Genomic DNA, 57,012 nt, shown 5'->3' on the forward strand with positions numbered 1-57,012 from the left:
TTGTGCGACATACAAGGGGCCGGGGGAGAGGGCGGGGCGGTTCAATTTGTCACTGTTGGCAAGCAGAACCTCAATGCCCTCTCCCCCAACCCCTCTCCCATGAATGGGAGAGGGGCGCACGCCATCGCTAGCTCAACAGCAATGCGTCATCGTCAAGCTGCTCGTGACGCGTCTGCTCGAACATCTTGAGCAGATCGGGCACGTCCAGCCCCTTGCGCTGGTTGCCGGACACATCGAGGACGACCTGCCCCTGGTGCAGCATCACCGTGCGCTGGCCGTAGTCCAGCGCCTGGCGCATCGAGTGCGTGACCATCATCGTCGTGAGCTTGCTTTCTTCCACGATCCGGGCGGTCAACTCGAGCACGAATGCGGCCGTCTTCGGGTCCAGCGCCGCAGTATGCTCGTCAAGCAGCAGGATGCGCGACGGTTGCAGCGACGCCATCAGCAGGCTCACGGCCTGGCGCTGGCCGCCGGAAAGCAGGCCAATGCGGTCGGTCAGCCGATTCTCGAGGCCGAGATTCAGCAGGCGCAGCTTGTCGCGGAACAACTCGCGCGATGCCTTGTTCAGCGCGGGGCGGAACCCGCGGCGCGAACCGCGCGCCATCGCCAGCGCCATGTTTTCCTCGATCGTCAGCGCCTCGCAGGTGCCGGCCATCGGGTCCTGGAACACACGCGCCACCAGATGGGCGCGATCCCAGGCCTGCTTGCGCGTGACGTCGGCGTCATCGATCATGATGCGACCGCTGTCGACCATCGTGTCGCCGCTGACGGCGTTCAGGAAAGTCGACTTGCCGGCGCCATTCGAGCCGATCACGGCCACGAACTGACCGGCCGGGATTTCCAGGCTCAGGCCGCGCAGCGCGCGGTTTTCGATCGGGGTGCCCGGGTTGAAGGTGAGCTTCAGATTTTCAGCGCGCAGCATCTCAGGCACCTCCGTTCTTGCGGGCAAACAGCTTCTTGCGCGTAGCCGGCAGTACCAGCGCCAGCGTCACCAGCGCGGCGGTCACCAGGTTCAGGTCCTGGGCCTTCAGGCCGATGAATTCGCTGTTCAGCGCCAGTGCGATGAAGAAGCGATAGAGAATTGCGCCAACCACCACGGCCAGCGTCACGAAGACCAGGCGTCGGGCGGGGATGATCGTCTCGCCGATGATCACCGCAGCCAGGCCGATCACGATCGTGCCGATACCCATCGAGATGTCGGAGCCGCCTTGCGTCTGCGCGAACAGCGCGCCTGCCAGCGCGACGAGTGCGTTCGACAGCGCCATGCCGGCCAGCGTTGCGCGGCCCGTCGGCACGCCCTGGGCACGGGCCATGCGCGGGTTGGCACCCGTGGCCCGCATCGCCAGGCCAAGCTGCGACGAGAAGAACCAGTCAAGGCCGATCTTGGCGATTACCACCACGACGAACAGCAACGCCGGGCGCAGCACGTAGTCGGGCATCCAATCCGGCTGCAAGATCGTGAAGATCGTCGGCTCGGTGATCAGCGGCACGTTCGGGCGGCCCATGATGCGCAGGTTGACCGAGTACAGCGCGATCATCATCAGGATACTGGCCAGCAGATCCATGATCTTGAGGCGTACGTTGAGCCAGCCTGTGATGAAGCCTGCCATTGCGCCGGCAACGATCGCGATCAGCGTCGCCAGGAACGGGTCTTGCCCGGCGGAGATCAGCGTGGCGGCCACGGCACCGCCCAGCGGGAAGCTGCCGTCGACGGTCAGGTCGGGGAAATTGAGGATGCGGAAGGAAATCAGCACCCCGAGCGCCACGAGACTGAAGATCAGGCCGATCTCAAGGGCGCCCAGAAGGGAAAAGAGGGACATGGGGAAATCCTGTTGCTAGCCCGACCGGTTGGCCCGGGTAGGGCCCTGGGGGCGCTCAAGGCCGCGCACCTGCGGGTAGGGGGCGCGGCCTCTGTGCTTGATGAGGGCTTACTTGATGACGGTCTTGGCTTCCTTGATCAGGTCCGGCGACAGCGTCACGCCTTGCTTCTCGGCGGCGCCCGTGTTGACGAACAGTTCAAGGTTGTCGGAGGTCTGCGAGGCAATTGCGCCCGGCTTTTCGCCCTTCAGGATGCGCACCACGACCTTGCCGGTCTGGTGGCCCAGGTCACCGTAGTTGATGCCCAGCGCGGCAATGGCGCCACGCTTCACGCTGTCGGTGTCGGCGGCAATCAGCGGGATCTTCGACTCGTTGGCCACCTTGACCAGCGATTCATAGGCCGACACCACGTTGTTGTCGGTGTTCGTGTAGATCACGTCGACCTTGCCAACCAGGCTCTTGGCGGCCGGGCCGATGTCCACCGTACGCGGGGCGGCGGCTTCCTTCAGGGTCAGGCCTTCCTTGGCCAGCAGTTCCTTCAGTTCCTTGACCACCACCACCGAGTTGGCTTCACCGGGGTTGTAGACCATGCCGACGGTCTTGGCCTTCGGCACCACGCGCTTGATCAGCGCAACCTGCTTGTCCAGCGGCAGCTTGTCCGACACGCCGGTCACGTTCGTGCCCGACGGGCCCCAGCCCTTGACCAGTTGCGCCGCAACCGGATCGGTCACGCCCGAGTACACCACGGGCACGGTCTTGGTGGCTGCCACCACGGCCTGGGCGGACGGCGTGGCGATGGCCACGATGGCGTTCGGCTGGTCACCCACGAACTTGCGGGCGATCTGGGCGGCCGTGCCGGTGTTGCCCTGGGCGCTCTGGTATTCCCACTTCAGGTTCTTGTCGGCGTCATAGCCGTTGGCCTTCAGTTCGTCACGCACGCCGTCACGGATGGCGTCGAGTGCCGGGTGATCCACGATCGACAGGACCTTCACGGTCTGGGCCTGCACGGCGCCGCCGTAGAGCAGAGCCAGCGCGACCGCGCTGCCGAGGATGGTTTTGGTGGATGCCTTGAGACGCAGCATGTACTTGTTCTCCCCCGAGGGTTTGGTGCTTTGGGTCAGCCGCAATATTTGACGCCGTCCTGGCCGGGGCCCCCGGCGAACCCCGTCGAGGAGGTGCGCAGGTCGGCCCGGCCGGTCCGGCTACGGACGCTGCGCGCCCGGCGGCAGGTGCGGGCGGGCGCGTGACCGCAACGGATGCGACGGCGCGAAGCCACGCAGCATACCATTTTCGCCGCCCCGGTGGCTCGCTTTTAATGCCGCACCGCGCCATATCCTGCTGAAAAACACCTCTACGGGGAAGACGTGCCGCAAATTATTGCGCCGGATTGTGGATTTCGGCGTGAATGCGCTCAACGGCTGACACCACCTCGTCGGGCAATGTGACGTCCAGTGCGTCGATGTTTTCCGTGAGCTGTTCGAGGCTGGTGGCGCCAACGATCGTGCTGGCCACGAACCAGCGCGAGTAGCACCAGGCCAGCGCCAGGGTGGCGCCAGACATGCCGTGGGCACGTGCCAGGGCCACGTAGCGCGCAGCCGCCGCCATCGTCTCGGCGCGCATATAGCGGGGGCTCCAGTCAGGGGAAAAGCGAGTCAGGCGGCCAACCACGTTCGGGTTGAAGACGGGGTGGCCTGCGTCGCCACTCAGGTACTTGCCGGTCAGCTGGCCGAAACCGAGGGGACTGTAGGCCAGCAGGCTGACGTCGGTGCGGAAGCAGGTTTCGTCGAGGCCGTCCTCGAAGCTGCGGTTGGCAAGGTTGTAAGGATTCTGGATCGTGGGGATGCGCGGTAGGCCAAGGCGCTCGGCCACGTTGACGAACTCGGACACGCCCCATGGGGTTTCATTGGAGACGCCGAAGTAGCGGATCTTGCCGGCGCGTACCAGTTCGCCCATCGCTTCGAGCTGGGCCTCGATCGTTGCGCAGTCCCGTTCCGCTGCCGGATTGAAGCGCTTCTGCCCGAAGATCGGCGCGTTACGGGCCGGCCAGTGAATCTGGTAGAGGTCGAGGTAGTCGGTTTGCAGGCGCCTGAGCGAGTCCTCGACGGAGGCGCGAATGCTGTCGGGCGTCAGGTCGCCGCCATTGCGGATCCACGGATTGCGCGCGGGGCCGGCTACCTTGCTGGCCAGAACTACGCGGTCGCGCGGCTGTTTCTTCAGCCAGGTGCCGATGATGCGTTCGGTGCTGCCGTACGTCTCGGCGCGCGGCTTGACCGGGTACATCTCGGCCGTATCGATGAAATTGATGCCACGCGAGAACGCGTAGTCGAGCTGGCTGTGGCCCTCGGCCTCGGTGTTCTGCTCGCCGAAGGTCATCGTCCCCAGGCAGATGCGCGAGACTTCGAGGTTGCTGCGGCCGAGTCGGATCTTTTCCATGTTGCTTTCCTTGATCGTTTCGGCCGACAGCATGCCCCAAAAACGCTACCGGCGCAGGGCGCTGGCGCAGTCGCGCACGAGGGTTGGTCCGCGGTAGATCAGGCCGCTGTACACCTGCACGAGGTCGGCACCGGCATCGATCTTGGCGCGCGCATCGGCACCGCTGAAGATGCCGCCCACGCCGATGATCGGCAGCGCGTCGCCAATCACCTCGCGCAGCGCCCGCACCACGCGCGTGGATGCTTCGAACACCGGACGGCCAGACAGGCCCCCGGCTTCCTCCGCATGCGGCAGGCCCTTGACCGCGTCGCGCGAGATCGTCGTGTTGGTGGCGATCACGCCGTCGATCTTGTGGCGCACCAGCGCGTCACCAATGTTGCGGACCTGGTCGTCGTCAAGATCGGGCGCAATCTTCAACGCTACCGGCACGTAGCGCTTGTGCTGGTCGGCCAGGCGCTGTTGCGCGGCCTTGAGCGTGGAAAGCAGGCTGTCCAGCTCGCTGGCGCCCTGGAGCTGGCGCAGGTTCTTCGTATTCGGCGAAGAGATGTTCACCGTCACGTAGCTTGCGTGCGGATAGACGCGCTCCAGGCAATACAGGTAATCGTCCGCGGCACGCTCGATGGGTGTATCGGCGTTCTTGCCGATGTTGAGCCCCAGCACGCCACCCTCGGCCTTCCAGCGCGATGCCTGGACGTTGCGGATGAATGCATCGACACCGCCATTGTTGAAGCCCATGCGGTTGATCAGCGCATCGGCCTGCGGCAGGCGGAACATGCGCGGGCGCGGATTGCCCGGCTGGGCGCGCGGCGTGACCGTGCCGACTTCAATAAAGCCGAAGCCGAATGCCGCCAGACCGTCAATATAAGCGCCGTCCTTGTCCAAGCCGGCCGCCAGGCCGACCGGATTCGGAAACCGGATGCCCATGACCGTGCGCGGGTCGTCAGCGATGCTATTGCCGATGCATCCGGCCAGGCCGATGCGCCGTGCGCGCATCAGGTTGTTGAGCGTGAAATGGTGGGCGTCCTCCGCATCCATGGAAAACAGGGCGGGGCGCAGCAGTGGATAAAGCGCGTTGAGCACGAGGGTGGGGCGCGGCCGGGGCCGGCGAGGAGTCGGAACCAAGGCGGCATTGTAGCGCCTCCGGCCCGTGCTTCTACTCCAGGGCCGGGCCAGGGGGCGGTTGTTCAGGGGCGTCCGGCGTGCCTTCGAACGCGTGCCACTGGTTGCCGGTGAGCACCTGCAATGGCTGGAAGCGTGCCTTGTAGGCCATCTTGCGGCTGTCTGCAATCCAGTACCCGAGATACAGGTGCGGCAGCCCAAGCTCCCGCGTCTGGTTGATCTGCCAGAGGATGTTGTAGGTGCCGTAGCTGGCGCCCGTGATAAGCGGATCGTAGAACGTGTAGACGGACGACAGGCCGTCGTCGAGCACGTCGATCATGCTGACCATGCGCAGCCGTCCCGCCTCGGGCGACCCGGGCGGTTCGCGGAATTCCACCAGGCGCGAATTCACGCGGCTCTGCAGCAGGAATTGCTCGTACTGGTCGCGGCTGTCCTGGTCCATGCCGCCGCCGGCGTGGCGCATCGACTGGTAAAGCAGGTACAGCGCGTAGTGTTCCTCGACGTACGTGAGCGGTGCCACCAGGGCCTGCAGGTCCCGGTGCTCGCGCCAGGCGCGGCGCTGGCTGCGGTCCGGCTGGAACTGGTCCACCAGCACCCGGCATGGCGTACATGCGCGGCATTCGTCGCAATAGGGGCGGTAGGTGAAGATGCCGCTGCGCCGAAAACCCGCCCGCACGAGCCGCGAGTAGACGTCGGCATTGATCAGGTGCGCCGGCGTGGCAACCTGTGAGCGCGCCATGCGGCCTTCCAGATAGCTGCAAGCGTAGGGTGCCGTCGCATAAAACTGCAGCGCGGAGAGCGGGAGTTCCTTCAGCTTGCTCATGACGTCGGAGTTGGGCGGGGCTTGTCTGGCAGTCTATCAGAGCGACCCGGCGCGCGTCTGCCAAAGCCACCGATGGCCGGCGGGAGCGCGCAACAGCATTTTGAGATTCTTCGCATGGTGTGGAGGAGGGCGCGCGCCTAGCATGTGAGTCATCTGACACAGAAGGAGGTACGAGATGACATCCATGGCTATTCGAACGGAGTCGGCAGAGCACGGATCCGCGGGCGCGTGGCGCACGGGTCTCTCCCTGCCGCGGGCATCCAGGATTGGGGACATAGCGGCCCTGATCGCAGCGATAGCGGCAGGCGGTGCGATGCTGATCGCGGTAATGGGCTATCAGAATGCAGCCATGCAGGAAAAAATCACGGCGTCGGTGAGCCCGCTTCAGGAAAAAATTACATCGTCGGTGAGCCCGCTTGCAGTCGCAATTGTCGAGATGGACAAACGGCTCACCGGGCGTCTCGATCAGGTCGACAAGCGCCTGGACCGGATCGAGCAACGACTGGACGGTATGGGTCAGCGGGTTGGCCGCCTTGACGGCAAAGTTGGCAATTGATGCTGACGGGCCCGTCGCGCGTAGCCAGAGCCGTCAGGCTTCCGCGCTCACGGGTGATGTCCAGCGCGCAAGCTCTGACTTGTCGAAGTGCCAGGGCACGATGTCCGGCTCTGCGGTCGCTGTCCGGACATGCGCGATGAACTCGGCGCGAGCAATTGGTTGGGCGCCAAGCGATGCCAGGTGGTCGGTTTCCTGCTGGCAGTCGATCATGGCCACGCCGTTGCGGTCCAGGAACGCGCAAAGCGCGGCAAGCGCGATCTTGGAGGCATCGGTGTGATGCGCGAACATCGACTCACCATAGAACATGCGACCCAGGGCCACGCCGTAGAGTCCGCCGACGCGCTTGCCTCGGTGCCAGGTCTCTACCGAATGGGCCAGCCCGCCGCTATGCAGGCTGCCGTAGGCGGCAATGATGTCATCGGTGATCCACGTGCCAAGCTGGCCGTCCCGCGGCGTCATTGCGCACGCACGCATGACGGCGATGAAGTCGTCGTCGACGCGGATTTCCCATTCGGGATCACGCAGGACGCGGCGCAGGGTCTTGCGCAGCGAGACCGATACCTTCAGCGCTTGCGGGGCAAGCACCATCCGTGGGTCTGTGCTCCACCAGAGCACCGGCTGCCCTTCCGAATACCAGGGGAAGATGCCCTGGCGATACGCCAGCATCAGGCGCTGCGGAGTGAGGTCGCGGCTGGCCGCAAGCAGTCCCGGCGCGTCACTGGCCGGGCCGAGCGCACGTTCGACCGGCGGAAACGGGTCTTGCGGGTCCAGCCAGATGATCATTCTGTGGCGCGGGCTTTGCGTGGATTGCGCGCCTTATGGCGTGACCGTTGCGCGGCTCGTCAGCGGGCGCATCGGCTTGTCGATATCGAGCGTGTGCAGCCGGAAGCTGCCGTCTGCGATCCGGCCGGCGGCGCGGTCGGCAAAGAAGCAGCGCAGCGTATGGATAACGGTTGGAAACGCCAGGTCGTCCCAGGGTACGTCGGCTTCGTCCACAAGTTTGACCTCAAGGCTCTCCTCGCCAGGGGCTACATCAAGGTCCTGCAGCTTTGCCAGATAGAACAGGTGCACCTGGTGCACGTGGGGCACGTTCAGCAGCGAGAACAGTTCGCCCACTTCCACGCGTGCGCCGGCTTCTTCCAGGGTCTCGCGCGAAGCGGCCTGGGCGGTGGTTTCGCCAATCTCCATGAACCCGGCCGGCAGCGTCCAGAAGCCATAGCGCGGCTCGATGGCGCGTTTGCAAAGCAGGATCTTGTCTTCCCAGACGGGGATTGTGCCAACGACGTTGCGCGGATTCACGTAGTGGATGGTGCCGCAGCCGTCGCATACGCTGCGCGGGCGGTTATCGCCTTCAGGCACGCGCAGCACTACCGCGTGGCCACAGTTCGAGCAGAATTTCATGAGGGGAGCGTCCGGGAGGAATGGCGCCAAGTGTATCACCGCGCCGGGGCGCCTCTGTTGCGTCCCAGTTTCGACTCTGTTTCGCATGTCGCCGCATGTCGCCGCATGTCGCGTATCGCACAGGGCTGCAGCAGCAAACAAAAAACCCGCCGATTGGCGGGTTTGCTGTGCGACGGATTTGATTGGTTGCGGGGGCAGGATTTGAACCTGCGACCTTCGGGTTATGAGCCCGACGAGCTGCCAGACTGCTCCACCCCGCGTCCGTCGAAGCTGTGATTATAGGAGAGTTGATTGCGCATTGCAACAGAAAACTCTCGGTATTTTTCGAGCCGTCTCAGATCGAGTCGTCACAGCTATTGGATCGTTGCGCGCTGCGCTCGTTCAGGGGGATTTCTGGTTTTCGCTTGTGCGCTGCCGTAGCGCTTCCCACCAGGCGCCTTCGAACTCGAAGCTTTCGCGCTGCTGCAGGTCGTCGCGTTGCCAGATCACGCGTTCGCGTCTCACCGTCAGCATCCATGTGGTGGTGACGAGAGGTTCGGGTGTGTCGAAGGCTCGTGGGGTCAGGATGGCGGCGCAGGCGCCGTGGATGGGGTCGCGCACCGAGGTGTAGCGGATCATGCCGATGCCGGCTTCGCGAGCCGTCAGGCCGAATGCCTGGCATGGGTTATGGTCGTTGGGGTCCGCCCAACGTGTGGCGTCGTCGGCGAAAGGCGACGCGTCCAACGCTACGCCGTTGGTCTTCACACTGACCTGGAACAGCGTCTGCGCACGCGCGTCAATGCGTGGCAGCGCCGGGCTGTCCAGCAGGAACTGCCAGCGCCAGTAGCCAAGTTCGGCGCAGGCGGTGCGTATTGATTCCGCGCCGTAGAACACGCCTGGGTCCTGCGGGCCACGGAAACGCGAGCCCCACTGGGAGGGCGGATAACGAAAGGGCGTAAAGATCAGGTAGTGCAAGTGGCGCGCGTCGACGGGAACGACAGGCTTGCCGGCATCGATCACCGCTTCCAGCACGGCTTGTTCCTCTAGCGTGTCGACCAGAGGCATGGTCGATACCACGTGCTGCGCCTCGACAGCCCGCCAGAGCTTCAGCGCAAATGGCTTGCGCTCAGACGCGACCGCGGGTGGCGTCCAGATAGTGAACGACACGTACGATTCCCTCGGTTGTGCGAATCAGATCCAGAGGCTTGCCGCCCAGCGCAAGATTGTCGTGGGTCAGCCAGAGCCGCGCCTGTTCCTCGTGACCGAGGATGGCGTCGAGCGAGCGGAACAGGCGCACGAACAGGACCGCGAACTCCCATTCCTTGCGGTGCGCATCAAGCACGTAGCCGCCTGAAGCCATGCGCGAGACAGACGCAGTACTGATCCCCAGCACGCTGGCCACGATTGCCTGGCTGATGCCGAGAAAACTGGCCGCGCGCATGACGGCCTTGGTGAGCGTCACGCCGGGGTCGGGGCTGCCCCCGGGCTCCGGCGGCGAAATCTGTCCAGGTTGCATCGCCTATGCTCCTGTTTCTTGAGAAACATTATAGGCGCCAGGTTTCAGATGGGAAGCCGCAATTCGCAGTGGCTCGTGTGGCTAGTACGTTTCAATATGCAGGCGTCCCTCGGCGCGCAGGCGGGTCTCGATCTCTTGCCAGGATTGGCCTGCAGCGGCGCAGATGTCGGCGAACGCGGCGAGTACGCCTTCCTCCATGCCCTTCAGGCCGCAAATGTAGACATGGCCGTGGGGGTCCGTCAGTAGCGCGGTGACCTGGGCAGGCGCCTCGCGGATCGCATCCTGCACATAGCGGCGCGGCACGTCGGCGTCGCGCGAGAATGCGAAATGGATATCGAGAAAATCCTTGGGCAGTTTAAGTAGCGGGCCGAAGTAGGGCAGCTCGCGGCGGTTGCGCGCGCCAAAGAACAACAGGCGGCGGCCGCTGAAGTGATCCATGTTGCGGCGCATGCGCTCGGTCATCGCACGCATCGGGGCTGAACCCGTGCCGGTGCAGATCATCATCACGCTTGCTTCGCGGTGGTTCGGCATCAGGAACGTGCTGCCGAACGGCCCCACCACCTGCACCGTATCGCCCTTGGCCAGGTCGCACAGGAAGTTCGAGGCCACACCGCGTACCGGATTGCCGTCGTGGTCGCTGTCCACGCGCTTCACGGTCAGCGCCAGGTTGTTGTAGCCGGGCCGTTCACCGTCGCGCGGGCTGGCCACCGAGTACATGCGGATGTAATGCGGCTTGCCGGATGCGTCGGTGCCGGGCGGCACGATACCGATTGCCTGGCCTTCGAGCACCGGAAAGAAGTGATTGCCGAAGTCGAGCACGATGTGATGGATGTCGCTTGACGCGTCCTCGGCGGTCAGCCGGTAGTTGCCCGCCACCGTGGCCGTCACGGGTTCGCGCACGCCGTGCAGGTTGATGTACGGATGCGCGGCCGACCATGGCGCCTTGGGCGACGTGTGACGGCTGGTTTCCACCTCCTGCACGGCGGCCGACTTGCTGCCCTGCGACGCTTCCTCGATCACCTGCTGCGCGGCGGCGGCTGCTGCGTCGATCGCGGCGTCCGGCAGCGGCACCTCGTCCGGCAGTTCGTCCCACGTGAGCTGTTGCTCGATGGTGTAGGCCTGGCCCTTGAGCATCGTGCGCCAGTTGTCGATCGCGCCGGTGGGGCAGGGCGACAGGCATGCATTGCAGCCATTGCAGACGTCGGCCTTGACCACATAGTTGCGATCGTCGTGCGTGATCGCATCGATCGGGCAGGTGTCTTCGCAGGTATTGCAGCGAATACAGATCTCCGGGTCGATCAGATGCTGCTTGATGATGTCGGCGGCGCCCATGATCGTCAGCCTTTGCGTGTGTTCGGTTGAAACTTCAGTTGAATCGTACGTACTCGAAATCAACCGGCTGGCGGTTGATGCCGATGGCCGGCGGCGCGATCCAGTTGGCGAACCTGCCCGGCTCCACCACGCGGCCCATCAGCGACGCCACGAACTTGCGGTCTTCGGCGGTGGCCAGCCATTTGTCCTTGTTGGCCTCCCACTCGGCTTCCGTCAGCACCTCGCCGGTCGGCGACACCTGCACGTTGGCGAAGGTGCCGATCTTGCGGTTGAATGCCTTGTGCGGCACGGTCAGGCGGAACGGGATGCCAGCCTTTTCGATGACCTTGTTCCAGCGCGCCACGCCGCCCATGGAGTCCTTGATGTAGTCGTCGCGCAGCACCTCATTCAGTGCATTGAGCATCGGCACTTCGCGCTCGGTCAGCCTGCCGTCCTTGACGTCGAGGATGCGATACACGCCGCCCTTGAGCACATGATCGTCATCGCGCTTGCCTTCCTCGAAGCGGCCCTTGAGACCGGCGCTGTAGAACGTGGCGGCGTTGGACGACTGGTCCGCGCCGAACAGGTCGATGGTAACGCTGTAGTGGAAGTTCAGGTAACGCTGGATCGTTTCCAGGTCGATCACGCCTGCCGCACGCACGTCGGCCGGGTCCTGGATGTCGCGCTCGCGCATGACCTCGCAGGTACGCTGGATCACGCGCGACACGCCGGATTCACCCACGAACATGTGATGGGCTTCTTCGGTCAGCATGAACCGCGTGGTGCGTGCCAGCGGGTCGAAGCCGGATTCGGCCAGCGCGCAGAGCTGGAACTTGCCGTCGCGGTCGGTGAAGTACGTAAACATGAAGAACGACAGCCAGTCCGGCGTGCGCTCGTTGAACGCGCCCAGGATGCGCGGGTTGTCCTCGTCACCCGAGCGGCGGCCCAGCAGCGCCTCGGCTTCCTCGCGGCCGTCGCGGCCGAAGTAGCGGTGCAGCAGATAGACCATGGCCCACAGGTGGCGGCCTTCTTCCACGTTCACCTGGAACAGGTTGCGCAGGTCGTAGAGCGACGGCGCGGTCAGGCCCAGATGGCGCTGCTGCTCCACCGACGCCGGTTCCGTGTCGCCCTGCGTGACGATGATGCGGCGCAGGTTGGCGCGGTGCTCGCCGGGCACGTCCTGCCAGGCCGCTTCGCCCTTGTGCTCGCCGAAGTGAATCCGGCGCTCCGGATCGGCCGGCTGCAGGAAGATGCCCCAGCGGTAGTCGGGCATCTTCACGTGCTCGAAGTGCGCCCATCCTGACGGGTCGACGGAGACCGCGGTACGCAGGTAGACATCGAAGTTGTGCGATCCGTCCGGGCCCATGTCGCGCCACCAGTCCAGGAACGCCGGCTGCCAGTGCTCGAGCGCACGCTGTAGCGCGCGGTCCTCGGAAAGGTTCACATTGTTCGGAATCTTCTGGCTGTAGTCGATGCTCATTGCGGGTCTCCTTTTATAGTTGCCGTCAGATCGGACGGTTGTCTGACAGTCGTCAGACCCGATCCCAGTCGAAGCGTGCCTTGTTGCCGGTGCCGAATACCTTGAGCGCACCGTGTTCGCCGACCGCGTTGGGCCGGTTGAAGATCCAGTTTTGCCACGCCGTCAGGCGCCCGAAGATGCGCGTTTCCATCGTTTCGTGACCGCCGAAACGCAGGTTGGCTTCCAGTCCGGTCAACGCATCGGGCGACAGGCTCGCGCGTTCTTCGATCGCGATGCGGATCTCGTCTTCCCAGTCGATATCGTCGGGCGCTGCGGTGATCAGGCCAAGTGCCTCGGCGGCCGGGCCGTCGAGCGGCTTGCCGGCCTGCTCGCGCACGGCGGCAATCGCGTCGGCGTCTTCGTAGAAGCGCGCGGCCAGCCGGGTCAGGCCATTGGGCATCGGGTAGCGGCCGAAGTTGGCGGCATTGGCATGGATGTGCGGTGCTTCGTCAGGCGTGTCGGGCAACTGCAGCATGTAGGTGCGGTCGGCGGCCAGTACCAGTTCAAGCAGGGTGCCTGCGAAGCAAGAGCCCGGCTCCACGAGCGCGAACAGGCTGCGCGACGATACGTCGAGCCGCGCCAGCGTGCGGCGCAGCATGCCGATGGTTTCGCGCACGAACCAGTGGCCGGCGTGGGCATCCATCAGTGCGTCGGCTGCCAGCACCTGCGCAGCGTCGCCCGTGGTCTTGAGGATCCACATGCCGATATCGAGATGGTTCGTGCGCAGCGTCAGGATTGCGTCGTCCAGTTCGCGTGCCATCTTGAGTGGCCACCACTGCGCGCCGGCCGCCAGGATGCCCGCGAGGTCCCGGGGCTGGTCGCCGTCCGGTGCCGATACGGTGATCGTTGCGTGACGTGCCTCATGGTCGATCTCCACGCGCACGGTCTCATAGCGATAGCCATCGGCGGCTACGGTGCGCGCCAGCGGTGTCAGCGTGACGCCCTGGGCATCGGCAGGGCGGTCGCTCTGCGCGGCAAGTGCGCGGGCGCGTTCTTGCACGTAATCGGCAAAGCGCGCCGGCTTGACGACCTCATCGACCAGCTTCCAGTCCTTGGCCCGCTGGCCGCGCACGCCCTCGGTTGTCAGGCAGAAGATGTCGGCATGGTCGCGGCGCACGTGACGCTTGTCGGTCACGCGGGTCAGGCCGCCGGTGCCGGGCAGCACGCCGAGCAGCGGCACTTCGGGCAGGCTCACGGCCGACGAGCGGTCGTCCACCAGCACGATCTCGTCGCAGGCCAGCGCGAGCTCGTAGCCGCCGCCGGCCGTGGTGCCGTTGCAGGCCGCGATGAACTTGATGCCCGAGTGGCGGCTGGCATCCTCGATGCCGTTGCGCGTTTCGTTGGTGAATTTGCAGAAGTTGACCTTCCACGCGTGGCTGGATTTGCCGAGCATGAAAATATTGGCGCCCGAGCAGAAGATGCGGTCTTTGGTGCTCGTCATCACCACGGTGCGGACTTCAGGATGCTCGAAGCGGATGCGCTGCAGCGCGTCATGCAGTTCGATATCGACGCCGAGGTCATACGAATTCAGCTTCAGCGCGTACCCGGGCCGCAGGCCGCCTTCCTCGTCGACGTTCATCGCCAGCGTGGCGACGGGGCCGTCGAATGTCAGTTGCCAGTGGCGGTATTGGTCCGGGTGGCGCTCGAACGTGACGGGGGTGTTGGATGCGATGGGGGCGGCGGTATCCGGCATGGGGGCTGTCTCCTTGATGCACTATAGTGCCGTATCGTTTGACATGAAATATAGTGCATCAAATCGAGCAATGCAAGGCCAATGCGCGGGGCGGCTCAAAGCCGTGCAAGCGGGTTTGCGACGAAAAAATGTGACGGAGAGTTGCCGGGGTCGTCAGGCCTGGGTGCGGCCAAGCTGCGTTTGCAGCATCCGCAGCGACGTGGCCGCGTCCTGGCCGCTGGTGTCGATCGACACGTCGGCGCGTGAATAGAGTGGCGTGCGGGCCTGCAGGATGCGGCGCAGGTCGGTCATGGCCTCGCGGTTGCCTTCCATCGGCCGCATGTCGCCCTGGGCAACGACGCGCGCCATGTGCTCCTCGGGCGAGGTGCGCACCCAGATGGTGAAGCAGCGCGATAGCAGCAGGTTGAAGGTGGCCGGTTCCGACACCAGGCTGCCGGGCGTGGCCAGCACCATGGTGTCGTTATCGCGCAGCACGCGCTCCAGCGCACGCATTTCATAGCGGCGATAGGCGGCCTGGCCGTACAGCGAATGGATCTCGGACAGGCTGGCGCCCGCTTCCTGCTCGATGGCGACGTTCAGTTCGACGAACGGCATGCCTTCGGAAGCGGCCAGTGCGCGGCCGAGCGTCGATTTGCCGGCGCCCCGCAGGCCGATCAGCGCGATACGGCGATGGCGCGCATCGCGCGATTCCGCTGGAGACAGCGCGTGGCGCGCGGCCTCGCGCACGCGGGCCAGGTCGCTGGCCGGCAGTTGGGCCAGCCACTGCACCAGTTGCGAAAATTCGGTGGCGCGAGGGCTGGTGTGGCCACCGGCGTCGACATGGCCGTCCACTTCCGCCAGTACCACCGGCAGCGGCACGTCCAGCGCGCCGGCCACCTGCCGCAGCAGCAATACCGATGCATTGCCCGTGCCGGTTTCGAGATTGGCGAGATAGCGTTCCGATACGTCAGCACCACGCGCAAGGTCCTTGCGCGACATGCCGCGCGCCGCGCGCAACGAACGGATGCGCTCGCCCAGATGGGTGAGATAGGGGTCCCGCTCGCCGGCAGTGCGGCTGTCCGGGCGTCCATCGGCGGTCATAAGCGAATCGGGGTCGCGGCGCATGGGTAAAGGCGGTTGGCATCCACAATCTGTGGCGACGTGTGGAGGCATGTGGCGGCGGCATTATACGTGCAGGAAACTGCGTGGCGAACCGGCGACCCTGCGGCTATATAGTGCATACCCTTGCTTGCATAATAGTCGATATGCAATAAAATGCATCACACATCGTCGCCGGCCACACATGGCTGTCGGTACAAGAAGACAAACCTGCAGGAAGCCATACCGCGCGCAGTGTTTTCGATAAGGGCGGGTGGCCAGAGGAGTGGAGACATGACGCCCCCGATATCGAGCGCCGTCCAGGCCGACAGCGCTGCAGGATTCGCGCGCCCGGCCAATGCCAATGCCAACGCATCTTCCGAATCCCACGCCGAATCGGAAATTGCCACGCTGCCGGCGCGCTACAACGCGGCCGAGGACCTGCTTTCGCGCAACCTGGCCGCAGGCCGCGGCGCCAAGATCGCTTATATCGACGATGGCGGCGCCGCCAGCTTTGCCGAACTGGACGCGCGCTGCCGCCGGTTTGCGGGCGCGCTGGAGCAGGCTGGCTTCCGGCGCGAGGAGCGCGTGCTGCTGTGCGCGCTCGACACGATCGACTTTCCCACCGTATTCCTTGGTTGCCTGCTGGCCGGCGTGGTGCCCGTGGCCGTCAATACGCTGCTGACGGCGGACGACTACGCGTACATGCTCGAGCACAGCGGCGCACGCGCGGTTGTGGTGTCGGCAGCGTTATTGCCCATGATGCGGGCCGCGATCGACAAGGCTGGCGTCACGCCGGACGTGATCACTGCCGCGCCGTATGTTGAGCCGTCGGTGGAGGGTTCGGCGGACAGTTCCGTCACCTCCGTTGCCGCCATGGCTGCTGGCGCTGCCCCGCAGGCGCAGGCTGCGGCAACGGGCCCTGACGACATGGCGTTCTGGCTGTACTCGTCAGGCTCCACGGGCCGCCCGAAAGGCACGGTGCACACGCACGGCAACCTGTTCCATACCGCCGACCTCTACGCGCGCCGCGTGCTTGGCATTCGCGAGGGCGATGTCGTGTTCTCGGCAGCGAAGCTGTTCTTTGCCTACGGACTTGGCAATGCGCTGACGTTCCCGCTGTCGGTGGGCGCCACCACGGTCCTGATGGCCGAGCGGCCCACGCCGCAGGCCGTGTTCAGGCGGCTCACCACCCACCGTCCCACCGTGTTCTGCGGGGTGCCGACGCTGTTTGCCGGCATGCTGGCCTCGCCGGACCTGCCACCGCGCGCCGACGTGGCAATGCGCGTCTGCACGTCGGCCGGCGAGGCGCTTCCGCAGGATATCGGCGACAGGTTCTTCGCGCATTTTGGTTGCGACATTCTCGATGGCATCGGCTCCACCGAGATGCTCCATATCTTCCTGTCCAACCGTCCCGGCGAAGTCCGTTATGGCACCACGGGCAGGCCGGTGCCGGGCTACGAACTGAAGCTGCTCGACGAGAACGGCGAGCCGTGCGCGCCCGGAGAGGTTGGCGATCTCTACATCAAGGGTCCGTCGGCCGCGCTGATGTACTGGTGCAATCGCGAAAAGAGCCGCGACACGTTTGTCGGCGCCTGGACGCGCAGCGGCGACAAGTACGTGTGCGATGCCGACGGCTACTTCACCTATGCGGGCCGCAGCGACGACATGCTCAAGGTGGGCGGCATCTATGTGTCGCCGTTCGAAGTGGAGGCCGCACTGGCGCAGCATCCTTCGGTGCTGGAGGCCGCGGTGATCGGCGTGGCCGATGCGGACGATCTGATCAAGCCGAAGGCGTTCGTGGTGCTGCGGCCGGGCCAGCAGTGGCACGATGGCATGGCGGCCGAGCTGCAGGCATTCGTGAAGACGAAGCTTGCGCCGTACAAGTACCCGCGGCAGATCGAATGTGTCGACGAACTGCCCAAGACCGCCACAGGCAAGATCCAACGCTTCCGACTGCGCCAGCGCGAGGAAGCCGCACGGAAGTCGTGACATGAGCAGCGCTATCGTTCAGATCCCGTTCGACGGGCGGCAGATCGACATCGAATACCAGTGGCTGCGCCCCGAACGGACGGAGCGGCCGCTCGTGGTCTTCCTGCACGAGGGGTTGGGCTCGATCAGCATGTGGCGGGACTTCCCGCGCCAGTTCTGCGAGGCCGGAGACTTCCGTGGGCTCGTGTTCTCGCGCTATGGCTATGGCCGGTCCACGCCGCGCCCCCATGATGAAAAATGGGGTGTCGATTTCATGCACCGTCAGGCGCGCGAAGCGCTGCCGGCGTTGTTCGATGCGCTCGATATCGGGCCGGGCCGGCGCCATGGCAGGCCCTGGCTGCTCGGGCACAGCGATGGCGGATCGATCGCGCTGATCTACGGGGCAAGCTTTCCGGACGCCGTCGACGGCCTGGCGGTGCTGGCGCCGCACATCATCGTCGAAGACCTGTCCGTGCGCAGCATTGCCACTACGCGCGAAACCTATCTGCAGACAGACCTCCGCTCGCGGCTCGCGCGCCATCACCAGGACGTCGATTCGGCGTTCTGGGGCTGGAACGATATCTGGCTCAACCCGGATTTCCGCCAGTTCGACCTGCGCCCGCTGCTGGCCGATATCCGCTGCCCGGTGCTGGCGGTGCAGGGCGAGGACGACGAGTACGGCACGATGGCCCAGATCGAGGGTATCCATCGATATGCCACGCAGACCGTGCTACTTAAACTCGCGCGCTGTGGACACTCGCCGCATCGGGATCAGGCGGACGCATTGACGGCGGAGACCGTCGCGTTTATAAACACACATACTTCAAATATAAAATAATTGGCACCGACGGCAGAAAAAGCAAAAAACCTGCCGTACGACGGGCCATCGGCTTCAGACCACCAGGGAGGAGACCCCCATGCATCGCAATGCATCGCGCAGGCTGCTGCCAGCCTGTCTTGCTGTCGCCACGCTGCTCGCCACAGGCTCTGTGGCACTGGCCCAGTCGGCGCCCGCTACATCCGGCAAGATCAAGGTTGGCTTCATGCTGCCGTACACGGGCACCTTCGCGGCGCTGGGCACGGCCATCGAGAACGGATTCCGGATGTACGTGCAGGAGCAGGGCGGCAAGCTCGGCGGGCGCGACGTCGAATACTTCAAGGTCGATGACGAGTCCGATCCGGCAAAGGCGCCCGAGAACGCAACCAAGCTGATCCGGCGCGACCAGGTCGACGTGGTGGTCGGCACGGTGCACTCGGGCGTGCAGATGGGCATCGTCAAGGTGGCCAAGGAAAACAACACGCTGCTGATCATCCCCAATGCCGGTGTGGACGAAGCCACGGGGCCGCTGTGCGGGCCGAACATCTTCCGTTCGTCGTTCTCGAACTGGCAGCCCGGCTATGCAATGGGCCATGTGCTGGCCGACCGCGGCCTGAAGAAGGTGGTCACGCTGACGTGGAAATACGCGGCGGGCGAGCAGTCGGTCAAGGGCTTCAAGGAGGCCTTCGAGGCCAAGGGCGGCAAAGTCGTCAAGGAGCTGAGCCTGCCGTTCCCGAACGTCGAGTTCCAGGCGCTGATTACCGAAGTGGCGTCGATCAAGCCTGACGCCGTGTTCGTGTTCTTCGCCGGTGGCGGCGCGGTCAAGTTTGTCAAGGACTGGCAGGCAGCGGGCCTCAAGGACAAGATTCCGCTGTACGCATCGGGCTTCCTGACCGACGGCACGCTCGAAGCGCAGGGCGTCTCGGCGCAGGGTCTGGAAACCACGCTGCACTATGCCGACGGCCTGGCCAGCCCGCGTGACAAGAGCTTCCGGCTTGACTACGCCAAGACCTACAAGCTGCAGCCTGACGTCTATGCCGTGCAGGGCTACGATGCCGCGCAACTGCTGGCCGCTGGCGCCAATGCGGTCAAGGGCGACATGTCGCGCAAGCCCGAGGTCATCAAGGCCATGGAGGCCGCGAAGGTCGACAGCCCGCGTGGCACGTTCACGCTGTCGAAGGCGCACAACCCGGTGCAGGATTTCTATCTGCGCAAGGTAGATGGCCACGAGAACAAGGTCAGCAGCGTCGCCGTGAAGGCGCTGGCCGATCCGGCGCGCGGCTGCCGTCTGTAATGGATCGGGGATAGGCACGCGCGATGGACGTCGTCTCCTTCCTGATCCAGTGCCTGAACAGCGTGCAGTACGGGCTGCTGCTGTTCCTGGTGGCCAGCGGCCTGACGCTGATCTTCGGCATCATGGGCGTGATCAATCTCGCCCATGGCAGCTTCTACATGCTGGGGGCCTATCTGGCGTTCACGCTGGCCAGCCTGACAGGCAACCTGTTCATCGCGCTGCCGCTGGGCATCGTGCTGGCCGTGCTGTTTGGCTACGTGCTCGAGTGGGCCTTCTTCAGCTACCTGTATCAGCGCGACCACCTGCAGCAGGTGCTGATGACATACGGGCTGATCCTGGTCTTTGAAGAACTGCGCAGCATCCTGGTTGGTGACGACGTGCACGGCGTGCCCGTGCCGCCGCTGCTCGACTGGGCGCTGCCGGTGGGCAACGACATGACCTATCCGGTCTATCGCCTGTTTATCTCGGCGGTTTGCCTGCTGGTAGCCGGTGCGATGTACTACGTGATCCGCCGCACGCGTGTGGGCATGATGATTCGCGCCGGTGCCACGAACCGCGAGATGGTGCAGTCGCTCGGCATCAACGTGACGGTGCTCTATCGCTTCGTGTTCGCGCTTGGCGTGGCGCTGGCGGTGCTGGCCGGTATGATTGCCGCGCCGGTCTCGTCGGTCTACCCGGGCATGGGCGGCCAGGTGCTGATCATCTGCTTCGTAGTAGTGGTGATCGGCGGCATTGGTTCGGTCAAGGGCGCACTGGTGGCGTCGCTGCTGATCGGCTTCGTCGACACGTTTGGCAAGGTGTTCTGGCAGGATGCGGCTGGCGTGCTGGTCTACCTGCTGATGGCCGTGATCCTGCTGTGGAAGCCGCAAGGGCTGTTCCGCGCGGGTTGAGCTGGATATCCCAACATGCAATCCGATTCCTCGATGCCGCAGGTGCCAACACCGCAGGACATCCGCCGCCCGGGCTGGGTGGCCGCCGCCGGCTGGCTGGTGGCGCTGGCCGTGCTGTGCGCCGTGCCGCTGGTGCTGACCGCCGACAGCCACAAGTACTACATCGAGCTGCTCAGCAAGGTGATGATCATGGCGATCTTCGCGCTGTCGCTGCAGTTGCTGATTGGCTATACCGGGCTGGTGAGCCTTGGCCACGCCGCGTATTTCGCGATGGCCGCCTACGCAACGGCGATGCTGGCGCCGGAGAGCGGCGCGGGCAACGGCTGGCTGCTGCTGCTTGGCGCGGTGGGCGCGGCTGCGGCGCTGGCGCTGTTGGTTGGCGCACTGGTGCTGCGCACGCGCGGCGTCTACTTCATCATGGTCACGCTGGCCTTCGCGCAGATGGTGTACTTCGTGTTCCATGACACGAAGCTCGCTGGCGGCAGCGACGGTACCTATATCTACTTCCGGCCCGAGTTCGGTCTGTTCTCCGAGCGGCCGGTAACCGTCAACGAACCCGTGCAGTTCTACTGGCTGGTGCTCGCGGCGCTGGTGTTGACGGTGGCGGGGCTGGCGCTGCTGCTGCGCTCGCGCTTCGGCCATGCGCTGGTCGGGATCCGCCATAACGAGCAACGCATGCGTGCGGCCGGCTATGCCACCTATCGGTACCAGATCGGCGCATTCGTCGCCGGTGGCGCGTTTGCGGGGCTGGCCGGCTATCTCTACGCGATCCAGTTCGGCTTCGTGAATCCCGAGATCGCTTCGTGGCACCAGTCGGGCAACGCCATGCTGATGGTGATCCTCGGCGGTGTCGGCAGCCTGGCCGGCGCCGTGCTGGGCGCGTTCTCGTTCGTGCTGCTGGCCGAGTGGTTTGGTGCATTGAGCAAGCACTGGCAGTTGCTGATGGGCGGCTTCATCATTGTTGCCGTGGCGTTGCTGCCGCGCGGCCTGGTCAGCGTGCCTGCGGTGCTGCGTCACCGGTCGCCGCGCCGCGCACGGCGGGCCGGTGTCACCACCAAATCGGCCACGCACAGCCGGGAGGCCGCATGACTGCAATCCGTTCGGAGCCGGTACTGCATGCACAGGGCCTGACGCGGCGCTTTGGCGGGCTGACGGCCGTCAACAGCGTGGATCTGGCACTGAATCTGCACGAGGTGCACGCGGTGATCGGCACCAATGGCGCCGGCAAATCGACGCTGATCAACCTGCTTTCCGGCGAACTACCGCCTACCGAGGGCACGCTGCACCTCCAGGGGCAGGACGTCACCGGCTGGGCGCAGCCGAAGCTGGCTCGCCACGGCATTGGCCGCAGCTACCAGCGCAACAACATCTTCCTGCCGCTGACCGTGCGCGAAAACTGCCGGCTTGCCGCGCAGTCGCGTGCGCAACGCGCCTGGCGGCTCTGGGAACCGGCACAAGGCTGCCGCACAAGCCGGGCGCTGGCCGACGAGGCGCTCGAGCGGGCAGGGCTGGCGCAGCTTGCCGGACGCCTTGCCAGCGAACTCGCGCATGGCCAGAAGCGCCAGCTCGAGGTGGCGATGTGCCTGGCCACCGGGCCCGTGGCGCTGTTGCTGGACGAGCCGCTGGCTGGCATGGGCGCCGAGGAGTCGCAGCGCATGCTCGACCTGCTGCGCGGCCTGAAGGAAGGGCACGCGATCCTGCTCGTCGAACACGATATGGAGGCGGTCTTTGCCGTGGCCGATCGCATCACCGTGATGGTCAACGGCACGGTGATCGCCTCGGGCGACCCGGCCAGCATTCGCGCCAACCGCGAAGTGCAACTCGCCTACCTGGGCGAAGAGGAAGCCGCATGAGCCGCGCCGCCATCATCGACGCTACGGGCATCAACGCCTGGTATGGATCTAGCCACGTACTGCGCGGCATCGACTTTTCAGTTGGCGCCGGCGAGGCGGTGGGCCTGCTTGGGCGCAACGGCATGGGCAAGAGCACGCTGCTGCGGACGCTGCTGGGCCACGTGCGCGAGCGCGAAGGCGAGATCCAAGTCGCGGGGCGTGATTTGTCGCGCGCACGGCCGCACGAGGTGGCCCGGCTTGGCATTGCCTATGTGCCCGAAGGGCGGGGGATATTCCCGAACCTGAACGTGCGCGAGAACCTGCTGATGGCCGCGCGCGCCGGGTGCAACGGCCGCACGGACTGGGATGAGGCGCGCGTGCTGGACCTGTTCCCGCGCCTGAAGGAGCGCCTGGGTCACGGCGGCCAGCAACTGTCTGGCGGCGAGCAGCAGATGCTGTCGATCGGCCGCGCGCTGATGACCAATCCCGACTGCCTGATTCTTGACGAAGCCACCGAAGGGCTGGCGCCGAAGATCGTCAACGAAATCTGGAATGTGATCGCCACGGTACGCGCTACCGGGATCGCCTCGGTCGTGGTCGACCGAAACTTCCGGGCCGTCCTGGCGCATGCCGACCGGGTCGTCGTGCTCGAAAAAGGGCTCGTGGCCATGGCGGGGCCGGCCGCCGAGCTGGCTGCCACGCCAGCCGCGCTGGATCGTTACCTCGGAGTTTGAATTCAGGCAATGGCTTGTGTCGCATTCGGTATGTCGTGTCGTTTGCCCGCAACGCCGATTTGGTGGGACAACCCACCTCCATGCCCGTGCGGGACTTGACCATGCCCCCGTTCGCTTCCATGCTTGCGGTCGTGTTGCAGACACAAGCATCTTCCACAGTGGTCGTCTTACGGCACTTCATCTAGAATGCGCGCGTTTGTGCAATGCAATAGAGGTAGAGAAGGCCATACCGCCCCAGCGGGGACCGGAGCCGCTTGCGTGAGAGAATCCGAGCTTGACGCGTCTTATGCGTCATATTTTGCACATCGGCAGGTTTGTATGTCCGGCGGTCAGCCGGGCTAGCCGAAGTCAGCCCGGAGGGCGCGAGCCGGTCCACCAGACCCAAATCCATGACTCAATCCACAACCAGTCACTACTACGTCGAAAGCCCGAGCTCCCGTGCGCTCGTGATCGGCGCGATCGGTGTTGTCTTTGGCGACATCGGCACCAGTCCCCTGTACTCGCTCAAGGAGTGCTTCAGCCCTGACCACGGCATCCCGTTCAGCCCCGATGCGGTGCTCGGCATCATCTCGATGCTGTTCTGGGCCTTTGTGATCGTCGTGTCGCTGAAGTACGTGCTGTTCGTGATGCGGGCCGACAACGACGGCGAAGGCGGCATTCTGGCGCTGATGGCGCTGGCATTACGCACCGCGACGCCACGTTCGCGCATGGCCAAGCTGATCATGATGTTCGGCATCTTCGGCGCGTGCATGTTCTACGGCGACGCGGTGATCACGCCGGCCATTTCGGTGCTGTCCGCCGTGGAGGGCCTGGAGATTGCCGCGCCAGGGCTTTCGCACTTCGTGATTCCGATCACGGTGCTGATCCTGGCGATGCTGTTCTTCATCCAGCGCAGCGGTACACATGTGGTTGGCAAGCTGTTTGGGCCGATCATGGTGGTGTGGTTCCTGGCGCTTGGCGCGCTGGGCTTGATGCATCTGCTGCACGCTCCCGAGGTTCTCAAGGCCGTCAGCCCGGTCTACGCGGTGTCGTTCCTGCACGACCACGCGCTGCAGGCATTCATCGTGCTGGGCAGCGTGTTCCTGGTGCTGACCGGCGCCGAGGCGCTCTACGCCGATATGGGCCACTTCGGCATCAAGCCGATCCGTTTCGCCTGGTTCGCGCTGGTCATGCCGTGCCTGATCCTGAACTATTTTGGCCAGGGGGCAATGCTGCTGGGCAACCCGGACGCGATCGAGAACCCGTTCTACCTGATGGTGCCGTCGGCGCTGCAGTTGCCGATGGTGCTGCTGGCAACGGCGGCCACGGTGATTGCCTCGCAGGCCGTGATCTCGGGCGCGTTCTCGCTGACCAGCCAGGCCATCCAGCTCGGTTTCATGCCGCGCATGCGTATCCGCTACACGTCGGCGGCCGAAATCGGCCAGATCTACCTGCCGGTGATCAACTGGATCCTGCTGGTACTGGTGATCTGCGTGGTGCTGGCATTCAAGAAGTCCGATAACCTGGCCGCCGCGTACGGCATTGCCGTGACCACGACGATGGTGATCACCACGTTCCTGGCCGCACTGGTGATGCGCAACGTCTGGAAGTGGAACCCCGCGCTGGTCACGATGATCAGCCTGCTGTTCCTGGTGGTCGACCTGTCGTTCTTCGCGGCCAACCTGCTCAAGGTCGCCGAGGGCGGCTGGTTCCCGCTGCTGATGGGCGCCACCGCGTTCTTCCTGCTGATGACCTGGTACAGCGGCCGCAAGCTGCTGCGCGCGCGCAGCCTGGAGGACGGCATTCCGCTGGAGCCGTTCATCGCCGGCCTGCTGGCCCATCCGCCGCACCGCGTAGAGGGTACGGCCGTGTTCCTGACCGGCAATACCGAATCGGTGCCCGTATCGCTGCTGCACAACCTCAAGCACAACCGCGTGCTGCATGAGCGCGTGGTGTTCCTGCAGTTCGTGACGCGGGACATCCCGTACGTGGATGACGATCATCGCCTGACCTGCAAGGACCTGGGTGGCGGCGTCTTCATCCTCAAGTCCGAGTACGGCTTCAAGGAAACGCCGGACGTGCAGAAGGTGCTGGACCTTGCCCAGCGCAAGCTCGGCATGGAGTTCGAGTTGATGGAAACGTCGTTCTTCATCGCCCGCGAATCGGTGATCCCGTCGAAGCTGCCGGGCATGTCGATGTGGCGCGAGAGCCTGTTTGCGTGGATGCATCAGAACGGGGCCAAGCCGTCTGATTTTTTCTCGATTCCGGCCAATCGCGTGGTGGAACTGGGAACGAAGGTCGAGATCTGATTCCGGAAGCCCAGATGTAAAAACGCCCCGCAATTGCGGGGCGTTTTTGTTTTGCGCCCCTCGCCCATGGGATTCCATGAGCGAGGGGCGAGCAAGGCTTACTTTTTCAGCTTTGCGAATGCCGCTGCCATCGCGCCTTGCGTTTCCGCTTCGCGACGGTTGCCGCCGCCGAAGCCCTTGCCACCGCCGTTGCGCTGGCCGCCACGATCGTTCGAACGGTCAGCCCCACCCGTACGGGCCGCGGTCTGGCCCGGCTCGTCGTCCAGGCGCATCGTCAGGCCGATACGGTTGCGCTTGACGTCGACTTCCATCACCTTGACCTTCACGATCTGGCCGGCCTTGACCACTTCGTGCGCGTCCTTGACGAACTTCGTCGACAGCGCCGAGATGTGGACCAGACCGTCCTGATGCACGCCGATGTCGACAAACGCGCCGAAGGCCGCCACGTTCGTCACCACGCCTTCGAGCACCATGCCCGGCTGCAGATCCTTGACGTCCTCCACACCCTCCTGGAACGTGGCGGTCTTGAACTCGGGACGCGGATCGCGGCCCGGCTTTTCCAGTTCGGTCAGGATGTCGCGCACGGTCGGCAGGCCAAACGTGTCGTCGGCGAATTGCTGGGCCGACACGCCGCGCAGCGCGTCGCGGTTACCCATCACATCGGGCAGGCCCTTCTTGATGTGGTCCAGGATGCGCTGCACGACGGGGTAGGCCTCCGGGTGCACCGACGAGCGGTCCAGCGGGTTGTCGCCGTTGTTGATGCGTAGGAAGCCGGCGGCCTGTTCGAACGTCTTGTCGCCCAGGCGCGGCACCTTCTTCAGTGCGTCGCGGTTGGCAAATGCGCCGTTGGCATCGCGGAATTCGACGATATTGCGCGCCAGCACCGAGTTCAGGCCAGACACGCGCGCCAGCAGCGGGGCGGAGGCCGTGTTGACGTCCACGCCCACCGCGTTCACGCAGTCTTCCACCACGGCGTCCAGCGTGCGCGCCAGTTCGCGCTGGTTCACGTCATGCTGGTACTGGCCCACGCCGATCGATTTCGGGTCAATCTTGACCAGTTCGGCCAGCGGGTCCTGCAGGCGGCGGGCAATCGATACCGCGCCGCGCAGCGAGACGTCGAGTTCCGGGAATTCCTTGGCCGCCAGTTCGGACGCCGAATAGACCGAGGCGCCAGCCTCGCTGACCACGATCTTGGTCAGCTTCAACTCGGGCGCGCCCTTCATCAGGTCCTGCACGAGCTTGTCTGTCTCGCGGCTGGCCGTGCCATTGCCGATCGAGCAAAGGGCGACATTGTGCTGCTTCGCCAGGCGCGCCAGCGTGGCCAGCGAGCCGGTCCAGTCACGGCGCGGTTCGTGCGGGTAGATCGTTGCGGTTTCCAGCAGCTTGCCCGTGGTGTCCACCACGGCGATCTTGCAGCCTGTGCGGATGCCGGGGTCGACACCCATCACTGCCTTCGGGCCGGCCGGCGCCGCCAGCAGCAGTTCATGCAGGTTGCGGCCGAAAACCTTGATGGCTTCGCCTTCCGCGGTCTCGCGCAGTTGCGTCAGCAGTTCGGTTTCCAGATGCGGCTGCACCTTGACACGCCAGCACCAGCGGCACACGTCGGCCAGCCATTTGTCGGCCGGGCGGTTCTGGTTCTGGATGCCAACGTGGCGCGCGATCATGCCTTCGCACGGATGCGGCACCATGGCGTCCTGTTCCTCGCCAAGCCCCAGCTTCACCATCAGCACGCCCGCGTTGCGGCCGCGGAACAACGCCAGCGCGCGGTGCGACGGCACGGTGCGGATCGTTTCGCTGTACTGGTAGTAATCGCGGAATTTCTCTTCCTCGGCGGTTTCCTTGCCTTCCATGACGGTTGACGACACCACGCCGTTGTTCCACAGATGTTCGCGCAGCTTGCCGAGCAGTTCGGCCGTTTCGCCGAACTGTTCGGACAGGATGTCGCGCGCACCGTCCAGCGCAGCCTTGACGTCGGGCACGCCGCCTTCGGCGGTCGGGTTGCCGTTGACGTACTTGGCGGCCTCGGCCTGCGGGTCGAGCTTCGGGTCGGCCAGCAGGGCCTGCGCAAGCGGCTCCAGCCCGCATTCGCGCGCGATCTGGGCGCGCGTACGGCGGCGTGGCTTGTACGGCAGGTAGAGGTCTTCCAGTGTCTGCTTGGTTTCGGCAGCCTCGATGGCCGTGCGCAGTTCGTCGGTCAGCTTGCCCTGTTCCTCGATCGACGCGAGGATCGTGGCGCGGCGATCTTCCATGTCGCGCAGGTAAAGCAGGCGCTCTTCAAGCGTGCGAAGCTGGGTGTCGTCCAGGTTGCCCGTGACTTCCTTGCGGTAGCGGGCGATAAAAGGCACCGTGGCGCCTTCATCCAACAGGTCGACGGCAGCCGCCACCTGGCGTGGTTGAACAGACAGTTCGGCCGCGATCAGCGACACAATCTTTTGCAGGACAGAAGCAGGCAGATTGGACATCGAGAATACGAGTCAGTCGAAAGCGGGGCATTGTGCCACAAGCCCGGCGCTGTTCCGGTGACGGGAAGATACCTTTTATGGCCGCTGTTTCACGGCAGGTCTGGCCGCACCCGGCGGGGCGCAAGTTGCAGCGTCCGCACCGGCGCCCGGTGTGGCCCCGGATGCTAGAATCGGGCCATGATCGTCAAGCCCCATTCGGCCACCATGGCTGCCCCGGTTTCCCCAGTATCCACAGTGTCCCCAGTGTCCATAGCGCCCGCAGTGACTCCCACTGTTCTCGCCATCGTGCTTGCCACGCTGATGCTGGCCGCGCCAATGCGCCCGGCGCTGGCGCAGGCTTCCGCGCCGGCCGCCGCCGTGGTCGTTCCGCCTGCCCCCGCAGCGTCGCGTGATTTCGAGGCGGAGCGCAAGGCGATCGACGATTCGCGTGCATGGACGAAGTATCGCTTTTCCGTGGCCGAGCGCGAGTGCTACAGCAAGTTCCTGGTGAACCACTGCATCGACCAGGCCAAGGATGTCCAGCGCTCGGAGTTGCAGTTGCTGCGCACCCGTGAACTCGAAGTTGGCGATGCCGAGCGTGCCTTCAAGGCGGCCCAGCGCGATCACGACCAGGCGCTGCGCCAGGCGGAGTTCGAGGCCAGCCAGCCAAAGCGGGCCGCCGACGAGCAGGCCAGCCGCGAAGCATTCGAGCGCAAGCAGCAGGAACAGGCGCTGCGCGACGCGCAGCGTGGCGCCGATGCTCCGCAGCGGGCCGCCAATGCCGAGGCGTACCAGAAGAAGCAGGGCGATTTTGCGGCGAAGATGCAGGAAGCGCAGCAGAAGGGTGCCGAAGAGGCCCGCCAGCATGAAGAGAACGTCAAGGCGTACCAGCAGAAACAGGCTGATGCCGTCCAGCGCCAGAAGGACCTGGACGAGCGCCGTGCCCATGCCGCGGAGAAACAGAAGCAGCCGGGCCAGTCGTCGACACCAAGCCCGTTCGGATTCTGAGCGAAAGCTGAATAGCGGCGCGCAGATTGGCGGATTGGCCAGGACAGAGCAGCGGAAGGCGCAACATGGACGAAAACCTCAATACTCTGGCGCGGCAGATCATCGAACTGCAGATCGAGCATCGTGATCTGGACTTCATGATCGACCGTCTTTCCTCCGATCCGGCGCACGACGAACTGCAGCTGCGCCGCCTCAAGAAGCGCCGTCTCAAGCTCAAGGACGCGATCACGCTGCTGCAGTTGCAGCTTGAGCCCGACGTACCCGCCTAGGTCCGCCTGGATCTGCCCAGACCAGCCATATCCGGCGCAATGACAATGCGCGTGCCGCGATCCGCTGCACGCATCAGGAAGCCTCAACTTGTCCGAACCGATCGAAGACGCATCCCCATCCGCCGACCGCGCCGAACCGGCTGACTTGGCCGAAGCGCCGGCGTCGCTTGCCGACGCCGTTGCCGCCACCGCGGCGGACCAGGCCGCGGCAAGGTCTTCGCAGCTTGCGACGATGTTTGCCGATACCGGCACGCTGGCCAAGGCGATTCCTGGCTATCGTCCGCGCGCAGCCCAGCACAAGATGGCAGAGGCCGTGGCCAATGCGATTGCCGAGAACGACACGGTGATCGTCGAGGCCGGGACCGGCACCGGGAAAACCTTCGCGTACCTCGTGCCGGCAATGCTATGGGGCGGCAAGGTCATCCTGTCGACCGGTACCAAGAACCTGCAGGACCAGCTCTACCTGCGCGATATCCCCACGGTACGCCACGCGCTGAACGTGCCGATCTCGGTGTCGCTGCTCAAGGGGCGCGCCAACTACGTCTGCCACTACCACCTCGAACGCGCCCAGGCCAACGGCCGTCTGGCATCGAAACAGGATGCCGCGTGGCTGCGCGAGATTGCGCGCTTCGCAAAGACCACTGCGTCCGGCGACAAGGCCGAACTCGCGGCCGTGCCGGAAAACGCGCCCGTGTGGCAGCTCGTGACCTCCACGCGCGATAACTGCCTGGGCAGCGAATGCCCGAACTACAAGGAATGCTTCGTGATGCGCGCGCGCAAGGAGGCCCAGCAGGCCGATCTTGTGGTCGTCAACCATCACCTGTTCTTTGCCGACGTGGTGCTGCGCGATACGGGCATGGCCGAACTGCTGCCCGCTGCGAACACGGTGATCTTCGACGAGGCGCACCAGTTGCCGGAGACCGCGACGCTGTTTTTCGGCGAGACGCTGTCGACGAGCCAGTTGCTCGAGCTTGCCCGCGATACCGTGGCCGAGGGCCTGTCGCACGCGCGCGATGCGGTGGACTGGGTGGCGCTCGGCGCGCCGCTCGAAAGGGCCGCACGCGACCTGCGCCTGGCATTCAACAAGGAAAATGCGCGCCTGGCCCTGGGGCAGATCGAAGCCGATCCGCGCATCCGCGAGCCGTTCCACGAAACCCTCGATGCGCTGGATTCGGCGCTGTCAGACTTCGTGGAGGCGCTGGAGTCCCAGGCCGAACGTGCCGAGGAACTCGAACAATGCCATCGCCGCGCGCTGGAACTGGCGCAACGGCTGGCGGCGTGGCGCGACGACCGCACTGCTGCAGCCCCTGCGTCCGATGCTGCCTCGGAAGCTGCATCGGCACCCGCTGCCGACGAGGAAGCCGCGCCGCCATCAAAGGCCGCCCAGCCCGCCCAGTTCGGTCCCGATACGGTGCGCTGGGTGGAAGTGTTCTCGCACACGGTGCAGTTGCATCGGACGCCGCTGTCGATCGCGCCGATTTTCAGCCGCCAGCGTGAAGGCCAGCCGCGTGCGTGGGTCTTTACCTCGGCCACGTTGTCCGTGAAGGGCAATTTCACGCACTACGCCGCGCAGCTGGGCCTCGATCGTGACCGTTCGCTGACACTGCCGAGCCCGTTCGACTACGCGAAGCAGGGGCTGCTCTACGTGCCGCGCGACATGCCGCCGCCGAATTCGCCGCAGTTCACGGAAGCCGTGGTGGAAAAGGCGCTGCCGCTGATCGAGGCGGCCGGCGGGCGTACGTTCCTGCTCTGCACCACGCTGCGCGCCGTGCAGAAGGCGTCGGACATGCTCTATGACCTGTTTGCCCAGCGCGGCATCAACCTGCCGCTCCTGGTGCAGGGGCAGGCCAGCCGAACCGAGTTGCTGGACCGCTTCCGCGAGCTGGGCAATGCGGTGCTGGTGGGCAGCCAGAGTTTCTGGGAGGGCGTGGATGTACGCGGCGAGGCGCTGTCGCTCGTGATCATCGACAAATTGCCATTCGCGCCGCCTGACGACCCGGTGCTTGCCGCGCGTATGGAAGTGCTGCAGAAAAAGGGGCTCAGCCCGTTTGCCGTGCATCAGTTGCCGCATGCGGTCATCACGCTCAAGCAGGGCGCGGGCCGGTTGATCCGTTCGGAATCCGATCGTGGCGTGCTTGCGATATGCGACACCCGGCTCGTCGAGAAACCGTACGGACGCCAGATCTGGCAGAGCCTGCCGCCCTTTACGCGCACCCGCGAGGCCGATACGGTCATCCGGTTCCTTGAGGGACTTGGCAAGCGGGAGGTGCCTGAGTCCGACTCGGACGCTGGTTCGGACACCAACGCGGACACCAGCGCGGACATCAACGCAGAAGACGGCGTGGAATAACGGAGTCCGTTGTCAAATCATGCGGTTCGTAAAAACCTGACTTGGCAGTAAATAATTCGGAGAAATCTGATTTCGGTGTGATCGTCCCGTCGATAGGCTGTCCTCCTGGCATTTTGTGCAGGGCAGACAACAGATATGACGAGCATGCAGTGGGTCAGGCGCATGGCCGGGCGCGTCCGCGCCGGCGTGGTGGGCAGGGTGGCGCCAATGCTTCTGGGTGCCATGCTTGCCGGATGCGCCCTGGCGCCCGGCATGCGCATGGACGTTGCACCCGCCGCCGTGGGGGATGCCGACACCGGTGTTGTTCCGATTTCATGGGAGCTCATTGAGGCGCTGAGCACCGAGCCCTCGCCGGGGAATCGGGACATCGCCGCCTTGCTGGGTATCCCCGAACCGTACCGTATCGGCCCTGCAGACATCCTTTCGATCATCGTCTGGGACCATCCCGAGCTGGTGTTCCCGCATCAGACATACTCGATCGGCAGCGGCTACGAAATCCCGAGCTACAGCGGTGCAGCCAGCGTGCCTGGCTACGTTGTGAGCCAGGCAGGGGAGATTCAGTTCCCCTATGCCGGCAACATGAACGTGGCCGGCATGACAGTGCGGGAACTGCGCGCTCGCATAACCAAAGTCCTGGCGCGCGTCATCCAGTCCCCCCAGGTGACTGTCCGCGTATTGGCTTACCGCAGCCAGCGCATCTACATCGACGGCGAGGTAAAGACTCCCGGGCCGCAATATATCGACGACGTGCCGATGACGCTCGTTGAAGCGCTCAATCGCGCCGGCGGCGTGAACGTCAGCGCCGGGGACAGCAGCCGCATCGAATTGAACCGCAGCGGCAGGCGCTGGATCATCAACCTGCCGGCGCTATTGCGCGAAGGCCATGACCCTTCGGCGATATTGCTTCGGAGCGGCGACATCGTGCGCGTCGAGCAGCGAGAGGACGGCAAGGTATTCGTTCTGGGCGAGGTCAACAAGCCTTCGGTGGTCCTGCCGCGCAACGGGCGGCTGACCCTCAACGAAGCCTTGGGCGAAGCGGGCGGCGTGAACCCATTGACGAGCGATCCCAGGCAGATCTACGTGGTGCGCAAGCCTGAGACGGGCCACCCGCAGGTGTTTCACCTCGATGCGCGGTCGCCCGTCGCGTTGGCTCTGGCCGAGGGCTTTCCGCTCAGGCCGCGTGACGTGGTCTACGTCGACGCCGGAGACATTACCCGCTGGGCGCGTGTCGTGAACCAGCTCATTCCAAGCGCGCAATACGTCAATTCCACCGCCGACGTTCTCAAATGATCCGCCACATTCTTGTCTTATGTATCGGCAACATCTGCCGAAGCCCCATGGCGCAGGGCCTGTTACGGCATTCCCTGCCCGATCGCACCGTGTCGTCGGCCGGGTTTGAAGCGGTAACGGGAGCTTCTGCCGACGCCGTAGCAATCGCCGTGAGTGCAGCCGCCGGGATCGATATATCCGGGCACCGGGCGCGGCAACTGGCCCTTGGACACCTTGCGGCGGCCGATCTGGTGCTGGTCATGAACGACAGACAGAAGAGCGAGGCGCAACTGATGTGCCCGCCGGCCTCCGGCAAGGTATTTCGTATCGGCGATATCTCCGGGCAGGACGTGCCCGACCCGCTTGGCGCTCCGTATGCCGAATTCGAACGCGTATTCGAACTGATCCGCTTGAGCGTGCAGACCTGGGCGCCACGCATCCGCGCGTTCGCCTGACTGGCCTGTGGGAGTAGGGGAGTATCGATGTTACAAATGCAAACGGGTGCGCCGGAGATGCCGGATGCGGTCAATCTGGCAGCGGTAGTCAATGCACTGGTCAGGTACCGCTGGGCCGTCGCGGCGATCATGTTCGTCTGCCTGCTGATTGGGGCGCGCGCAGCATTCCTGGCTACGCCGATGTACAAGGCGGACATGCTGATCCAGCTCGATGACGGCTCGTCGGCCTCGGCCGCGAAGGGGTGGCTCGGCGACGCTGCCGCGCTATTCGATGTCAAATCGCCGGCATCGGCAGAAGCGCAGATCATTGGATCGAGACTGGTGGTGTCCCGCGCAGTGGACAGCTTGCAGGGCTACATCGATGTAAAGCCCCGCCGGCCGCCGCTGATCGGGACAATTGCCGAGCGCATGAACGCGGCGGATGGCTGGCCGCGCATAAAAGGCCTGTCAGGCTATGCGTGGGGCAGGGCTTCGGCAAAGGTGGCGGGTTTCGACGTCCCACCGGATCTTGAGGGGAAGGGCTTCACGCTGACTGCGCTCTCACCGCAGGCGTGGCAGCTTGCCGGCCCGGGGCTCGCCGCCCCCGTTCGCGGGGAGGTCGGCGTCGAGAAGATCGTGCAGTCCGCCTCTGGCGAGATACGTCTGACGGTGTCGGCGCTCGATGCGTGGGCCGGAACGCCGTTTACGCTGTATCGCCGATCTCGCCAGAAGGTTGTGGACGACGTGCGCAAGGGGCTGGCCGTTCAGGAAAAGGTCAAGCAGTCGGGCATTATCATGGCCACACTTACGGGGCACGATCCCGCGCGGGTCAGCGCGCTGTTGGGCGAGATTGGAGCCCAATACATTCGGCAGAACGTCGAACGCAAGTCAGCCGAGGCGGCACAATCGCTGGCTTTCCTGGATCTGCAACTGCCCGAACTGAAGCGTCAGCTCGAATTGGTGCAGGGCCGGTACACGGCGATGACCGCCCACCATGGCATCGTCGATCTGCCGGAGGAGGCCAGGCTGGCTCTCAAAGCCGCCGCGGACGCGCAGACCAAGCTGATGACGCTGCGCCACAAGCGCGACGAACTGGCCACGCGCTTTACCGGCGAACACCCGGGCATGGTGGCGATCGAGCGGCAGATTGCGGCCGTACGTCAGCAGCAACAGAATTTCGACCAGACCGTCAAGCGGCTGCCCGTGCTCCAGCAGCAGGCGGCGGAGTTGAAGCTGGACATGCGTGTCGCCACTGATCTCTACACCGTCCTGCTTGGCAGCACGCAGCAGCTTCAGTTGATGAAGGCAGGACGTGTGGCCAGTGCACGGATCGTGGATGTCGCGGTGACAGGGAAGGAGCCCGTGGGGCGCAACCGGGTGGCAGTGATGCTGGTTTCGCTGTTCGCCGGCCTGGCCCTCGGCACCATTTTCGTCGTTGTCATGGGGCGGCTGTCAGGGGCCGTTGCGGAACCCGACGAAATCGAACGCGCGCTTGGCGTGAGCGTGATGGCGACGCTGCCACTGTCGAAGGCGCAGCGAAAGCTGGACGAGTCCGAGCAGCGACGGCCGATGGCGCTGGCCGCGCCTTCCGACCCCGCAATCGAAAGCATGCGCAGCCTGCGTACGGCGCTGGTGCTCTCGAATCCGAAACCCGAGAAGAACGTCCTGCTCGTGACCGGGGCGGAGCCGGGGGCCGGCAAGTCCTTCCTGGCGGCAAACCTCGCGGCCGTACTGGCCACGGGAGGGGCACGCGTGCTGCTGGTGGATGCCGATATACGCCGAGGGTATCTCCACGACAGCTTTGGCGTGCCGCAGGCGCCCGGGTTATCGGACATCCTGGCCGGCGCGGCGCAACTCGACGGGATCGTTCATGCCGATGTGGCGCCGGGCGTGGACCTGGTCGCCAGGGGCAGCGCGTTACCGGATATGAACGACCCCTTCATGGGTGCCGGCCTGGAGCCGTTGCTCGATGCTTACCGGTCCCGCTATGCGTGGGTGATTGTTGATACGCCGCCGATTCTGGCCGTCGCCGATACGATGATGATGGCGCGGCATTCCAACGTGCTGTTGCTCGTTGCACGTTCCGGTCAATCGCGGCTGGGCGACCTGAGGGAAGCGTGCAAGCGCCTGAGGCAATGCGGGCAGATGCCGACGGGCGTCATCCTGAATGGTGTCGTCCCCAGGCTCGGGCGCTATGGCACGGGCTATGGCGCGAGATACGGCACTGTCTACGGCAGCCACGGCAACAGCGGAACCTGATTCGGCCTTCAGCAAACATCTGGCAAGGTCCGGCCGCATCAGGCCGCATCAGGCAACAAAAAACCCGCACGCTCGCGTGCGGGTTTTTTTACGTGCCGGCGTGCATGACGCAGCCGGGTCAGTCCGGGTCAGTTGATCAGAACACTTCCCACCAGGACTTGTCCTTGCGGCGCTGGCCGTACTTGATGAAGTCGCTGTTCGGGTAGTTGCGTTCCATCACGCGCGCGGCGTCGTCGCGCAGGTCCTTCATGCCGAGTGCATCGTACGAGCGAACCATGATGTACAGCGCTTCCTCGTTGGCTGGCGCACCGTCATAGTCCTTCAGCGCCTGCTGGGCACGGTTGACGGCGGCAAGGTAGGCGCCACGGCGATAGTAGTATCGCGCCGCGTGCACCTCGTGCTGGGCCAGCGAGTTGACGATGTACTGCATGCGCAGCGTTGCGTCCGGTGTGAACTTGCTGTCCGGGTAGCGCGTAATCAGGGTCTGGAACGAGTCATAGGCCGCGCGTGCTGCCTTCGGGTCACGTTCGCTGAGATCCTGGCCCGAGAAGCGGCCCAGCCAGCCGAGGTTGTCGTTGAAGTTGATCAGCCCCTTGAGGTAGTAGGCGTAATCGATGTTCGGGTGACTCGGGTGCAACTGGATGAATCGGTCCACCGCGGCCAGGGCAGCGGCGGTCTCGCCATCCTTGTAGTTGGCGTAGGCGGTGTCGATCTGCGCCTGCTGCGCGTAGCGGCCAAACGGATAGCGGCCCTCTAGCTTTTCATAGAGCTTGACGGCGCGTGTGTAGTCGCCGCCATCGAGGGCATCCTTGGCTTCCGAATATAATTTGTTCGCCGACCAGCCGGCCGTCTCGTCCGGCTGGTCGCCCAGCAGGCCGCATGCAGACAGCATGACGCAGCCGCCTGCGAGCAAAATCGCTCCAAATCTCGCGCGCCAGCTGGCGCGTTTCAAGCTCTGCAATTGCATGGGCAACCTGTTCCGGATGAAAAATAGCGCCAAGCATTATAGCCGAAGCCCCCAGCCCGAAACCGGTCTGGTACGCCACACCGAATCCGCTGCTTCCGCGGAAGTGGACTCAGACGAATTCGGCGACGTCGGTGAGTTCAACGAAGAAGCGGCCAGCCCGTCACCAGCCGCTTCGGATCTCGTACCCCTTTACCTTGAAGTCGATAGTGCCGCACACGGCGAGCGCCTCGACAAACTGCTTGCACGCCACTTCAGCGAATTCTCGCGCAGCCGCATCCAGCAATGGATCGAGGACGGCGCCGTGCGTGTGGATGGTGAGCCCAGCCGTGCCAAGGCATCGGTCCAGATGGGCCAGCAGATCGAGATCCAACCCAAGGCGGCCCCCGAGTCGATGGCCTTCACGGCCGAAGACGTGCCGCTCGATGTCGTGTACGAAGACGATGCGCTGCTTGTCATCAACAAGCCGTCCGGACTGGTCGTGCATCCCGCGGCGGGCAACTGGAGCGGCACCGTGCTCAACGGGCTGCTTCATCGCGACCCGCACGCCGCGGGCCTGCCGCGCGCCGGCATCGTGCATCGGCTCGACAAGGAAACCTCGGGCCTGATGGTGGTGGCCCGGACGCTGACCTCGCAGACCGATCTGGTTCGCCAGCTTGCGGCGCGCACGGTAAAGCGGACCTATATCGCGCTGGTCTGGGGCGAGACGCCGGACGAGGGCACCATCGATGCCCCGATCGGCCGCGATCCGCGCGAGCGTACGCGCATGGCCATCGTGCATACGAACAGCGGCAAGCCTTCGCGCACGCACTTCGAAACGCTCGGCACCGTGCCGCTTGGCCGTGGCAAGGTCTCGATGGTGATGTGCCAGCTGGAGACCGGCCGCACGCACCAGATCCGCGTGCATTTCGAGTCGATTGGCCATCCGCTGGTGGGCGATCCGGTCTATCACAAGGCTACCCAGCGCGGCCAGCGCCCAGCGATCCGTGTGCCGCTGCCCGTCCCGTTCACGCGCCAGGCGCTGCACGCGTACCGGCTGGGGCTTGTGCACCCGGTAACGGGCCGCAAGAAGTCCTGGGAAGCAGAACCGCCCGAAGACCTGCAGGCACTGATCGACGCGCTCGATTTCGAGGGGCAGTCGCAAGACGACGAAGGCGACGAAGAGGGCGAGGACTGGTACGAAGGGGACGACGATGGCGACGACGACTGATCGTCCGGCCTGGATCGTGCCGGACTGGCCAGCGCCGGTTCGCGTGCGCGCGTTGTCGACCACGCGCCATGGCGGCGTCAGCGCTGGGCCGTACGGTCTGGCCGACGGCATGCCGGGCGGCTTGAATCTCGGGACCCATGTCGGCGACGATCCGGCTGCCGTAACCATGAACCGGCAGCGGCTGGCGGCACACCTGCCGGCCATGCCGCACTGGCTGGAACAGGTGCATGGCTGCGGCGTGGTGACTGCCGACGGGGCCTCGGTCGACGTGCCGCAGGCCGACGCAAGCATCGCCACGGAAACGGGCCATGTCTGCGCGATCATGACGGCCGACTGTCTGCCGGTGCTGCTGTGCGATGCCGCAGGCACGGTGGTCGGCGCCGCGCATGCTGGATGGCGGGGCCTCTGCGACGGGGTGATCGAGGCCACGCTGGCGCGCATGGCCAAGCATGCAGGACCCGATCCACAGTGGATGGCTTGGCTCGGCCCTGCCATCGGGCCCACGGCATTCGAGGTCGGTGCGGAAGTCCGGCAGGCCTTCCTCGATCGCGCGAGCGACGAGGATCGAGCCGCGGTCGAAGCGGCATTCCGGCCCGGTGCGCCGGGCAAGTACTGGGCCGACATCTATACGCTCGCGCGCATCCGGCTGGCGCGCTCGGGCTGCAGGCACGTCCACGGCGGCGACACCTGTACGGTCACTGACGCCGACCGGTTCTTTTCCTATCGCCGGGACCGTACCACGGGCCGCATGGCTACGCTGGTCTGGATCGAGGGCGGGCCGGAACAGGGCTAACGGCGGGAATAAACGCGCAGAAAAGCGGGGGACGGCGGGCCTAGTGGTCGGTGTCGCTGTCCGTCGCGTCCGCCTGCGCCTGCCCGGCTTTTGCCGCAGCAGCTTCATCTGCCTCACGCGCCTTCCTGCGCCGGCGCCTGCCTGGCGTCCCCATGATGTACACCACGATGGCCACCGGCCCCAGGCCGTAAAACAGGAAGGTTGCCACGCCGGCCACCACGTTGGTTTCGGTGATCGCCATCATCAAGGCGACGTATAGCCAACCAATTGCCACGATGTACATCAGACTTTCATCTCTTTCGTGTATGAGTTACGTGCTGCCCCGCAGGCCGCGTCAGACCTACCGTCGGGTAGGTCGGGCGCGGGCCGTGGGGGAGTTGTTTGCCGTGCTGATTTCCGCATTGACAGCCTCTACATTGCAAGGCAACAATGCCTTCAAATGTATCGGAATCGTGGACATTCACCACGGTTCCGCCGGCAAGCATAGCGTATGGCGCAGGGCGTCCGAGGCCGCCCCGGTAGTGATGCCAGACGTAACCCGAAACAGGGGCGGGTCGGGAGACAGTCACCCCGAGCCCGTCAATCAATACGACGGCAGAGAGACGAATACATTATGGCGACCGGCAAAGGTGCGGCAGCTTCCGGCAAGGAAGGCAAGTCCCAACCGTTTCAGTTCGTGCCGGGGCCATTTGATCCAGCCTCATGGCTGGAGTGGTCCCGTCAGTGGGTACCCGAAGCCAACGGCGAGATGCCGGCTGGTTTTCCGGCAGGCATGGCCGGCGCGTTTCCCGGTGGATTCCCGGGTGGCGAGGCTTTCACCAAGGCATTCCAGAGCGCCTTCCAGGGTGCTGGCCTGAATGGCGCGGATGGCGTGAGTCGCGTAAAGATCGCGCCGACGCAGCTTGCCCACATCCAGCAACGCTATTTCAAGGATTTCGCTGAACTCTGGCGCGAAATGGGTGAAGGCGCAGTTGCCGGCGGCACGCCTGCGGCCAACGGCGCCGCTGGTGATTCCGCCAGCCAGCGCCTGTCGGACCGGCGCTTTGCCAGCGCGGCCTGGCGCAACAATGCGGCATATCGATACACCGCCGCGTTTTACCTGCTGACCGCACGTGCGATGACCGAACTGGCCGATGCGGTCGAGGCCGACCCCAAGGTCCGCCAGCGCATTCGCTTCGCCGTGTCCCAGTGGGTGGACGCGATGTCGCCAGCCAACTTCCTGGCCACGAACCCCGATGCGCAGCAGCGCCTGATCGAATCGGGCGGCGAGTCGCTGCGCAGCGGCGTTCGCAACATGCTGGAAGACCTCGGCCGCGGCAAGATTTCGCAGACCGACGAAACCGCCTTCGAAGTGGGCCGCAACGTCGCCGTGACCGAAGGTGCGGTGGTCTACGAGAACGAGTATTTCCAGCTTCTCCAGTACAAGCCGCTGACGGACAAGGTCTACGCGCGACCGCTGTTGCTGGTGCCGCCGTGCATCAACAAGTTCTACATCCTCGATCTGCAGCCGGAAAGCTCGCTCGTGCGGCACGCTGTGGAACAGGGGCATACCGTGTTCCTGGTGTCGTGGCGCAACCCCGATGCCACGATGGCGGAGCGCACCTGGGACGACTATATCGAGCACGCGGCAATCCGCGCGATCGAGGTGGCCCGTGACATCAGCGGCCAGGACAAGATCAACGTGCTGGGCTTCTGCGTGGGCGGCACGATCATCTCGACGGCGCTGGCCGTGCTTGCCGCGCGCGGCGAGCGTCCGGCCGCCAGCCTGACATTGCTGACCACGCTGCTCGACTTTACCGATACCGGCATCCTCGACGTGTTCGTCGACGAGTCTCACGTGCAATTGCGCGAAGCCACGCTCGGTGGAGGCGCCGGTGCCCCGTGCGGGCTGCTGCGCGGCGTGGAACTGGCCAATACGTTCTCGTTCCTGCGCCCGAACGACCTGGTCTGGAACTATGTCGTCGACAACTATCTGAAGGGCAACACGCCGGTGCCGTTCGATCTGCTGTTCTGGAACGGTGACGCGACCAACCTGCCTGGCCCGTGGTACTGCTGGTACCTGCGCCACACCTACCTGCAGGATGAGCTGAAAGTGCCCGGAAAGCTCACGGTCTGCAATGCGCCGGTGGACCTGGGGACGATTGATATTCCGACGTACATCTACGGGTCACGTGAAGACCATATCGTGCCGTGGACCGCGGCCTATTCGTCTACCGCGCTGCTCGCCAACAAGCTGCGATTTGTGCTGGGGGCGTCCGGCCACATTGCCGGCGTGATCAATCCACCTGCCAAGAAGAAGCGCAGTCACTGGATCAATGACGCGCTGCCGGAGTCGGCCCATGACTGGCTGGCCGGCGCGCAGGAGCAGCCGGGTAGCTGGTGGCCGGACTGGATGGCGTGGCTTGGCAAGCAGGCCGGCCAGAAGCGTGAGGCGCCAGCCAGCTTCGGCAACGCCCACTACAAGGCCATTGAACCGGCGCCCGGACGCTACGTCAAACAACGCGCCTGATTTTCCTGAGGGCCGGCCGCCAGCGGCGCCGGCCTGGTTTCGATCCGTTCCGTATTCGTATTCGCTTTCTCGAAAGGACCTCAAATGACTGACATCGTCATCGTTTCCGCAGCCCGTACCGCAGTTGGCAAGTTTGGCGGTTCCCTGGCGAAGATCCCGGCACCGGAACTCGGCGCCATCGTGATCAAGGCCGCGCTGGAGCGCGCCGGCGTGAAGCCGGACCAGGTGAGTGAAGTGATCATGGGCCAGGTGTTGACGGCTGGCTCGGGCCAGAACCCGGCACGCCAGGCATCGCGCAAGGCGGGCCTGCCCGACATGGTGCCGGCCATGACCATCAACAAGGTGTGCGGCTCGGGCCTGAAGGCCGTGATGCTGGCTGCCAACGCGATTATGGCTGGCGAAGCGGAAATCGTCGTGGCCGGCGGCATGGAGAACATGAGCGCCGCGCCGCATGTGCTGCCGGGTTCGCGCGACGGTTTCCGCATGGGTGACACCAAGCTGGTCGACACGATGATCGTGGACGGCCTGTGGGACGTCTACAACCAGTACCACATGGGCATCACGGCCGAGAACGTGGCCAAGGAATACGGCATCACGCGTGAGGCGCAGGACGAATTCGCCGTTGCGTCCCAGAACAAGGCGGAAGCCGCCCAGAAGGCGGGCAAGTTCGACGAGGAGATCGTCCCGGTGCTGATTCCGCAGCGCAAGGGGGATCCGGTGGCCTTCAAGACCGACGAGTTCGTGCGCCAGGGCGCAACGCTGGACAACATGTCCGGCCTGAAGCCTGCCTTCGACAAGAACGGCACGGTCACGGCCGCCAACGCGTCGGGCCTGAACGACGGAGCCGCCGCCGTGGTGGTGATGTCGGCTGCCAAGGCACGCGAACTGGGTCTGACCCCGCTGGCGACGATCAAGGCCTACTCCAACGCCGGCGTTGACCCAGCGGTGATGGGCATGGGCCCGGTCCCGGCCAGCAAGCGCTGCCTGTCGCGCGCCGGCTGGGAGGTCAAGGATCTGGACCTGATGGAAATCAACGAGGCATTTGCCGCGCAGGCGCTGGCAGTGCACAAGCAGATGGGCTGGGATCAGTCGAAGATCAACGTCAACGGCGGCGCAATCGCCATCGGCCACCCGATCGGCGCATCGGGCTGCCGCATCCTGGTGACGCTGCTGCACGAGATGAAGCGCCGCGACTCCAAGAAGGGCCTGGCTTCGCTGTGTATCGGCGGCGGCATGGGCGTGGCGCTGGCCGTTGAACGGAACTGAGTGGGCGTCGTGCATTGAGGGGTGTGCCGGTGGCGGGTATCGATGTCGCTGCCGCCGGCTTCAATAACAAAGACCAAGGCTTCGACAGATCGAACGAGCCAACTAGGAGTGGATATGACTCAGCGCATTGCATATGTGACCGGCGGCATGGGCGGTATCGGAACCGCGATTTGCCAGCGACTGGCCCGGGACGGTTTCAAGGTGGTCGCGGGCTGCGGCCCGAATTCGCCGCGCCGCGAGAAGTGGCTTGAACAGCAACGCGCGCTCGGATTCGAATTCGTGGCGTCCGAAGGCAACGTGGCGGACTGGGATTCGACCAAGGCCGCGTTCGACAAGGTCAAGGCCGAAGTGGGCGAAGTTGACGTGCTGATCAACAACGCGGGCATCACGCGTGACGTGGTGTTCCGCAAGATGACGCGCGCCGACTGGGATGCCGTGATCGACACCAACCTGACGTCGCTGTTCAACGTGACCAAGCAGGTCATCGACGGCATGGCTGACCGCGGCTGGGGCCGCATCGTCAATATCTCGTCGGTGAACGGCCAGAAGGGGCAATTCGGGCAGACCAACTACTCGACCGCCAAGGCCGGCCTGCATGGCTTCACGATGGCGCTGGCACAGGAAGTGGCCACCAAGGGCGTGACCGTGAACACGGTGTCGCCGGGCTATATCGCCACGGATATGGTCAAGTCGATTCGCCAGGACGTGCTCGACAAGATCGTGGGCACCATTCCGGTCAAGCGCCTGGGCGCGCCCGAGGAAATCGCCTCGATCTGTGCCTGGCTGGCGTCGGAAGAGTCGGGCTTCTCCACTGGGGCGGACTTCTCGCTGAACGGCGGCCTTCACATGGGCTGACCGAAGCTCGCGCGCCGGATGTGCCGTTGGTGCGGCGCATCCAGCGCGGTGCACAAGTCTGTCCACGAAGCTGTCATCGGCTGGTGCCTCTGGCGGGCGGCGCGTGCGCATCGGTGCGCGCGTACCGCCCGCCTTGCTATTTTCGTGCGGTTTTGCTGCGGGTTTTCCTTAAACCTTGCCGTCTTTCCATAGTGCTTTGTTGAGCATAGAATCAGGGCAACGGCGCAACCGGCACCAAAGTAGAGCGCTTCGGCTGGGTCTGGTCCGGTTGCATCTTGCGCAGTGCACCGCATGCGGTGCAGCAGCAACTAGCGATGGCGCAGCAGCGGATGCCGGAAGACGGCGTCAGCGACGACAAAAGGATAGGGCACCGATGGCCACGAGCAAAAAAGGCGCAGAGCGACTGATCAAGAAATACCCCAATCGCCGGCTCTACGATACGCAGACCAGTACCTACATCACGCTTGCGGACGTGAAGCAGCTGGTCATGGACAACGAGGAATTCAAGGTTGTCGACGCGAAGTCAGGCGAGGAACTCACGCGCAGCATCCTCCTGCAGATCATCCTTGAAGAGGAAACCGGTGGCGTGCCGATGTTCTCGAGCGCAATGCTCTCGCAGATCATCCGTTTCTATGGCCACGCGATGCAGGGCATGATGGGCACCTACCTGGAAAAGAACATCCAGGCGTTCATCGACATCCAGAACAAGCTGGCCGAAAATTCCAAGGGCCTGTACGCGGGCGAGGCGTTCAGCCCGGACATGTGGTCCCAGTTCATGAACCTGCAGGGGCCGATGATGCAGGGCATGATGAGCAACTACATCGAACAGAGCAAGAACCTGTTCGTGCAGATGCAGGAACAGATGCAGAACCAGGCCAAGAGCATGTTCGGCACGTTCCCGTTCAACCAGCCGGACAAGAAGTAAGCGTCAGGCAGGTTTGCGCTTGCCGCGCGGCGCCAGGAAAGTGGCGTCACAACCACGGACTGTTGTGAAAGCGTGGCAGATTTCCACATTCGTGCGGCATTGTCGTTGATGCAGTGAATCGGGCGAGAGGGCATGGTCCAATTGATCATGCCCTGGCTGTTCAGGGTTTCTGACTGGCCATTACCTCTCATCGCCCGATGGAAAACTTCAGACTCCAACCCCAACCGTTTGCATTCGACGTCTACACGCAGCTTGGCCAGGTGCAACGTGACATTGGTTCGCTTACCGCGAACCAGCAGGCCATGGCGGAGCAGCTTCGACAGCACGAAGTGCAAATGCGGGATTCCGAGTCGCGGATCATCCACGCGCTGAACCAGTTCGAGGTTCGCGTTACGGCCAGGATTGACAAGGTAGAGTCCGATCTTTCCGAGCGCATCCAGTCAACCGAGAGCAATCTCTCTACGCTGAGGGACCGCGTCAGCCGGGCATTCTGGGCAACTGCCGGCGGCGGGGTCGTGCTGGGCATGGCCCTGGGCTGGAAGCCGATTCTTGGCAGGGTCGCCAGTTTTCTGGGGGCGTGATGCGGCTTCGGCACAGAATGAGGCCCGCAAACGGATACGCGCGAATATCGCTTGCTCAGGGTAAAATCGCGGTCTTTCATGGCAATGACGGCGCCCGGCAGGCTCGCCGGATGCCCTTAGCCCAGCGCGGCGCGCCACCGGGGACGGTCGGACGCGTCCAGATCCCCATACTTGCGGTGCCCCATGTCGTCTGAAACCAATCTGTCCAATCCGCCGAAAGTCGGCTTTGTGTCACTCGGCTGTCCGAAGGCCCTGGTCGACTCCGAGCAGATCATTACCCAGCTCCGCGCCGAGGGGTATTCGATCAGCGGCACGTATGACGGCGCCGACCTCGTGGTCGTCAATACTTGCGGCTTTATAGACGAGGCCGTGCAGGAAAGCCTGGACGCCATCGGCGAGGCGCTGACCGAAAACGGCAAGGTAATCGTGACCGGATGCCTGGGCGCCAAGAAGGATGCGGCGGGGCACGACATCGTGACTTCGGTTCACCCGAAGGTGCTGGCCGTGACCGGGCCGCACGCGCTCGGTGAAGTGATGCAGGCTGTGCACACACACCTGCCCAAGCCGCATGACCCGTTTACCGATCTGGTTCCTGCCGCCGGCATCAAGCTGACGCCGAAGCACTATGCCTACCTGAAGATTTCGGAAGGGTGCAACCACCGCTGCTCGTTCTGCATCATCCCGTCGATGCGTGGGGACCTCGTCTCGCGCCCGGTGGCGGAGGTCATGCTCGAGGCCGAGAACCTGTTCAAGTCCGGCGTCAAGGAACTGCTCGTGATCTCGCAGGACACCAGCGCCTATGGTGTGGACGTCAAGTACCGCACAGGCTTCTGGAACGGGCGCCCGCTCAAGACGCGCATGACCGAGCTGGTGGCAGCGCTGGGCGAACTGGCCAGCCAGTACGGCGCATGGGTGCGCCTGCACTATGTCTACCCGTATCCGCACGTGGACGAGATCATCCCGTTGATGAACCAGGGCAACGTGCTGCCGTATCTGGATGTGCCGCTGCAACACGCGCACCCGGATGTGCTCAAGCGCATGAAGCGTCCTGCCAATGCCGAGAAGACGCTCGACCGCATTCGCGCGTGGCGCGAAGTCTGCCCCGAGCTGACAATCCGCAGCACCTTCATTGCCGGTTTCCCGGGTGAGACTGAAGAGGAGTTCCAGACGCTGCTGGACTTCATCGCCGAAGCCGAGCTTGACCGCGTCGGCTGCTTCGCCTATTCCCCGGTGGAAGGGGCTACGGCCAACGACTTGCCTGGCGCGCTGCCCGACGAAGTACGCGAAGAGCGCCGTGCCCGTTTCATGGAAGTGGCAGAGGAAGTGTCCGCGCGACGCCTGCAACGCAAGGTGGGCCAGACGCTGCGCGTGCTTGTGGACGAAATCAATCAGGATGGCGGCATTGGCCGGTCGTCGGCCGATGCACCGGAAATTGACGGGCTGGTCTATATCGATCCCGCCGCAAAGCCGTCGCAGCGTTACAAGACCGGCGATTTCGTCAATGTGAAGATTACTGGCGCCGATGGCCATGATCTCTGGGGTGAAGTGGCGTAAGCCGTACTTGTTCGGGCAATTAGGTAAAAATACGTAAAAGTACGGTCGTTCGTTTCCCCGGGGTCGGGTCTATACTGTGCACCGCAACATGAACGCATGGAGACAAGACATGACGCGTGAAGTAGTAGTTGTCAGCGGTGTGCGCACCGCCATCGGTACCTTCGGCGGTAGCCTGAAGGATCTGGCCCCGACGGAACTGGGTGCGCTGGTAGTGCGCGAGGCGCTCGCGCGCGCTGGCGTATCGGGCGACGACGTGGGTCACGTGGTGTTCGGCAACGTGATTCAGACCGAACCCAAGGATATGTACATGGGCCGCGTGGCGGCCGTGAACGGCGGCGTATCGATCAACGCCCCGGCGCTGACCGTCAACCGTCTGTGCGGCTCGGGCCTGCAGGCGGTCATCAGCGCGTCGCAGTCGATTCTGCTCGGCGATACCAATGTGGCAATTGGCGGCGGCGCGGAAAGCATGAGCCGCGCGCCGTACCTGGCGCCGATGGCGCGCTGGGGCGCGCGCATGGGCGATGCCAAGCTGATCGACATGATGCTCGGTGCGCTGCACGACCCGTTCCACACGATCCACATGGGCGTGACGGCGGAGAACGTCGCCAAGGAATACGACATCTCGCGCCAGCAGCAGGACGAAGCCGCGCTGGAATCGCATCGCCGCGCTTCCGCCGCCATCAAGGCCGGCTACTTCAAGGACCAGATCGTTCCGGTCACGCTGAAGTCGCGCAAGGGTGACGTCGTGTTCGATACCGATGAGCACGTGCGCCACGACGCCACGATGGACGACATGACCAAGCTCAAGCCGGTATTCATCAAGGAGAACGGCACGGTCACCGCTGGCAACGCCTCGGGCCTCAACGACGCCGCTGCGGCCCTGGTGCTGATGGAGCGTGCCGAAGCCGAGCGCCGTGGCCTGAAGCCGCTGGCACGCCTGGTGTCGTACGGTCACGCAGGTGTCGATCCCAAGACGATGGGTATTGGTCCGGTCCCCGCAACGAAGATTGCGCTGGAACGTGCCGGCCTGTCGGTCAAGGATCTCGACGTGATCGAGGCCAACGAGGCGTTTGCCGCGCAAGCCTGTGCGGTGACCAAGGCGCTGGGCCTGGATCCGGCAAAGGTCAACGCGAACGGTTCGGGCATTTCGCTGGGCCACCCGATCGGCGCCACCGGCGCGCTCATCACCGTCAAGGCCGTGCACGAACTGCAACGCGTGCAGGGCCGTTACGCACTGGTGACGATGTGCATCGGCGGTGGCCAGGGCATTGCGGCGATCTTCGAGCGTGTTTAAAGTCTCGGGCGTTAATCCCGCCTGAGGTAATCCGCCTTGTTCCGTCCTGTCCTGCTGTGCCTGATGATCACCGCGACGCTGTCGCTTCCGTTCGCCGCTCGCGCGGCTGACGGAACGGCAGACGGTACAGCGCTGACGACAGGCCCGGCGGCGGACGGGCAAGACGGCGCCTTGGGCATCAACGAGGCGATTCGCGCCGGTGAGGCCAGGCGCGGCGCCTCGTTGTCCACCGGACCTGTTGGCCCATTGGCGCCACGTCCTGAATACGCGAAGTATCCGGTCTACACCGGAACGATTGGCGACAAGCCCGTGCGGCTTCGCGTGGCTCCCAAGACCGATACGCGCGACAGCCTGCAAGGCGAGTACACGATCGGCGATGCCAAGGGCGTACGGCTGCTATCCGGCGAGTGGGAGAATGGCAGCTTCCTGATGGAAGAATCCGATGACGGCACGCGTGTGTCCGGCAATTGGGAAGGGCAGATCGATCAGCAAGGCGCGGTGCAGGGCACCTGGACTGACGCAGTCCACCCGGACATCGTCCTGCCGTTCCATATTCGGCCGCTCGGAGGCAACCTGGTGATTCCACCGTTCGATATGCGCCCGGCCAGCGGCGTAACCTCCGCCCCGCCTCCGCCCAGATCGTCGATTACGACCGACAAGCCTCGATAGGCTCAAACCGCCACGCGTAGCGTGGCTGTGCTGGCATTTGCTGGTAAGCTCGAACGCCTGATTCGACTTTTCCAGGGAAATCGCCGTGTCCGCATCCGACTCCTCCCGTTATATCAAGACCATTGCGGTCCAGCCCGACCTGGACATTGCGCCGGGCTTCGATTCATTCTCCACGCCGACGTACCGCGGCTCCACAGTCGTCTTCCAGAATCTTGCCGAACTGCGCGCTTATGGCGACCGCAGCAAGACCTACTGGCGCTATGGCCTGCACGCCACACCCACCAGCGAAGCGCTTTGCCAGCAACTGGCCCAGATCGAAGGCGGACGTCACACGCTGCTGCTGCCGTCGGGCCTCGGCGCCATTTCGCTGGTCTACTTCGCGCTGCTGCGCACCGGGGACGACGTGCTCGTGCCCGAAAACGTCTACGGCCCCAATCGAGACCATGGGGATTGGATGGCGCGCGAGTTCGGCGTGACCGTGCGCCCGTACCATCCGTCCGTTGGCGCTGGCATTGCATCGATGATCCAGCCGAACACGCGTTTGATCTGGATGGAGTCGCCGGGCTCGGTCACGATGGAGGTGCCCGATACCGAGGCCATCGTCGCCGCTGCAAAAGCACGTGGCGTACTCACGGCCATCGACAACACGTGGTCGGCCGGCGTCTACTTCCGGCCGTTCGAGAAGGGTATCGACATCTCCGTGCAGGCGCTGACCAAGTACCAGTCCGGCGGTAGCGATGTGCTGATGGGTGCGGTGATCACGCGGGAGGACAAGCTCCATGACCGTCTCAAGCGCACGCGCATGCTGATGGGCTGGGGCGTCTCCGCCGACGATTGCTACCTGGTGCTGCGGGGTCTGTCGAGCATGCCCGTGCGGCTGGCCGCGCACGACCGCGCCGCGCGGGAGGTTGCCGAATGGCTGACCAAGCGGCCGGAGGTCTCGCGCGTGTTGCATCCCGCGTTGCCCGATTGTCCGGGGCACGCCGAATGGCGGCGCGACTTCACCGGCGCAAGCGGCCTGTTCTCGATCATCCTGCACAGCCGCTACACACGCGAGCAGGTCGATGCGTTCGTCGAGGCACTGAAGCTGTTTGCGATTGGCTGGTCATGGGGCGGCGCAAATAGCCTGGCTGTGCCGTACCACGTCGACACGATGCGCCCGGCCGGCACCTGGCCGCCCGCCGGCTGGGAAAATGCCGGCGAGCTGGTGCGTCTGTATATCGGCCTGGAGGATACGCGCGACCTGATCGGCGATCTGAAGCAGGCGATGGAAGACAAGCTTCGCTAGAGCGACGCGGGATTGCGCCTGTCTTCCGTTTGCGGAAGAGGGGGCTGGAGAGTCTGGGCGCTGCGCAGTGCCCAGACCGATTCCACAGGCCCGCCGCGTGCCCGGCGCTGTGTTGCGCGTGCGAGCGCGGCAAAGCCCGCGGCCAGCGCAATCGCGCCGATGTCGAACCCCGCCACGGCCCAGCGGCCGTTGAGCGCGGCGACGAACAGGTGGTCGCCGGTCAGGATGCCATTTGCCAACGGCACGCCCAGCGCGGCGAGCGCGGCGACCCAAAGCAGTTCAATCGCAGCCCGCGCTGGATGGCGTACCAGCGCCCAGGCAATGCAGGCGGCGAACGCCGGCCAGAACACCCGGCTGACAGCCTGATCGGGCCATAGCAGCGCGGCCGGGAAGCACAGCGCCACGCCGATGCAGGTGCCGATGCACACCCCAACCGTGGCCTGCGCGAGCAGCCGATGCACACGCGGCTGCTCGGCCTGGCGCGTCCTGCGGCGCGTTTCGATCCACAGAAGATTGCCCGAATAGAACAGGAACGCGCCAGCCAACCCGGCCAGCAGGTAGACCATCCGCATGGCCAGGTCGCCATAGGTGCCGTAGTGAAGCGCGAACATCGCGCTGTAGAGCATATGGTTCGTGTCGCGTGCGCCGGCGGTCTGGTTGGCGATCAGCTTGCCGGCATCGGGCGCGTTTGCCGCGGCGTGTATGCCCACCGCTCCGCCATTGCCCAGCGCACGCGTACTGTCGCCGCGCACTTCGGCCACGGCATTGGCATCGCCGTAGCGTTGAAAGCGGATTGCCTCTGGCGTGAAGCGCTCGCCGCCATGCTCGCGGGCGATGGCCAGCAATGCGGCAGCCGGCATCGTGGGCGAAGCACGGCCAGCCGCGCTGACCTCGGGCGTGGCGCCGAACACGCGGGGCACCACTTCCATCAGCCTGCCGTCGAACGTCAGCGCGTTGAACACCATCACCATGATCAGCGACAGGCAGAAAAACGCCCCGGTGATCGCAAAGATCAGGTGGAACGGCAGGCTGAACAGGCCCAGCACGTTGTGCGTGTCCATCCAGAACCGCTTGAGGTTGCGGCCCGGGCGCACCGCGAACAGGTCCTTTTTCAGGCGCGGCAGATGCAGCAGCACGCCTGATACCAGCGCAAGGCCGTACAGCACGGAGATCGCGCCCATGAAGTACATGCCGTTTATCCCCAAACCGAGCGAGTAGTGCAGCGCGTTCAGAAAGGCCGACAACTCGCCGGTTACGTGATCGAGCGACGTATCGTTCCGGGCCGCGGGATCTCCGTCCAGCCGCGTACCGTTCATCGTCTGCCATGCGCCGGCCTTGTCCTGCCAGTAAGCGTTGAAGTCCGGTTCCTCGCGGGTCGGCAGGCTTACGTAGACGCTGCCGGCGGCATCCGGATGCGCGGCAACCAGCTTCTGCACGAATGCGTCGATGGCGGGACCATCGACCTGCACATCGGTGGCGTGCCTGCCCTCCAGGCGCGCCGGGTTCTGCCAGACGTGCAGTTCATGGTGAAACACGGTGATGGCACCGGCAAAGAACGCGATAAACAGCGCCCAGCCCGCCATCAGGCCAACCCAGGTATGGAGCGTGTTGAACGCACGCAAGGTGTTGGGTTTCATCGAGTGTCCTGGCTAATCCTGAATGGTCTTACGCGCCCGTGAGCGTCGATGCCGGCGGTATGGCGTGCATCAGCCGCGCGATCCAGAGCACGCCGAAGCCGGCCAGGTTGGCGGCAAGCAGCCACAGCCAGGCCGCGCGGCTGCTGGAGAACAGCAGGCTCAGACTGATGATTGCCACCCAGAGCACGAAGCTCAGCATCAGCGCGGCAACGATCCCGCGCTCCCAGCCTCCGGGCAGCCAGAGCACGCCGAGCGTGCACAGCACGATCGCCAGCGGCAGTCCGAGCAGCGTGCCCGCAAGCCATCTGGTGCCTATCACGGCAGGCTCCGTTCAGTTTCAGTCACAGCCAGAATTTCAGCGGGGCGTGCCGCATTGCGCCGTTGCTGCATCCAGACACCGATAAATGGCCAGGCCGACAGGCTGCAGGTCAACGCGACCAGTGCCGCAGCGATGCCAACGGGCCAGCCCTCTGGCACGCTCATCGTCCATGCGCTGCATGCGGCCAGCGCCAGGCCAAGCCAGCCGAGCAGCCGAGGAGAAATCGGTGCGCAGCCAGTGCCGTGGGCGGTGTTGCAAAGTACCTGGTTCGGTGCTGCCAGATAGAGGCAGGCGGCGCCCGCCAGGGCAAGGAGAATGGCTAACGCCTGCATGGGTCGAGCGGCAGTTGGTCGATGAGGATTGGAATAATAATGATTCGTATTTAACTTCGCAAGGAGGCAAGCCCCTCGGGCGGTTCTGGATGATGCAAAAGGGGAGTGATGCAGACGGCGTCCGGCCTTGGCCGGACGCGCAGGGAAGGAGGTGTTCAGTGGCCGCTCAGGGCCCGTTCAATGCGGGAACAGGTTCAGCAGACCGTCCAGCCCCACATGATTGAATGCCACGCTGGCCTGGGCGCGAACCACCGGCTTGGCGCGGAACGCCACGGAGAGGCCGGCCACGGCCATCATCTTCAGGTCGTTCGAGCCATCGCCCATGACGATCGCCTGCGACGGATCGGCACCGATCTGATCGCACACCTCGCGCACGGTACGCGCCTTCACGTCGGCATTGACGATTTCGCCGACCACATTGCCGGTCAGCTTGCCATCGACGATTTCGAGCGTGTTGGCACGCGTGAAGTCGAGTTTCAGGCGCGGCTTGAGCTTGTCCGTGAAGTGGACGAAGCCGCCGGAGACCAGCAGCGTGCGCAGGCCCAGTGCCTGGATCGTCTGCAGCATGCGCTCAGCGCCCGGCGAAAGGCGCAGCCGTTCTTCGTAGACGCGGTCGAGCACGCTGGCGTCGAGCCCCTTCAGCAGCGCCACGCGGCGGCGCAGGCTCTCGTTGAAGTCTGTGATCTCGCCGCGCATCGCGGCTTCGGTAATGGCCGACACCTCGGCCTTGAGGCCGCAGAAGTCCGCGATCTCGTCGATGCACTCGATCGTGATCAGGGTCGAGTCCATGTCCATGGCCACGAGCCGGAAATCCGACAGCTTGCGGTCACCTGGCACCACGCCCCAGTCGATGCCGCGCGGCCCGCACGTCGCATCGAGCGCTTCGTGCAGCGCGGGCGTCAGCGGGGCGCTGTCGTCCGCGTACGCCACATTGTCGGCGCGCAGCGTGAACGTGGAGGCGCCGGCAGCGGAGCGGATGGTGTCGAGGTCGGCAGGGGCAAGCGGGGACAGGCTCTGGAGAATCAGCGGCATGGCAGGGTAGACGGGCGATGCGAAGCGCAGCAGTGCAGACGCGCTGGTGTTGCGGGGAAGGCCGTATTGTACCCAACACCCCTGTCGCTCGGGCATGTCGATATAGCCGCCCGATCTTATGCGGATTCCATGCTTGGATCGGCGAAACCATTCGTTCCGTCCCGTTTGCCCCGCCGGTAGCCTTTCTCCCTGACACAAGCCCTGATGCCGCCAAGGCGCGGGGCCTACAACAGCCTGGCGCCGCGCTTGTTGCGCGCCATTTCACGATACCTGACGGGAGCAAGAGAAGATGATTCGCAAACTGGCCATCGGCCTCGCCGTTCTTTCCGTATTCGGCGCCGCTCAGACCGCTTCGGCCAACACCAGCCTGCTGAACGTTTCGTACGATCCGACGCGCGAACTGTATGTGGACGTGAACGCGGCGTTTGCCAAGGCCTACAAGGCGCACGCAGGCGACAGCGTGACGATCCGCCAGTCGCATGGGGGATCGGGCAAGCAGGCCCGCTCGGTGATCGACGGGCTCGATGCCGACGTGGTGACGCTGGCGCTTGGCTACGACATCGACGCAATTGCCGACAAGGGGCTGATCAAGCCCGACTGGCAGAAGCGCCTGCCGCACAACGCGTCGCCGTACACGTCGACGATCGTGTTCCTTGTGCACAAGGGCAACCCGAAGCAGATCAAGGACTGGAACGATCTGATCAAGCCCGGCGTGCAGGTCATCACGCCGAACCCCAAGACCTCGGGCGGCGCGCGCTGGAACTACCTGGCCGCGTGGGGCTACGCGCTGCGCCAGCCGGGCGGCAATGAGGCCCGCGCGAAGGAATTCGTTGGCGCACTGCTCAAGAACGTGCCGGTGCTCGATTCAGGCGCGCGCGGAGCCACCACGACGTTCGTCGAGCGCGGCCTTGGCGATGTGCTGATTGCCTGGGAAAACGAAGCGATCCTGGCCGTCAAGGAACTCGGTCCGGACAAGTTCGACATCGTCGCGCCGTCGGTGTCGATTCTGGCCGAGCCGCCGGTGGCCGTGGTCGACAAGGTCGTCGACAAGAAGGGTACCCGCAAGGCGGCCGAAGCGTACCTGCAGTTCCTCTATACCGACGAAGGCCAGGAGATCGCCGCAAAGAACTACTACCGTCCGATCTCGGAGAAGGTGGCGACGAAGTACGCGGCCAATTTCCCGAAGGTGAAGCTGTTCACGATCGACGAGGTGTTCGGCGGCTGGGCAAAGGCCCAGAAGGCCCACTTCGCCGATGGCGGTTCATTCGACCAGGTCTATCAGCCTGGCAAGCGGTAACAAGTGCGGCCGGGGCGGCCTGTCTGCCCCGGTGCGCCAGTTGAAGGAGCCCATTGATGTCCGCAGTCCTTACGGTGTCATCCCGCATCGCCGCGCGGCGATGTCCCGCCTGACCTGATCCCGATCCAACCCGCGTGCGATACCGCGCGCCTTGTTGCTGCCTTGTTGCTCATAAGGCCGGCAGGGGGCGGTATTGCCTGCCGAAACCCACTGCACCCGAATCTCTGCCATCAAGGACATCTCATGTCATCGCCTATCCAGAACACCCTGCGCCGCCGCCTGCTGGTTGGTGCACTCGTGCTCGCCACCGGTCTTTCCTACGGTCTTCTCGCCAGGCCTGCCAAGGCGCAGTCCCAGACTGTCAATCCGAAGGTCCTGCGCATCGGTTACCAGAAGTACGGCACGCTGACGTTGCTGAAGGCGCGCGGCACGCTGGAAAAGCGTCTGGCGCCTCAGGGCATCTCGGTCAAATGGACCGAGTTCCCGGCCGGGCCGCAGTTGCTGGAAGGGCTCAATGTTGGTGCGATCGATTTTGGAACGGTCGGCGAAGCGCCGCCGATCTTCGCGCAGGCTGCCGGCGCGCAACTTGCCTACATCGGCAACGAGCCGCCCGCGCCAACTGCCGAGGCCATCGTCGTGCCGAAGAACTCCACGATCAAGAGCGTGGCCGATCTGCGCGGCAAGCGCGTGGCGTTGAACAAGGGGTCGAACGTCCACTACCTGCTGGTGCGGCAGCTTGAAAAGGCCGGCGTGGCATATGGCGAGATCCAGCCTGTCTACCTGGCGCCCGCCGATGCGCGTGCCGCGTTCGAGCGCGGCGCCGTCGATGCATGGGTGATCTGGGACCCGTTCCTGGCCGCCGCCGAAAAACAGCTGGAGGCCCGCGTGCTGGCCGATGGCCGTGGCGCCGACGGCAAGAACATCGTCAGCAATCACCAGTTCTACCTGGCGTCGCGTCCTTATGCGCAAGCGCGTCCGGACGTGGTGGCGGCGATCCTCGACGAACTCGCGCAACTGGGCCAGTGGGCCGACAAGCATCCGAAGGACGCGGCCACCGTGCTGGTCAAGGAGACCGCGCTCGATGCCGGCGTGCTTGACCTGGCCGTGTCGCGCTTCTCGTACGGCGCGAAGCCGGTGGCCCCCGAGGTGCTGGCCGAGCAGCAACGCATTGCCGACACCTTCCACACGCTCAAGCTGATTCCAAAGCCGATCAGGGTGGCAGACGCTGCGTGGCAGGCCCCAGCCACACAGCAGGCACAGCGCTGATTCCCGCAAACACGTTCGAGCAAATGCAAACACGAGGCACGACATGCAAGTCTTCTGGTTCATTCCTACCCATGGCGACAGCCGCTACCTCGGCACCTCCGAAGGCGCGCGCGAGGTCAGCTTCGACTATCTGAAGCAGGTCGCCGTAGCGGCCGATACGCTTGGCTACGAAGGCGTGCTGATTCCAACGGGCCGCTCGTGCGAAGACCCATGGGTGACCGCGTCGGCGCTGGCGGCGGTCACGCGCAATCTCAGGTTCCTGGTGGCCGTGCGGCCGGGTTTGATGACGCCAACGCTGGCCGCGCGCATGGCGGCCACGTTCGACCGTGTCTCAAACGGCCGGCTGCTCGTGAACCTGGTGACCGGCGGCGACGAGGCGGAGCTTGAAGGCGATGGCCTGTTCCTTGACCACGCCGAGCGCTACGAAGCATCGGCAGAGTTCATTCGTGTGTGGCGCGATGTGCTGGCCGCCAGCCATGACGGTGGCCAGATCACCTTCAAGGGCAAGCACATCAGCGTCAACGGTGCGCGCGTGCTGTATCCGTCCGTGCAGCGGCCGCATCCGCCCGTGTACTTTGGCGGCTCTTCGGAGGCGGCGCACGACCTTGCCGCCGAGCAGGTGGAAACGTACCTGACCTGGGGCGAACCGCCTGCCGAGGTTGCCAGGAAGATCGCCGACGTGCGTGCGCGCGCCGCAAAGCACGGCCGCACGGTTCGCTTCGGCATCCGCCTGCATGTGATCGTCCGCGAGACTGACGCGGCGGCGTGGGCAGCCGCCGATGACCTGATCAGCAGGCTCGATGACGACACCGTGGCACGTGCGCAGGCGGTGTTTGCAAAGATGGACTCCGAAGGCCAGCGGCGTATGGCGGCACTGCATGCGGGCGGCACGCGCCGCACGCGCGAGACGCTGGAAATCAGTCCGAACCTGTGGGCCGGCGTCGGCCTTGTGCGCGGCGGCGCTGGCACCGCGCTGGTCGGGAACCCGCAGGCTGTGGCCGCACGTATCGAGGAATACGCGGCGCTCGGCATCGACACGTTCATCTTCTCGGGCTATCCGCATCTGGAGGAGGCATACCGATTCGCCGAACTGGTGTTCCCGCTGCTGCCGCGCTCGACGCGGGAGAAACTGCGCGGGCAGGTGTTGTCGGGCCCGTTTGGCGAAGTGATGGCCACGGGCATCGTGCCGCGTGCGTCGCAGAGTTGAGGGAGCGGCCATCATGACCGTTTCCGCATCGATTGCGCTGCGCCGGATTGACTGGCGCGGCACCGCACGCGCGATTGCGCCGTGGATTGTTCCGGTACTGCTGGTTGCGGTGTGGCAGTCGGCATCGCAACTCGGCTGGCTTTCGAATCGTGTGCTGCCGGCACCGTTGGCCGTGGTGGAGGCCGCGTGGACGCTGGCAGTGTCGGGCGAACTGTGGAAGCACGTTTGGATCAGCACGTGGCGTGCGCTGGTTGGGCTGGCGGTTGGCGGCGGGCTCGGGCTGGTGCTCGGACTGCTGACCGGCACGTTTCGCGCCGCTGCCACGCTGCTCGACAGCACGCTTCAGATGGTGCGCAACATCCCGCCGCTGGCGCTGATTCCGCTGGTGATCCTGTGGTTCGGCATCGACGAAACGGCCAAGCTGTTCCTCGTGGCGCTAGGCGTGTTCTTTCCGGTCTACCTGAACACGTTCCACGGCATCCGCGCGGTCGATCCCGGGCTGGTTGAGATGGCGCGCAGCTACGGCCTGTCGGGCTGGCGGCTGTATCGCGAGGTGATCCTGCCGGGCGCGCTGCCGGGCATCCTGGTCGGGCTGCGGTTCTCGCTGGGACTGATGTGGGTGATCCTGATCGTTGCGGAGACGATCTCGGCGCAGTCTGGTATCGGCTACATGACGATGAACGCGCGCGAGTTCCTGCAGACCGATGTGGTGCTCGTGGGCATCCTGCTTTACGCGCTGCTTGGCAAGCTGGCTGACGTGCTGTCCCACGCGCTGGAGCGCCACTGGCTGCGCTGGCATCCCGGCTATCTATCGGCCTGAATATCGGCCTGAATATCGGCCTGAATTCACGCAAAGGAGATTGCGATGATGCAGACATATCCGGTTGAGCGGGCCGCGCTGGCCTGGCTTGAG

General features: G+C 64.7%; 52 protein-coding genes and 1 tRNA gene (1 of these 53 only partly in view). 31 read left to right on the plus strand and 22 right to left on the minus strand.

Annotated elements, in window-relative coordinates:
• Window positions 1–127: 127 nt before the first annotated feature.
• From B552_RS0115245 to B552_RS0115270, 6 genes are all read right to left on the minus strand, one after another.
• Window positions 128–922, minus strand: coding sequence for an ABC transporter ATP-binding protein (locus tag B552_RS0115245; RefSeq protein ID WP_019449899.1), 795 nt, complete (start codon window positions 920–922; stop codon window positions 128–130).
• Window position 923: 1 nt separating this feature from the next.
• Window positions 924–1,820 (minus strand): ABC transporter permease, encoded by an 897-nt coding sequence (locus tag B552_RS0115250; RefSeq protein ID WP_019449900.1) that lies wholly within the window; start codon window positions 1,818–1,820, stop codon window positions 924–926.
• Window positions 1,821–1,928: 108 nt separating this feature from the next.
• On the minus strand, window positions 1,929–2,900 hold the full coding sequence (locus B552_RS0115255; protein WP_019449901.1) for an ABC transporter substrate-binding protein: 972 nt from the start codon (window positions 2,898–2,900) through the stop codon (window positions 1,929–1,931).
• 292 nt (window positions 2,901–3,192) lie between these two features.
• A complete protein-coding gene (locus tag B552_RS0115260; RefSeq protein WP_026035690.1) occupies window positions 3,193–4,251 on the minus strand; it encodes an aldo/keto reductase in 1,059 nt (352 codons plus the stop codon).
• A gap of 45 nt (window positions 4,252–4,296) precedes the next feature.
• Window positions 4,297–5,331: a quinone-dependent dihydroorotate dehydrogenase gene (locus B552_RS0115265; protein WP_019449903.1), complete on the minus strand. Its 1,035-nt coding sequence runs from the start codon at window positions 5,329–5,331 to the stop codon at window positions 4,297–4,299.
• A 73-nt stretch (window positions 5,332–5,404) separates the two neighbouring features.
• Entirely contained in the window at window positions 5,405–6,193 is a 789-nt protein-coding gene (locus tag B552_RS0115270) for an arginyltransferase (protein ID WP_019449904.1), read from the minus strand.
• 184 nt (window positions 6,194–6,377) lie between these two features.
• On the opposite strand from B552_RS0115270, the gene B552_RS0115275 reads away from it, so the two are divergent.
• On the plus strand, window positions 6,378–6,749 hold the full coding sequence (locus tag B552_RS0115275; RefSeq protein ID WP_157160263.1) for a hypothetical protein: 372 nt from the start codon (window positions 6,378–6,380) through the stop codon (window positions 6,747–6,749).
• A gap of 33 nt (window positions 6,750–6,782) precedes the next feature.
• Here B552_RS0115275 and aat read toward each other — a convergent pair whose 3' ends face one another.
• From aat to B552_RS0115320, 9 genes are all read right to left on the minus strand, one after another.
• The gene (gene aat, locus B552_RS0115280) at window positions 6,783–7,532 is read right to left on the minus strand and encodes a leucyl/phenylalanyl-tRNA--protein transferase (protein WP_019449906.1); all 750 of its coding nucleotides are present in this window, start codon (window positions 7,530–7,532) and stop codon (window positions 6,783–6,785) included.
• Window positions 7,533–7,565: 33 nt separating this feature from the next.
• On the minus strand, window positions 7,566–8,150 hold the full coding sequence (locus tag B552_RS0115285) for an NUDIX hydrolase (RefSeq protein ID WP_019449907.1): 585 nt from the start codon (window positions 8,148–8,150) through the stop codon (window positions 7,566–7,568).
• A 183-nt stretch (window positions 8,151–8,333) separates the two neighbouring features.
• A tRNA-Met gene (locus B552_RS0115290) sits at window positions 8,334–8,410 on the minus strand.
• A 121-nt stretch (window positions 8,411–8,531) separates the two neighbouring features.
• A complete protein-coding gene (locus B552_RS0115295) occupies window positions 8,532–9,296 on the minus strand; it encodes an RES family NAD+ phosphorylase (RefSeq protein WP_019449908.1) in 765 nt (254 codons plus the stop codon).
• Window positions 9,256–9,645, minus strand: coding sequence for an antitoxin Xre/MbcA/ParS toxin-binding domain-containing protein (locus B552_RS0115300; RefSeq protein WP_019449909.1), 390 nt, complete (start codon window positions 9,643–9,645; stop codon window positions 9,256–9,258). The genes B552_RS0115295 and B552_RS0115300 overlap by 41 nt, the downstream gene beginning before the upstream one ends.
• Window positions 9,646–9,726: 81 nt before the next feature.
• On the minus strand, window positions 9,727–10,977 hold the full coding sequence (gene boxA / locus B552_RS0115305; RefSeq protein WP_019449910.1) for a benzoyl-CoA 2,3-epoxidase subunit BoxA: 1,251 nt from the start codon (window positions 10,975–10,977) through the stop codon (window positions 9,727–9,729).
• 34 nt (window positions 10,978–11,011) lie between these two features.
• Entirely contained in the window at window positions 11,012–12,436 is a 1,425-nt protein-coding gene (gene boxB / locus B552_RS0115310) for a benzoyl-CoA 2,3-epoxidase subunit BoxB (RefSeq protein WP_019449911.1), read from the minus strand.
• Between the two features lie 52 nt (window positions 12,437–12,488).
• Complete coding sequence (gene boxC / locus B552_RS0115315; protein ID WP_019449912.1) at window positions 12,489–14,168, minus strand: 2,3-epoxybenzoyl-CoA dihydrolase; 1,680 nt, start codon at window positions 14,166–14,168, stop codon at window positions 12,489–12,491.
• A 153-nt stretch (window positions 14,169–14,321) separates the two neighbouring features.
• Window positions 14,322–15,248 (minus strand): helix-turn-helix transcriptional regulator, encoded by a 927-nt coding sequence (locus tag B552_RS0115320; protein ID WP_237718224.1) that lies wholly within the window; start codon window positions 15,246–15,248, stop codon window positions 14,322–14,324.
• 291 nt (window positions 15,249–15,539) lie between these two features.
• Here B552_RS0115320 and B552_RS0115325 point away from each other — a divergent pair, with 291 nt between their 5' ends.
• The 8 genes from B552_RS0115325 (at window position 15,540) to B552_RS0115360 (ending at window position 25,071) form a co-directional block, all read left to right on the plus strand.
• On the plus strand, window positions 15,540–17,237 hold the full coding sequence (locus B552_RS0115325; RefSeq protein WP_019449914.1) for a benzoate-CoA ligase family protein: 1,698 nt from the start codon (window positions 15,540–15,542) through the stop codon (window positions 17,235–17,237).
• 1 nt (window position 17,238) lies between these two features.
• Window positions 17,239–18,054 carry an alpha/beta hydrolase gene (locus B552_RS0115330; RefSeq protein WP_019449915.1) on the plus strand — a complete coding sequence of 272 codons (816 nt, stop codon included), beginning with the start codon at window positions 17,239–17,241 and terminating at the stop codon, window positions 18,052–18,054.
• A gap of 79 nt (window positions 18,055–18,133) precedes the next feature.
• Window positions 18,134–19,327 (plus strand): ABC transporter substrate-binding protein, encoded by a 1,194-nt coding sequence (locus B552_RS0115335; protein WP_019449916.1) that lies wholly within the window; start codon window positions 18,134–18,136, stop codon window positions 19,325–19,327.
• A 23-nt stretch (window positions 19,328–19,350) separates the two neighbouring features.
• A complete protein-coding gene (locus B552_RS0115340) occupies window positions 19,351–20,217 on the plus strand; it encodes a branched-chain amino acid ABC transporter permease (protein WP_019449917.1) in 867 nt (288 codons plus the stop codon).
• Window positions 20,218–20,250: 33 nt separating this feature from the next.
• Window positions 20,251–21,306, plus strand: coding sequence for a branched-chain amino acid ABC transporter permease (locus B552_RS0115345; protein WP_051003568.1), 1,056 nt, complete (start codon window positions 20,251–20,253; stop codon window positions 21,304–21,306).
• Window positions 21,303–22,070 (plus strand): ABC transporter ATP-binding protein, encoded by a 768-nt coding sequence (locus B552_RS0115350; RefSeq protein ID WP_019449919.1) that lies wholly within the window; start codon window positions 21,303–21,305, stop codon window positions 22,068–22,070. The genes B552_RS0115345 and B552_RS0115350 overlap by 4 nt, the downstream gene beginning before the upstream one ends.
• On the plus strand, window positions 22,067–22,783 hold the full coding sequence (locus B552_RS0115355; protein ID WP_019449920.1) for an ABC transporter ATP-binding protein: 717 nt from the start codon (window positions 22,067–22,069) through the stop codon (window positions 22,781–22,783). Before B552_RS0115350 ends, B552_RS0115355 begins: the two co-directional genes overlap by 4 nt.
• 389 nt (window positions 22,784–23,172) lie before the next feature.
• On the plus strand, window positions 23,173–25,071 hold the full coding sequence (locus B552_RS0115360; RefSeq protein ID WP_026035691.1) for a potassium transporter Kup: 1,899 nt from the start codon (window positions 23,173–23,175) through the stop codon (window positions 25,069–25,071).
• Between the two features lie 98 nt (window positions 25,072–25,169).
• On the opposite strand, the gene B552_RS0115365 is transcribed toward B552_RS0115360, so the two are convergent.
• Window positions 25,170–27,533, minus strand: coding sequence for a Tex family protein (locus B552_RS0115365; protein WP_019449922.1), 2,364 nt, complete (start codon window positions 27,531–27,533; stop codon window positions 25,170–25,172).
• A 177-nt stretch (window positions 27,534–27,710) separates the two neighbouring features.
• On the opposite strand from B552_RS0115365, the gene B552_RS0115370 reads away from it, so the two are divergent.
• The 6 genes from B552_RS0115370 to B552_RS27530 all read left to right on the plus strand — a co-directional run bounded on the left by B552_RS0115370 (window position 27,711) and on the right by B552_RS27530 (window position 35,101).
• A complete protein-coding gene (locus B552_RS0115370) occupies window positions 27,711–28,520 on the plus strand; it encodes a hypothetical protein (protein WP_026035692.1) in 810 nt (269 codons plus the stop codon).
• Between the two features lie 65 nt (window positions 28,521–28,585).
• On the plus strand, window positions 28,586–28,789 hold the full coding sequence (locus tag B552_RS0115375) for a DUF465 domain-containing protein (RefSeq protein WP_019449925.1): 204 nt from the start codon (window positions 28,586–28,588) through the stop codon (window positions 28,787–28,789).
• A 145-nt stretch (window positions 28,790–28,934) separates the two neighbouring features.
• Window positions 28,935–31,139: an ATP-dependent DNA helicase gene (locus tag B552_RS27525; RefSeq protein WP_237718225.1), complete on the plus strand. Its 2,205-nt coding sequence runs from the start codon at window positions 28,935–28,937 to the stop codon at window positions 31,137–31,139.
• A 207-nt stretch (window positions 31,140–31,346) separates the two neighbouring features.
• On the plus strand, window positions 31,347–32,429 hold the full coding sequence (locus B552_RS0115385) for a polysaccharide biosynthesis/export family protein (protein ID WP_157160265.1): 1,083 nt from the start codon (window positions 31,347–31,349) through the stop codon (window positions 32,427–32,429).
• Window positions 32,426–32,863, plus strand: a complete 438-nt coding sequence (locus tag B552_RS0115390) for a protein-tyrosine-phosphatase (protein WP_026035694.1) — start codon at window positions 32,426–32,428, stop codon at window positions 32,861–32,863. Before B552_RS0115385 ends, B552_RS0115390 begins: the two co-directional genes overlap by 4 nt.
• A 27-nt stretch (window positions 32,864–32,890) precedes the next feature.
• Window positions 32,891–35,101 carry a polysaccharide biosynthesis tyrosine autokinase gene (locus B552_RS27530; RefSeq protein ID WP_157160264.1) on the plus strand — a complete coding sequence of 737 codons (2,211 nt, stop codon included), beginning with the start codon at window positions 32,891–32,893 and terminating at the stop codon, window positions 35,099–35,101.
• A gap of 136 nt (window positions 35,102–35,237) precedes the next feature.
• Here the strand turns inward: B552_RS27530 and B552_RS0115400 are convergent, their stop codons facing one another.
• The gene (locus B552_RS0115400; protein ID WP_026035695.1) at window positions 35,238–36,068 is read right to left on the minus strand and encodes an outer membrane protein assembly factor BamD; all 831 of its coding nucleotides are present in this window, start codon (window positions 36,066–36,068) and stop codon (window positions 35,238–35,240) included.
• Between the two features lie 16 nt (window positions 36,069–36,084).
• On the opposite strand from B552_RS0115400, the gene B552_RS0115405 reads away from it, so the two are divergent.
• Together B552_RS0115405 and pgeF are read left to right on the plus strand one after the other, a co-directional pair.
• On the plus strand, window positions 36,085–37,275 hold the full coding sequence (locus B552_RS0115405) for an RluA family pseudouridine synthase (RefSeq protein WP_026035696.1): 1,191 nt from the start codon (window positions 36,085–36,087) through the stop codon (window positions 37,273–37,275).
• Window positions 37,259–38,068 (plus strand): peptidoglycan editing factor PgeF, encoded by an 810-nt coding sequence (gene pgeF / locus B552_RS0115410; protein WP_019449932.1) that lies wholly within the window; start codon window positions 37,259–37,261, stop codon window positions 38,066–38,068. The genes B552_RS0115405 and pgeF overlap by 17 nt, the downstream gene beginning before the upstream one ends.
• Before the next feature lie 40 nt (window positions 38,069–38,108).
• Here pgeF and B552_RS0115415 read toward each other — a convergent pair whose 3' ends face one another.
• Window positions 38,109–38,351, minus strand: coding sequence for a hypothetical protein (locus B552_RS0115415; RefSeq protein WP_019449933.1), 243 nt, complete (start codon window positions 38,349–38,351; stop codon window positions 38,109–38,111).
• Window positions 38,352–38,681: 330 nt separating this feature from the next.
• Between B552_RS0115415 and phaC the strand changes: the two genes are divergently transcribed.
• The 9 genes from phaC (at window position 38,682) to B552_RS0115460 (ending at window position 49,009) form a co-directional block, all read left to right on the plus strand.
• A complete protein-coding gene (gene phaC, locus B552_RS0115420; RefSeq protein ID WP_019449934.1) occupies window positions 38,682–40,577 on the plus strand; it encodes a class I poly(R)-hydroxyalkanoic acid synthase in 1,896 nt (631 codons plus the stop codon).
• Window positions 40,578–40,661: 84 nt separating this feature from the next.
• Entirely contained in the window at window positions 40,662–41,843 is a 1,182-nt protein-coding gene (locus B552_RS0115425; protein ID WP_019449935.1) for an acetyl-CoA C-acetyltransferase, read from the plus strand.
• Window positions 41,844–41,957: 114 nt separating this feature from the next.
• Window positions 41,958–42,698 (plus strand): 3-ketoacyl-ACP reductase, encoded by a 741-nt coding sequence (locus B552_RS0115430; RefSeq protein ID WP_019449936.1) that lies wholly within the window; start codon window positions 41,958–41,960, stop codon window positions 42,696–42,698.
• Between the two features lie 373 nt (window positions 42,699–43,071).
• On the plus strand, window positions 43,072–43,623 hold the full coding sequence (gene phaR, locus B552_RS0115435; RefSeq protein WP_019449937.1) for a polyhydroxyalkanoate synthesis repressor PhaR: 552 nt from the start codon (window positions 43,072–43,074) through the stop codon (window positions 43,621–43,623).
• A gap of 197 nt (window positions 43,624–43,820) precedes the next feature.
• Window positions 43,821–44,204, plus strand: a complete 384-nt coding sequence (locus B552_RS27535) for a hypothetical protein (protein WP_019449938.1) — start codon at window positions 43,821–43,823, stop codon at window positions 44,202–44,204.
• A gap of 183 nt (window positions 44,205–44,387) precedes the next feature.
• Window positions 44,388–45,758: a 30S ribosomal protein S12 methylthiotransferase RimO gene (rimO, locus tag B552_RS0115445; RefSeq protein WP_019449939.1), complete on the plus strand. Its 1,371-nt coding sequence runs from the start codon at window positions 44,388–44,390 to the stop codon at window positions 45,756–45,758.
• A 109-nt stretch (window positions 45,759–45,867) separates the two neighbouring features.
• Window positions 45,868–47,052, plus strand: a complete 1,185-nt coding sequence (gene bktB, locus B552_RS0115450) for a beta-ketothiolase BktB (RefSeq protein ID WP_019449940.1) — start codon at window positions 45,868–45,870, stop codon at window positions 47,050–47,052.
• A 63-nt stretch (window positions 47,053–47,115) separates the two neighbouring features.
• Entirely contained in the window at window positions 47,116–47,721 is a 606-nt protein-coding gene (locus B552_RS0115455) for a hypothetical protein (protein WP_051003569.1), read from the plus strand.
• A gap of 85 nt (window positions 47,722–47,806) precedes the next feature.
• Entirely contained in the window at window positions 47,807–49,009 is a 1,203-nt protein-coding gene (locus B552_RS0115460; protein WP_019449942.1) for a cystathionine beta-lyase, read from the plus strand.
• Here the strand turns inward: B552_RS0115460 and B552_RS0115465 are convergent.
• The 4 genes from B552_RS0115465 to serB form a co-directional block, all read right to left on the minus strand.
• Window positions 49,006–50,646, minus strand: a complete 1,641-nt coding sequence (locus B552_RS0115465) for a PepSY-associated TM helix domain-containing protein (RefSeq protein ID WP_035879888.1) — start codon at window positions 50,644–50,646, stop codon at window positions 49,006–49,008. The genes B552_RS0115460 and B552_RS0115465 overlap by 4 nt on opposite strands.
• Window positions 50,647–50,674: 28 nt before the next feature.
• Complete coding sequence (locus B552_RS0115470; protein WP_157160266.1) at window positions 50,675–50,962, minus strand: hypothetical protein; 288 nt, start codon at window positions 50,960–50,962, stop codon at window positions 50,675–50,677.
• Window positions 50,962–51,297 (minus strand): hypothetical protein, encoded by a 336-nt coding sequence (locus B552_RS0115475; RefSeq protein ID WP_019449945.1) that lies wholly within the window; start codon window positions 51,295–51,297, stop codon window positions 50,962–50,964. Before B552_RS0115475 ends, B552_RS0115470 begins: the two co-directional genes overlap by 1 nt.
• Window positions 51,298–51,474: 177 nt before the next feature.
• Window positions 51,475–52,329: a phosphoserine phosphatase SerB gene (serB, locus tag B552_RS0115480; protein WP_026035698.1), complete on the minus strand. Its 855-nt coding sequence runs from the start codon at window positions 52,327–52,329 to the stop codon at window positions 51,475–51,477.
• Window positions 52,330–52,618: 289 nt separating this feature from the next.
• On the opposite strand from serB, the gene B552_RS0115485 reads away from it, so the two are divergent.
• From B552_RS0115485 to B552_RS0115505, 5 genes are all read left to right on the plus strand, one after another.
• On the plus strand, window positions 52,619–53,626 hold the full coding sequence (locus tag B552_RS0115485) for a sulfate ABC transporter substrate-binding protein (protein ID WP_019449947.1): 1,008 nt from the start codon (window positions 52,619–52,621) through the stop codon (window positions 53,624–53,626).
• A gap of 243 nt (window positions 53,627–53,869) precedes the next feature.
• A complete protein-coding gene (locus tag B552_RS0115490; protein ID WP_019449948.1) occupies window positions 53,870–54,892 on the plus strand; it encodes a sulfonate ABC transporter substrate-binding protein in 1,023 nt (340 codons plus the stop codon).
• A 43-nt stretch (window positions 54,893–54,935) separates the two neighbouring features.
• Window positions 54,936–56,099 carry an FMNH2-dependent alkanesulfonate monooxygenase gene (ssuD, locus tag B552_RS0115495; RefSeq protein WP_019449949.1) on the plus strand — a complete coding sequence of 388 codons (1,164 nt, stop codon included), beginning with the start codon at window positions 54,936–54,938 and terminating at the stop codon, window positions 56,097–56,099.
• 13 nt (window positions 56,100–56,112) lie between these two features.
• On the plus strand, window positions 56,113–56,919 hold the full coding sequence (gene ssuC / locus B552_RS0115500; protein WP_019449950.1) for an aliphatic sulfonate ABC transporter permease SsuC: 807 nt from the start codon (window positions 56,113–56,115) through the stop codon (window positions 56,917–56,919).
• A 48-nt stretch (window positions 56,920–56,967) separates the two neighbouring features.
• Window positions 56,968–57,012, plus strand: the beginning of a protein-coding gene (locus tag B552_RS0115505; RefSeq protein ID WP_193352193.1) for an ATP-binding cassette domain-containing protein. Its footprint extends 858 nt past the window's final position; only the first 45 of its 903 coding nucleotides appear in the window; its start codon is at window positions 56,968–56,970; its stop codon lies beyond the right edge, outside the window.

This window comes from Cupriavidus sp. BIS7, from assembly GCF_000292345.1.
Classification (GTDB): Bacteria; Pseudomonadota; Gammaproteobacteria; order Burkholderiales; family Burkholderiaceae; genus Cupriavidus.

Bases quoted from the DNA above. Each gene is read 5' to 3' on its own strand.
- B552_RS0115245 (WP_019449899.1), bottom strand. From the start codon at position 922: ATGCTGCGCGCTGAAAATCTGAAGCTCACCTTCAACCCGGGCACCCCG.
- B552_RS0115250 (WP_019449900.1), bottom strand. From the start codon at position 1,820: ATGTCCCTCTTTTCCCTTCTGGGCGCCCTTGAGATCGGCCTGATCTTC.
- B552_RS0115255 (WP_019449901.1), bottom strand. From the start codon at position 2,900: ATGCTGCGTCTCAAGGCATCCACCAAAACCATCCTCGGCAGCGCGGTC.
- B552_RS0115260 (WP_026035690.1), bottom strand. From the start codon at position 4,251: ATGGAAAAGATCCGACTCGGCCGCAGCAACCTCGAAGTCTCGCGCATC.
- B552_RS0115270 (WP_019449904.1), bottom strand. From the start codon at position 6,193: ATGAGCAAGCTGAAGGAACTCCCGCTCTCCGCGCTGCAGTTTTATGCG.
- B552_RS0115275 (WP_157160263.1), top strand. From the start codon at position 6,378: ATGGCTATTCGAACGGAGTCGGCAGAGCACGGATCCGCGGGCGCGTGG.
- aat (WP_019449906.1), bottom strand. From the start codon at position 7,532: ATGATCATCTGGCTGGACCCGCAAGACCCGTTTCCGCCGGTCGAACGT.
- B552_RS0115285 (WP_019449907.1), bottom strand. From the start codon at position 8,150: ATGAAATTCTGCTCGAACTGTGGCCACGCGGTAGTGCTGCGCGTGCCT.
- B552_RS0115300 (WP_019449909.1), bottom strand. From the start codon at position 9,645: ATGCAACCTGGACAGATTTCGCCGCCGGAGCCCGGGGGCAGCCCCGAC.
- boxA (WP_019449910.1), bottom strand. From the start codon at position 10,977: ATGGGCGCCGCCGACATCATCAAGCAGCATCTGATCGACCCGGAGATC.
- boxB (WP_019449911.1), bottom strand. From the start codon at position 12,436: ATGAGCATCGACTACAGCCAGAAGATTCCGAACAATGTGAACCTTTCC.
- boxC (WP_019449912.1), bottom strand. From the start codon at position 14,168: ATGCCGGATACCGCCGCCCCCATCGCATCCAACACCCCCGTCACGTTC.
- B552_RS0115320 (WP_237718224.1), bottom strand. From the start codon at position 15,248: ATGACCGCCGATGGACGCCCGGACAGCCGCACTGCCGGCGAGCGGGAC.
- B552_RS0115325 (WP_019449914.1), top strand. From the start codon at position 15,540: ATGACGCCCCCGATATCGAGCGCCGTCCAGGCCGACAGCGCTGCAGGA.
- B552_RS0115330 (WP_019449915.1), top strand. From the start codon at position 17,239: ATGAGCAGCGCTATCGTTCAGATCCCGTTCGACGGGCGGCAGATCGAC.
- B552_RS0115335 (WP_019449916.1), top strand. From the start codon at position 18,134: ATGCATCGCAATGCATCGCGCAGGCTGCTGCCAGCCTGTCTTGCTGTC.
- B552_RS0115340 (WP_019449917.1), top strand. From the start codon at position 19,351: ATGGACGTCGTCTCCTTCCTGATCCAGTGCCTGAACAGCGTGCAGTAC.
- B552_RS0115345 (WP_051003568.1), top strand. From the start codon at position 20,251: ATGCCGCAGGTGCCAACACCGCAGGACATCCGCCGCCCGGGCTGGGTG.
- B552_RS0115350 (WP_019449919.1), top strand. From the start codon at position 21,303: ATGACTGCAATCCGTTCGGAGCCGGTACTGCATGCACAGGGCCTGACG.
- B552_RS0115355 (WP_019449920.1), top strand. From the start codon at position 22,067: ATGAGCCGCGCCGCCATCATCGACGCTACGGGCATCAACGCCTGGTAT.
- B552_RS0115360 (WP_026035691.1), top strand. From the start codon at position 23,173: ATGACTCAATCCACAACCAGTCACTACTACGTCGAAAGCCCGAGCTCC.
- B552_RS0115365 (WP_019449922.1), bottom strand. From the start codon at position 27,533: ATGTCCAATCTGCCTGCTTCTGTCCTGCAAAAGATTGTGTCGCTGATC.
- B552_RS0115370 (WP_026035692.1), top strand. From the start codon at position 27,711: ATGATCGTCAAGCCCCATTCGGCCACCATGGCTGCCCCGGTTTCCCCA.
- B552_RS0115375 (WP_019449925.1), top strand. From the start codon at position 28,586: ATGGACGAAAACCTCAATACTCTGGCGCGGCAGATCATCGAACTGCAG.
- B552_RS0115385 (WP_157160265.1), top strand. From the start codon at position 31,347: ATGCTTCTGGGTGCCATGCTTGCCGGATGCGCCCTGGCGCCCGGCATG.
- B552_RS0115390 (WP_026035694.1), top strand. From the start codon at position 32,426: ATGATCCGCCACATTCTTGTCTTATGTATCGGCAACATCTGCCGAAGC.
- B552_RS27530 (WP_157160264.1), top strand. From the start codon at position 32,891: ATGTTACAAATGCAAACGGGTGCGCCGGAGATGCCGGATGCGGTCAAT.
- B552_RS0115400 (WP_026035695.1), bottom strand. From the start codon at position 36,068: ATGCAATTGCAGAGCTTGAAACGCGCCAGCTGGCGCGCGAGATTTGGA.
- B552_RS0115405 (WP_026035696.1), top strand. From the start codon at position 36,085: ATGAAAAATAGCGCCAAGCATTATAGCCGAAGCCCCCAGCCCGAAACC.
- pgeF (WP_019449932.1), top strand. From the start codon at position 37,259: ATGGCGACGACGACTGATCGTCCGGCCTGGATCGTGCCGGACTGGCCA.
- B552_RS0115415 (WP_019449933.1), bottom strand. From the start codon at position 38,351: ATGTACATCGTGGCAATTGGTTGGCTATACGTCGCCTTGATGATGGCG.
- phaC (WP_019449934.1), top strand. From the start codon at position 38,682: ATGGCGACCGGCAAAGGTGCGGCAGCTTCCGGCAAGGAAGGCAAGTCC.
- B552_RS0115425 (WP_019449935.1), top strand. From the start codon at position 40,662: ATGACTGACATCGTCATCGTTTCCGCAGCCCGTACCGCAGTTGGCAAG.
- B552_RS0115430 (WP_019449936.1), top strand. From the start codon at position 41,958: ATGACTCAGCGCATTGCATATGTGACCGGCGGCATGGGCGGTATCGGA.
- phaR (WP_019449937.1), top strand. From the start codon at position 43,072: ATGGCCACGAGCAAAAAAGGCGCAGAGCGACTGATCAAGAAATACCCC.
- B552_RS27535 (WP_019449938.1), top strand. From the start codon at position 43,821: ATGGAAAACTTCAGACTCCAACCCCAACCGTTTGCATTCGACGTCTAC.
- rimO (WP_019449939.1), top strand. From the start codon at position 44,388: ATGTCGTCTGAAACCAATCTGTCCAATCCGCCGAAAGTCGGCTTTGTG.
- bktB (WP_019449940.1), top strand. From the start codon at position 45,868: ATGACGCGTGAAGTAGTAGTTGTCAGCGGTGTGCGCACCGCCATCGGT.
- B552_RS0115455 (WP_051003569.1), top strand. From the start codon at position 47,116: ATGATCACCGCGACGCTGTCGCTTCCGTTCGCCGCTCGCGCGGCTGAC.
- B552_RS0115465 (WP_035879888.1), bottom strand. From the start codon at position 50,646: ATGAAACCCAACACCTTGCGTGCGTTCAACACGCTCCATACCTGGGTT.
- B552_RS0115475 (WP_019449945.1), bottom strand. From the start codon at position 51,297: ATGCAGGCGTTAGCCATTCTCCTTGCCCTGGCGGGCGCCGCCTGCCTC.
- serB (WP_026035698.1), bottom strand. From the start codon at position 52,329: ATGCCGCTGATTCTCCAGAGCCTGTCCCCGCTTGCCCCTGCCGACCTC.
- B552_RS0115485 (WP_019449947.1), top strand. From the start codon at position 52,619: ATGATTCGCAAACTGGCCATCGGCCTCGCCGTTCTTTCCGTATTCGGC.
- B552_RS0115490 (WP_019449948.1), top strand. From the start codon at position 53,870: ATGTCATCGCCTATCCAGAACACCCTGCGCCGCCGCCTGCTGGTTGGT.
- ssuD (WP_019449949.1), top strand. From the start codon at position 54,936: ATGCAAGTCTTCTGGTTCATTCCTACCCATGGCGACAGCCGCTACCTC.
- ssuC (WP_019449950.1), top strand. From the start codon at position 56,113: ATGACCGTTTCCGCATCGATTGCGCTGCGCCGGATTGACTGGCGCGGC.